This is a genomic window from Oceanospirillum maris DSM 6286, from assembly GCF_000422865.1.
Lineage (GTDB): Bacteria > Pseudomonadota > Gammaproteobacteria > Pseudomonadales > Halomonadaceae > Oceanospirillum > Oceanospirillum maris.
Genome location: NZ_KE383938.1, coordinates 57,672 through 104,114 on the forward strand (window position 1 = coordinate 57,672; position 46,443 = coordinate 104,114).

General features: G+C 45.4%; 43 protein-coding genes (1 of these 43 cut by a window edge). 29 read left to right on the forward strand and 14 right to left on the reverse strand.

Going from position 1 to position 46,443, the window contains the following annotated elements:
* On the forward strand, positions 1 to 17 hold the 3' portion of the coding sequence (locus G517_RS19635; RefSeq protein ID WP_051206512.1) for a diguanylate cyclase domain-containing protein. It extends 1,915 nt beyond the left edge of the window; the window shows 17 of its 1,932 coding nt (coding positions 1,916-1,932); the start codon falls outside the window, past its left edge; it ends in the stop codon at positions 15 to 17.
* Between the two features lie 31 nt (positions 18 to 48).
* Here G517_RS19635 and G517_RS19640 read toward each other — a convergent pair whose 3' ends face one another.
* On the reverse strand, positions 49 to 978 hold the full coding sequence (locus tag G517_RS19640; protein WP_051206513.1) for a LysR family transcriptional regulator: 930 nt from the start codon (positions 976 to 978) through the stop codon (positions 49 to 51).
* Between the two features lie 147 nt (positions 979 to 1,125).
* Here G517_RS19640 and G517_RS0116150 point away from each other — a divergent pair, with 147 nt between their 5' ends.
* Positions 1,126 to 2,355 (forward strand): CaiB/BaiF CoA transferase family protein, encoded by a 1,230-nt coding sequence (locus G517_RS0116150; RefSeq protein WP_036591911.1) that lies wholly within the window; start codon positions 1,126 to 1,128, stop codon positions 2,353 to 2,355.
* A gap of 97 nt (positions 2,356 to 2,452) precedes the next feature.
* On the opposite strand, the gene G517_RS0116155 is transcribed toward G517_RS0116150, so the two are convergent.
* From G517_RS0116155 to G517_RS0116170, 4 genes are all read right to left on the reverse strand, one after another.
* Complete coding sequence (locus G517_RS0116155; protein ID WP_028305262.1) at positions 2,453 to 2,797, reverse strand: DUF3325 family protein; 345 nt, start codon at positions 2,795 to 2,797, stop codon at positions 2,453 to 2,455.
* Positions 2,794 to 4,392, reverse strand: a complete 1,599-nt coding sequence (locus G517_RS19645) for a PepSY-associated TM helix domain-containing protein (protein ID WP_051206514.1) — start codon at positions 4,390 to 4,392, stop codon at positions 2,794 to 2,796. Before G517_RS19645 ends, G517_RS0116155 begins: the two co-directional genes overlap by 4 nt.
* A gap of 1 nt (position 4,393) precedes the next feature.
* A complete protein-coding gene (locus G517_RS19650; RefSeq protein WP_051206515.1) occupies positions 4,394 to 4,726 on the reverse strand; it encodes a hypothetical protein in 333 nt (110 codons plus the stop codon).
* A 147-nt stretch (positions 4,727 to 4,873) separates the two neighbouring features.
* Positions 4,874 to 6,946: a TonB-dependent receptor domain-containing protein gene (locus G517_RS0116170; protein WP_051206516.1), complete on the reverse strand. Its 2,073-nt coding sequence runs from the start codon at positions 6,944 to 6,946 to the stop codon at positions 4,874 to 4,876.
* Between the two features lie 768 nt (positions 6,947 to 7,714).
* Between G517_RS0116170 and G517_RS0116175 the strand changes: the two genes are divergently transcribed.
* The 5 genes from G517_RS0116175 (at position 7,715) to G517_RS0116195 (ending at position 13,037) form a co-directional block, all read left to right on the forward strand.
* Entirely contained in the window at positions 7,715 to 8,734 is a 1,020-nt protein-coding gene (locus G517_RS0116175; protein WP_028305264.1) for a TRAP transporter substrate-binding protein, read from the forward strand.
* Between the two features lie 92 nt (positions 8,735 to 8,826).
* Positions 8,827 to 9,381, forward strand: coding sequence for a TRAP transporter small permease subunit (locus G517_RS0116180; RefSeq protein ID WP_028305265.1), 555 nt, complete (start codon positions 8,827 to 8,829; stop codon positions 9,379 to 9,381).
* Positions 9,371 to 10,690, forward strand: coding sequence for a TRAP transporter large permease (locus G517_RS0116185; RefSeq protein WP_028305266.1), 1,320 nt, complete (start codon positions 9,371 to 9,373; stop codon positions 10,688 to 10,690). The genes G517_RS0116180 and G517_RS0116185 overlap by 11 nt, the downstream gene beginning before the upstream one ends.
* Before the next feature lie 18 nt (positions 10,691 to 10,708).
* A complete protein-coding gene (locus G517_RS0116190) occupies positions 10,709 to 11,146 on the forward strand; it encodes a universal stress protein (protein ID WP_028305267.1) in 438 nt (145 codons plus the stop codon).
* Positions 11,147 to 11,324: 178 nt separating this feature from the next.
* Positions 11,325 to 13,037: a potassium/proton antiporter gene (locus tag G517_RS0116195; protein ID WP_028305268.1), complete on the forward strand. Its 1,713-nt coding sequence runs from the start codon at positions 11,325 to 11,327 to the stop codon at positions 13,035 to 13,037.
* Positions 13,038 to 13,084: 47 nt separating this feature from the next.
* Here the strand turns inward: G517_RS0116195 and csiR are convergent, their stop codons facing one another.
* Positions 13,085 to 13,828, reverse strand: coding sequence for a DNA-binding transcriptional regulator CsiR (csiR, locus tag G517_RS0116200; RefSeq protein WP_084632351.1), 744 nt, complete (start codon positions 13,826 to 13,828; stop codon positions 13,085 to 13,087).
* Positions 13,829 to 14,026: 198 nt separating this feature from the next.
* On the opposite strand from csiR, the gene glaH reads away from it, so the two are divergent.
* The 9 genes from glaH to G517_RS0116245 all read left to right on the forward strand — a co-directional run bounded on the left by glaH (position 14,027) and on the right by G517_RS0116245 (position 22,662).
* Complete coding sequence (gene glaH, locus G517_RS0116205; protein WP_028305270.1) at positions 14,027 to 15,001, forward strand: glutarate dioxygenase GlaH; 975 nt, start codon at positions 14,027 to 14,029, stop codon at positions 14,999 to 15,001.
* Between the two features lie 158 nt (positions 15,002 to 15,159).
* Positions 15,160 to 16,353 (forward strand): L-2-hydroxyglutarate oxidase, encoded by a 1,194-nt coding sequence (gene lhgO / locus G517_RS0116210; RefSeq protein ID WP_028305271.1) that lies wholly within the window; start codon positions 15,160 to 15,162, stop codon positions 16,351 to 16,353.
* 174 nt (positions 16,354 to 16,527) lie between these two features.
* Complete coding sequence (locus G517_RS0116215) at positions 16,528 to 17,058, forward strand: helix-turn-helix domain-containing protein (RefSeq protein WP_028305272.1); 531 nt, start codon at positions 16,528 to 16,530, stop codon at positions 17,056 to 17,058.
* Positions 17,055 to 17,777 (forward strand): AzlC family ABC transporter permease, encoded by a 723-nt coding sequence (locus G517_RS0116220; protein ID WP_028305273.1) that lies wholly within the window; start codon positions 17,055 to 17,057, stop codon positions 17,775 to 17,777. The genes G517_RS0116215 and G517_RS0116220 overlap by 4 nt, the downstream gene beginning before the upstream one ends.
* A gap of 2 nt (positions 17,778 to 17,779) precedes the next feature.
* Positions 17,780 to 18,115 carry an AzlD domain-containing protein gene (locus G517_RS0116225; protein WP_028305274.1) on the forward strand — a complete coding sequence of 112 codons (336 nt, stop codon included), beginning with the start codon at positions 17,780 to 17,782 and terminating at the stop codon, positions 18,113 to 18,115.
* A 271-nt stretch (positions 18,116 to 18,386) separates the two neighbouring features.
* The gene (locus tag G517_RS19655) at positions 18,387 to 19,529 is read left to right on the forward strand and encodes a YHYH protein (RefSeq protein ID WP_051206517.1); all 1,143 of its coding nucleotides are present in this window, start codon (positions 18,387 to 18,389) and stop codon (positions 19,527 to 19,529) included.
* 26 nt (positions 19,530 to 19,555) lie between these two features.
* Positions 19,556 to 20,125, forward strand: a complete 570-nt coding sequence (locus G517_RS0116235; RefSeq protein ID WP_028305275.1) for a hypothetical protein — start codon at positions 19,556 to 19,558, stop codon at positions 20,123 to 20,125.
* A gap of 150 nt (positions 20,126 to 20,275) precedes the next feature.
* Positions 20,276 to 21,454, forward strand: a complete 1,179-nt coding sequence (locus G517_RS0116240) for an acyl-CoA dehydrogenase (RefSeq protein ID WP_028305276.1) — start codon at positions 20,276 to 20,278, stop codon at positions 21,452 to 21,454.
* 338 nt (positions 21,455 to 21,792) lie between these two features.
* Positions 21,793 to 22,662 carry a delta-class carbonic anhydrase gene (locus G517_RS0116245; RefSeq protein WP_028305277.1) on the forward strand — a complete coding sequence of 290 codons (870 nt, stop codon included), beginning with the start codon at positions 21,793 to 21,795 and terminating at the stop codon, positions 22,660 to 22,662.
* A gap of 108 nt (positions 22,663 to 22,770) precedes the next feature.
* Here G517_RS0116245 and G517_RS0116250 read toward each other — a convergent pair whose 3' ends face one another.
* Positions 22,771 to 23,424 (reverse strand): histidinol-phosphatase, encoded by a 654-nt coding sequence (locus G517_RS0116250; protein ID WP_028305278.1) that lies wholly within the window; start codon positions 23,422 to 23,424, stop codon positions 22,771 to 22,773.
* 178 nt (positions 23,425 to 23,602) lie between these two features.
* Here G517_RS0116250 and G517_RS19660 point away from each other — a divergent pair, with 178 nt between their 5' ends.
* Together G517_RS19660 and ptsP are read left to right on the forward strand one after the other, a co-directional pair.
* The gene (locus G517_RS19660) at positions 23,603 to 24,127 is read left to right on the forward strand and encodes an RNA pyrophosphohydrolase (RefSeq protein WP_051206518.1); all 525 of its coding nucleotides are present in this window, start codon (positions 23,603 to 23,605) and stop codon (positions 24,125 to 24,127) included.
* Positions 24,128 to 24,243: 116 nt separating this feature from the next.
* Positions 24,244 to 26,529, forward strand: a complete 2,286-nt coding sequence (gene ptsP / locus G517_RS0116260) for a phosphoenolpyruvate--protein phosphotransferase (protein ID WP_028305279.1) — start codon at positions 24,244 to 24,246, stop codon at positions 26,527 to 26,529.
* Between the two features lie 80 nt (positions 26,530 to 26,609).
* Here ptsP and G517_RS0116265 read toward each other — a convergent pair whose 3' ends face one another.
* From G517_RS0116265 to G517_RS19665, 3 genes are all read right to left on the reverse strand, one after another.
* A complete protein-coding gene (locus tag G517_RS0116265; protein WP_028305280.1) occupies positions 26,610 to 27,527 on the reverse strand; it encodes an Rpn family recombination-promoting nuclease/putative transposase in 918 nt (305 codons plus the stop codon).
* Between the two features lie 156 nt (positions 27,528 to 27,683).
* Entirely contained in the window at positions 27,684 to 29,537 is a 1,854-nt protein-coding gene (locus G517_RS0116270; RefSeq protein ID WP_028305281.1) for a L,D-transpeptidase family protein, read from the reverse strand.
* A gap of 15 nt (positions 29,538 to 29,552) precedes the next feature.
* Positions 29,553 to 30,449, reverse strand: coding sequence for an NRDE family protein (locus G517_RS19665; protein WP_051206519.1), 897 nt, complete (start codon positions 30,447 to 30,449; stop codon positions 29,553 to 29,555).
* A 215-nt stretch (positions 30,450 to 30,664) separates the two neighbouring features.
* On the opposite strand from G517_RS19665, the gene G517_RS0116280 reads away from it, so the two are divergent.
* The 6 genes from G517_RS0116280 to G517_RS20330 all read left to right on the forward strand — a co-directional run bounded on the left by G517_RS0116280 (position 30,665) and on the right by G517_RS20330 (position 37,473).
* A complete protein-coding gene (locus tag G517_RS0116280) occupies positions 30,665 to 33,091 on the forward strand; it encodes a response regulator (RefSeq protein WP_028305282.1) in 2,427 nt (808 codons plus the stop codon).
* Positions 33,092 to 33,200: 109 nt separating this feature from the next.
* A complete protein-coding gene (locus tag G517_RS0116285) occupies positions 33,201 to 33,989 on the forward strand; it encodes a sulfite exporter TauE/SafE family protein (protein WP_028305283.1) in 789 nt (262 codons plus the stop codon).
* An 8-nt stretch (positions 33,990 to 33,997) separates the two neighbouring features.
* The gene (gene lgt / locus G517_RS0116290; RefSeq protein ID WP_028305284.1) at positions 33,998 to 34,789 is read left to right on the forward strand and encodes a prolipoprotein diacylglyceryl transferase; all 792 of its coding nucleotides are present in this window, start codon (positions 33,998 to 34,000) and stop codon (positions 34,787 to 34,789) included.
* Between the two features lie 43 nt (positions 34,790 to 34,832).
* Positions 34,833 to 35,684, forward strand: a complete 852-nt coding sequence (locus tag G517_RS0116295; protein ID WP_028305285.1) for a thymidylate synthase — start codon at positions 34,833 to 34,835, stop codon at positions 35,682 to 35,684.
* A gap of 71 nt (positions 35,685 to 35,755) precedes the next feature.
* Positions 35,756 to 36,280, forward strand: a complete 525-nt coding sequence (locus G517_RS0116300) for a dihydrofolate reductase (RefSeq protein WP_028305286.1) — start codon at positions 35,756 to 35,758, stop codon at positions 36,278 to 36,280.
* Between the two features lie 164 nt (positions 36,281 to 36,444).
* Positions 36,445 to 37,473 carry a ProQ/FINO family protein gene (locus G517_RS20330; protein ID WP_051206520.1) on the forward strand — a complete coding sequence of 343 codons (1,029 nt, stop codon included), beginning with the start codon at positions 36,445 to 36,447 and terminating at the stop codon, positions 37,471 to 37,473.
* Between the two features lie 270 nt (positions 37,474 to 37,743).
* On the opposite strand, the gene G517_RS20335 is transcribed toward G517_RS20330, so the two are convergent.
* Positions 37,744 to 38,499, reverse strand: coding sequence for a CBS domain-containing protein (locus G517_RS20335; RefSeq protein WP_028305287.1), 756 nt, complete (start codon positions 38,497 to 38,499; stop codon positions 37,744 to 37,746).
* Between the two features lie 502 nt (positions 38,500 to 39,001).
* On the opposite strand from G517_RS20335, the gene G517_RS0116315 reads away from it, so the two are divergent.
* The 4 genes from G517_RS0116315 (at position 39,002) to G517_RS19680 (ending at position 42,105) form a co-directional block, all read left to right on the forward strand.
* Complete coding sequence (locus tag G517_RS0116315; RefSeq protein ID WP_028305288.1) at positions 39,002 to 39,775, forward strand: ABC transporter ATP-binding protein; 774 nt, start codon at positions 39,002 to 39,004, stop codon at positions 39,773 to 39,775.
* 74 nt (positions 39,776 to 39,849) lie between these two features.
* On the forward strand, positions 39,850 to 40,599 hold the full coding sequence (locus tag G517_RS0116320) for an ABC transporter substrate-binding protein (protein WP_051206521.1): 750 nt from the start codon (positions 39,850 to 39,852) through the stop codon (positions 40,597 to 40,599).
* A gap of 79 nt (positions 40,600 to 40,678) precedes the next feature.
* A complete protein-coding gene (locus G517_RS0116325; protein WP_028305290.1) occupies positions 40,679 to 41,371 on the forward strand; it encodes an ABC transporter permease in 693 nt (230 codons plus the stop codon).
* Positions 41,368 to 42,105 (forward strand): ABC transporter permease, encoded by a 738-nt coding sequence (locus tag G517_RS19680; protein ID WP_036591914.1) that lies wholly within the window; start codon positions 41,368 to 41,370, stop codon positions 42,103 to 42,105. The genes G517_RS0116325 and G517_RS19680 overlap by 4 nt, the downstream gene beginning before the upstream one ends.
* A gap of 148 nt (positions 42,106 to 42,253) precedes the next feature.
* On the opposite strand, the gene G517_RS0116335 is transcribed toward G517_RS19680, so the two are convergent.
* The 3 genes from G517_RS0116335 to G517_RS0116345 form a co-directional block, all read right to left on the reverse strand.
* Positions 42,254 to 43,882, reverse strand: coding sequence for a methyl-accepting chemotaxis protein (locus tag G517_RS0116335; RefSeq protein WP_028305291.1), 1,629 nt, complete (start codon positions 43,880 to 43,882; stop codon positions 42,254 to 42,256).
* Positions 43,883 to 44,378: 496 nt separating this feature from the next.
* Positions 44,379 to 45,107, reverse strand: a complete 729-nt coding sequence (locus G517_RS20340; protein WP_028305292.1) for an anti-sigma factor — start codon at positions 45,105 to 45,107, stop codon at positions 44,379 to 44,381.
* Positions 45,086 to 45,652 carry an RNA polymerase sigma factor gene (locus G517_RS0116345; RefSeq protein ID WP_028305293.1) on the reverse strand — a complete coding sequence of 189 codons (567 nt, stop codon included), beginning with the start codon at positions 45,650 to 45,652 and terminating at the stop codon, positions 45,086 to 45,088. The genes G517_RS20340 and G517_RS0116345 overlap by 22 nt, the downstream gene beginning before the upstream one ends.
* 213 nt (positions 45,653 to 45,865) lie before the next feature.
* Here G517_RS0116345 and G517_RS0116350 point away from each other — a divergent pair, with 213 nt between their 5' ends.
* On the forward strand, positions 45,866 to 46,168 hold the full coding sequence (locus tag G517_RS0116350) for a hypothetical protein (RefSeq protein ID WP_028305294.1): 303 nt from the start codon (positions 45,866 to 45,868) through the stop codon (positions 46,166 to 46,168).
* Positions 46,169 to 46,443 lie beyond the last annotated feature (275 nt).

The window sequence follows — 46,443 nt, forward strand, 5'->3', positions numbered from 1 at the left end:
GCTACGTGAACGAGTAGTTTCTTTTTAAGCCGTTTCTTTTTTTAAAGATTAAAGAGGCGCAGGAAAATCAGCAGGGAGCACCGCCACATCCGCACCCTCTAATTTATGGCCTAAGTTTTCTTGCATAAAATCAACAAAAGCTCGGCTGGCTTTGGATAGATAGTGATTACGCTTCCAGCCCAATCCAATATGCAGTGGAATTTTGGGGTCAAAAGGGATCGCCTTTAAATTATCTTCTGGTCGAATAATGCCAGACAAAACCGTACTGATACCCACACCACTGCTTACCATTGATTTTAAAAGTTCAATCAAATTCGTTTCAAAGCGAATATCTAACTTAATATGATGCTGCTTAGAGAATTTGCTTACTGCCTCCCGCAAAAAATATCCTTCACGAAACATGGTCAACGGCTCACGACAAAAAGTATCCAGAGTAATCGAGTGATGGTTCGCCAGCGGATGACTATCCGGCAAGCAGGCGACCAGCTCTTCACGAAAAAGCTCTACACTACGGATCTGTTCATGGGATGGATTAAGACGAACCAGAGCAACATCCAGCTGACCTTCTAATAGCATCTGTTGCAAGGATGCCGTGCCCGCTTCAATCAGATTGATACGAACTTTGGGATAACGGCGCTTAAATTGAGCCAGTAGTTTCGGCAAATAATAGGAGCTCAACATACTTGAGGCACCAAATTGAATCGTGCCGGTATCAAAACCTTTAAGCTCCTGCAGCTCCAGCTCTGCATCACCAACCGTTTGCAGGATACGTTGGGCATGGCGCAGCAATACTTTGCCGTCAGAGGTTAACGTCATCTTACGTTCTGCGCGGTTGACTAACTTAAGCTCTACTTCTTCTTCAAGTTTCTTAATTGCCATACTCAAAGCAGGCTGAGCAATGCCTAAATGGGTTGCCGTATGCGTGAAGTTGCCGATTTTTGCCAACGCGCAAAAATACCGAAGCCGCTTAATATCCATCATTCACCATTGATTTTACTTATAGAAACTATATCTACTATATATTGTAATTATCCCTTCCGTCTCGTTAATTTGCTAGATACAAAGCAAATAATAAGGCGTATAGCCCTTCATTGTGAAGCGGCGTACGGAATGAGGGAGATTTTTATGGGTGCGCTATCCCATGTTCGCGTACTGGATATGAGCCGTATTCTGGCAGGCCCTTGGGCAGGTCAAATGTTAGCGGATCTTGGTGCCGATGTTATCAAAGTGGAACGTCCCAAACGAGGAGATGATACCCGTAGCTGGGGGCCTCCGTGGGTGCCTACGCACAGTGATCGTCGAGGAGAAGCCGCGTATTATCTTTGCGCCAATCGCAATAAACGCTCTCTCGCCCTCGACATCACCAGCCCTCAAGGGCAAGAGATTATTCGTAACCTTGCGGCAAGTAGTGATATTTTTTTAGAAAACTACAAAGTTGGCGGTCTTAAAAAATACGGACTAGATTACGACAGCCTAAAAAAGATTAATCCGCGCCTTATCTACTGCTCAATTACGGGCTTTGGCCAAGATGGCCCTTACGCTAAACGCGCCGGTTACGATTTTCTCATTCAAGCTATGAGCGGCTTAATGAGTATTACCGGTGAAAAAGATGGCAACCCTGGAGCTGGCCCGCAAAAAGTAGGCGTAGCCCTTACCGATGTGCTAACGGGAATGTATGCCACCACCGGCGTACTTGCAGCTTTGGCTTCTCGGGATCAAACAGGAGAAGGTCAGTATATTGATATTGCCCTAATGGACGTACAAGTTGCTTGCCTTGCAAACCAAGCGATGAACTATCTGGTTTCGGGTAACTCACCTCAGCGTCTGGGTAATGCTCACCCTAATATCGTGCCCTATCAAAGTTTTGAAACCGCCGATGGCTATATGGTTCTTGCGGTGGGTAACGACGATCAGTTTGCTAAATTCTGCCATGAAGCAGGCTTACCGGAATTAGCTCAAGACAAACGATTCACCGCCAATGATCAGCGAGTGGCCTATCGTGAGCCTCTGCTAGAGATTCTTCAGCCGGTCATCCGCCAACGGAGCACTGCGGATTGGATTGCTTCTCTTGAAGCCTTATCCGTACCCTGCGGCCCTATTAACAGCATCGGTGAAGCCTTTAATGACCCACAGATCAAAGCCCGGGGGATGCGGTTGGATATCCCAAACCCAGAATCAGTCAGCGGAACCATGCCTTCAGTGGCAAACCCATTGAAAATGTCTGGCACACCGATCACCTACGACACCCCAGCCCCCCTTTTAGGCCAGCATACCAAGGCTATATTAGATGAAGCAGGGTTAAGTAAAGAGCAAGTAGCGCTCTTACTACGTGAAGGGATTATTTCAGATCGGTAATAGCAAGGCGTAATGTCTACGAAAAAAGCTGGCCTAGCGTAATAATAGATAGGCCAGTGTTTTTTCAGATACTAGATACTGTTCCGGCAAGATCACTTCAAACCAAATTAAAGAATCTAAATCCACAGTAAAGCACCACCCCTATAACTGTTACGATAATCAATAGTGGAAGAAGTATCTTTGGATACCATGTTAAAAACAGCATAGGCATGAATGCAACGATACCTAAGTAAACTAAACCAGTGGATAATCCGATTGATAGCCCATTAATTTCTGACCAAAGCACGCCGCTCCAGAGCATAACACCCCATGCTAAAAAGCTTAAAGCAGTCCTAGCAAGATAAGGTAATGTTCGACCCAATATCGACTTTTGGTGACGGGCCATGTTGATAGCCAACAAAATACAAGCCGATATAGAAAAGAAAAAGCTTGCAGTAATCATACTGGGTTTCCTAAGGGCTTAGAGATATTACGTTTAACAGCGGAAGTGCCAGATAGCCGAGTAAGTACACGGGCAATCAAGAAGAATAAGATGGCAAATAGTATCAATAAGCTGTCAACGCTAACGAGTATCCAGTCACCGTTCATCAAAGACACTGGCAGTCCACTGTTTCCAAGAGTTAAATTATAAAGCGGGAGCATGGCATAAAGAGCCGCTGTTAGTAGGCATTGCTCTTGCCAGGCCTGATATCGAGAGCGTAGAAACGAATGAATGAAACACAGTCCCCACACGATAAAAAACACTCTAATTTCCCACAGTTGTCGATCAAAGAAATCCATAGGTAATAACCGATTTGCCCAGAAGCCGGCGGCAATAGCCAAAGGCAAGCCGATTAAAGCTCCAAGATTTAAATGGCGAACCGTATTTATACCTCGATGTAAATCGCTACCTGGTTTTCGTTGACGCTTAACAACCCAAAGCACAGCTCCAGAGGCAATCATTAACGTACCGATAAGGCCTGCTATAAAATAAACCCAGCGCTGAAACGGAGCGGCAAAATTCAGCTTATGCAATCCAGCCATAACATTATAAGTCGCACGGGCGACGCTTGGCTTCTGCGATCGAATCAACGTAGTTTGCCCTGTTGATGCTTCATACTTTAATTGTTCACCCCTACCTTGATTGAATAACGTACCCCCACTTCGCTCTCTCAGCTCAATATTAGCTGCCCCTGTAGGGTTCTCTATTTGCACTCTAGAAATGCCCGAAGGCCAGCGGTGAGTCATATCCGTATGTAAAGCGGCTATTGTTTCAAGTAATGGTGTCTCTCGTTTATTTTGATCAAGTGATTGATGTTCCATTAGTCCACTTCGACCACCAGCACTAGCCATATAGGCGCGACGATCACCATCAAAGGCACTTTCAATTCCCCACGGGATGAATAAATACATCAACAAGAATAGGCCGCTTAGCGTAATCATAAGATGAAAAGGAATCATCAATACCGAACTCGCATTGTGCAAGTCCATCCATGAGCGCTGGCCTTTGTTGGGCCTAAAAGTAAAAAACTCAGCAAAGATTTTTTTGTGCACAATAATGCCGGTTATTAAGGCAATCAGCATAGCAAGAGTTGCAATACCAACAATCCAGCGGGCGAGCTCTCGGGGGATTCCATACAGGTCAAAGTGTACTCGGTACAAAAAATCTGCAAAGCGTGTTTCTCTGGCCGCAATATTGCTGCCATTAGAGCTCAGCTGACGATATTGCCCTCCAAACTTACTCACCCGCTCGCCTTGATCAAACCAACGTAATTCAATTACAGGATAACGAGCATCAGGCAAATCAATACGCCACTGAGATGCATTGGAAGCGTTATATTCTAGATAATTGAGGGCATGTCGAAGTGCCTGCTCTTCTGTTATGTCACTTGTGACATGTAATTCAGGCTGTAGCCAGTAATCTAACTCTGCGCGAAAAAAGCTAAGAGTTCCTGTCAGGAAAACGAAATACAACAACCAAATAAATGGTAAACCACTCCACGTATGTATCCATGAGTTACTACGCCTAAAACCTATTTTCTTACTGGACTGAGCCATATTAACCACCTATTTTTTTCAGCAGTAATGGCAAAATGAGACAGATAGCAGCAAGAGTTATCCCCGTAAGTAAGCGCTGAATATTTCTAATATAGAACGTACTTATCGTGATAATGACAGGTACAAAAAAAGCTAACATAGTGGCTGTCAAAACAGCATCAGCAGGAGGAAGGGGCAGTACAAGGCTTAAACTTGCAGCGGTTAAGGCTGAAAGAATATAGCTGGCTAGCAATACAATAAAGAGCCGAACAGCGACACCCCAAGGGCGATACCCAAGTAAATCAGGCGGTGCCGGTTTTTTATTTTTAGAGGAAGATAAAGATACTTGAACCATGCGAATAGATACCTACAAAATAAGCGCAACCGACCTTTTCGCCCTTGCTTTCCATAGGGCTTAGTTGCAAAAGGTCGGCTATCTCAAAAGAGAAGTTGCATTAAAATCAATCTACAGCAGGAGGCTGGAGTTCAATTAATAGGCTTATTAGAAATCAACGCTTAAGCCAAGGTTTAAACGGCGACCATCAAGCACAACACCGTAAGTCTCATTGGTTACTTCTTTATTGAGCAGGTTGTAAACACCTGCTTTTACATAGGCTGCAGTTGTCAGCTGATAAGCTAATCCAGTATCAATAAAACCATAACCCGGTGTGCCATCAGAAATAGAGCTTCGCCCCATATAGTCTGAAGTCTTGCCGCGATAGTTACCTTGTAGCCATAAATTCAATTGCTCCGTTTTTTGCCAATCTAAATTGGCATTCAACATGTGCTTAGGAATTTTATTAAGTGGCTCACCCTTGAATTCACCACTTTTTTGTTCTGATTCTGTATAGGTATAACTGGCACTAAGAAGCATTTCTGGCGTTAGATTGTAGTCAACACTAGCCTCAACTCCTCGTATTTGAGCACTATCAATATTTTTACGTGAACTGACGAAGGTATGAGGGTTCCCTCCGTAGGAGCATTCATCCCAAGTCGAGACATCATTTCTGTCGTAATCACTATCTTCACACAAACGATCTTCGGCAATCTTATCTTTGAAGTCAGTCTGGAAGAGCATCACGCTGGTATTCAACCCAGTGCTTACATCATCAAAAACAAAGCCCATTTCATAACTGGTACTTTTTTCTGGTGAAAGATCCGGGTTACCAATGATAACCGCTCTAGGGTGAGGAGCTGGAGAACCTCCGCCACCAGTGCCACGACCAAAACCCTCTGTCGCTTCTGCCAACCCAGGTTGTTGATAACCGGTGGAAACACCACCTTTGACAGCAAACTCTGACGTCACACGGTAGTTTGCATAAATTCGAGGGGAGAGGTGTCCATCAAACAATTCATCCTTGTTATAACGAAGCCCTGTAGTTAGATTCAGCTTTTCATTAATAGCCCAATCAAACTCGGTGAAAACAGCAGCAATCCAACGGTCAGCACTTCTGACAGCACTAGGAATATTTGAGTCTAGTAGCCCATTAGTTTCATCCGTGAAATTTTCATACTTATACTGGCCACCAAACGTAAGTGTATGCTCTCCAAGAAAATAGGAACCCTGAGTATTAAGTGTCGTGATTTCTTCTTTCTTGGTTTCAGCCTGAACCCGCTCTGAAGTGTCGTACTGTAAAAAAGTATTGAGGAATAGATTATCGTAACGTCCTTCATGGGATACGAGATAAATATCTTTATCGTAGCGCATCGACGATCCATCACTATCCTCATCAATACTTTTACCAGTGGTCGTGGTCGTCCTTAATGTCGACGCATCGTAGGAAAGAGCGAACTCATTCTGCTCGTTCGGCGTAACAAAAAACTTTACCCCACCTTGCTTACGAGTCGTTTGAGGCTTACTTGCCGCAGAATCTCCACCTCCAGAAAAATCACTCTCATCAAGCCCTAGCCAGCTGCCGCTGATTTGTGCAGAAAGCAACTCAGGTATAATTGTGCCACCGGTGAAAATATCTACCTGCTGTTCATCATTATTTAAATTGTTTAATGATTTTGTATATTCCGTACTAATGGAACCTGACCAAACACCACTATTACGGCGGGTAATAATATTAATAACACCGCCCATTGCCTCAGAGCCGTAAAGAGATGACATAGGGCCTCGGATTACTTCGATGCGCTCAACCATAGTAATAGGTGGCAATCCAATCTGTTTACCGCCATCAGAGCCATTCGTGTTAACTGAACGACCTGCAGAAATAGGCCGCCCATCAACTAGGTAAAGCGTGTATTTATCATCCATTCCCCGAATAGTAATGTCTTGCATATTGCCACCACCGGAGACATAAACCCCAGGAATATTTTTAACGGCATCAACAATACTTGTGAAGGATTTTTTGGCGAGATCATCGTGTGAAATAACAGAAATACTAGCAGGCGCATCAATAATATTTTGCTCAAATCCCGCTGCCGTCACCACCATGCTATCTTGAATCATACTGTTTTTTTGAATAGCATCCTGCGCTAACGCCGGAAAGCTTAAAGCGATTGTTATCGCTACGCTAAGCGGAGTGAATGTAAATCTAGCGAGTGAAGGAGCAGTTGTAAATTGCGTCATGTAAAACCCTTATGGCATTCAAGCATTCATTGATAATGATAATATCTATCAAATGATAACAACTTAGATTTGAAGGGCGATGGCATTTACAATATTTACAACCTTAAGCTTGCAGGCTGTAGGAGGTAGGTCTCAAAATAAGAAATTGGAAAGCTTAAAAAAATAATCAAAAAAATTGAGCTTAATATTTATCAACGTCGTAAGTATATTTCTGCATGCACGGCTCTATTCCCTCACTTTATTAAACCCAAGTCACGAAGCGCTAAAAACCTTGCTACATTACGACACAGAATTAGCGCCAAAATGTGTCACCTAACGTCACAACCCGTAACAGATAAAGCTTGAAAGCCGTATGGATATTGGTTTTAAGCATGAGCCAAGTCATTTTTTTTCACTCGACTAAAGGCTATCTTATTGAAATAGTTATGTTATTTTCCTCTACTGCATCACCTTAGTGCATTATTGTTTTTCTATGGGCATAAACAAAGCACACCCCCTTCTATCAATAAAATTTATGATAAATATAAATGTCATATCCTTTACTTATTCATCGTGTCTATATAACTTCGTGGTTAGGTTGTGAGGCTTCGTAGGTTAAATGTTAAGAAATAGTGGGTTTAGCCTCTATTTTTTGATCCAAGACCCCTTACAACGTACCGATGACGCCCCCTGTCGTCGACCCTTACTGGTAAGGCCACTAAGATGGTTCAGCCGGTGCAGATGATGCCCCTAACATTTGAACTTATAACAATTAAAGTGAGCAAAAAGATGCTGAAGAAAATCGGTCAACTGAAGAAACAGATTTTGACAGGCTCCCTTGCGGTTGCAATGGGTCTAGGCGCTATGACTTCTACGGCACAAGCTGCAGAACATAACTGGCGTTTTGCTAACTTGTACTCTCGTGGTACAGCTTTTGGTGAAGTTTATGGCAACATGGCTAAGAACATCGAGAAGATGTCTGGTGGTCGTATTTCCGTAAAAATGATGTACGCCGGTGAAGGTGTTTCTACTACAGGTATTTTGGGCGCTGTTAAATCTGGCCTGATCACCATGGGTGCTCACTTTCAACCAATGAATGCGGGTGAGTTACCTGCAGGTATTGTTGAAGTAGGTCTGCCAGGCGGCACCACTGATGTTGCGAAATTAAGCGTTCTGTTCCATGAAGATGGCTGGAATGAAGTGCTAACTCGCGCCTACGGCGAACAAGGTCTTGTTTACTTAGATCCTTACATCCAGCCTCCTGTTTACCTGCTAACCAAAAAGCCAATCAACTCAGTTGCTGATTTTGAAGGTCTGAAGCTACGCGCACCAGGCGCTTATGGTAAGTTTGTTCGTAACCTAGGTGCATCTCCTGTTTCTATGAGCTGGAGTGAAATTTACACCGGTCTAGCAACAGGCGTAATCGACGGTTCTATCGGTTCTAACTTGATCGATCACCGCGATGGTAACCACGTTGAAGTGGCTAAGTACATGTACCGTCTACCTCTAGCGGGTGCTCAAGTATTACCTGTTGTTGTAAACCAAAAAGCTTGGAACAAACTGCCTGAAGATCTACAGGCGATTGTGAAAGGCGCAACAGCGATTCATGCACGTGAGCAAATGACTAAATCTCGTCTATGGGAATCTGAAGCTATTGCTGATATGGAAGCAAAAGGCATGAAATGGAGCCCAATGCCTAGCGATGCTGACAAAGCCGCATGGTCTAAAGCTGGTGAGTCTCTGTGGGATGAGTATGCAAAAGCAGATAAGTTCAGCGCTGAACTGATCGAAATCCTGAAAAAGAACTAAGTTATAACTAACTAAAATTCTGACTCAAGATTATGTTGTTGAATAAAGGGCGCACTCCGCCCTTTATTTTTTTCACTGCAGGCGTAAGTGTTATGGTTAAAAAAATATTTACTTTTTACTGCTCATGGATTGATCAGCTTGTTCGTATAGTAGGGCAAAGCGTTTCTATTTTAATGCCCCTTCTGGCCTTAGTGATCGCTTTCGAAGTGGGTTCACGATACCTTTTTAACCATCCTACTATTTGGGCTTATGATACCTCTTTGTTTTTGTCGGCTTACTTGGTTGGTCTGGGTGGTGCTTATGCCTATCAGAAAAAGACCCATATTAACGTCGATATCCTTTACCTATCCGTTTCGCCAAAAACAAAGCGTGTTTTTGATGTCCTAACGGGCCTACTCGCCATGTTTTTTATGTTTATTCTGATGATGATCGCCTATGAAAAGTTCGGCGAAGCACTACAGTTTAACTATCGAAAAATGAGTAACTGGGCACCGCCTACCCACCATTTCTGGATGATGCTTGTGGTCTCTGGGGCTCTCGTCTCTCTGCAGATTACCAGCAATATGGTTAAAGATATTTATTATGTTATTAACGGACACCCGTTGATTGCCGTGCCAGAAGAAGAGGATTCAGAAGATGGGAATTGAGGTGCTAAGCGGCATTTTGCTGCTGTGTATTTTAGTCAGCTTTGCGTTGGGCGCGCCGGTTGGCTTTGCCCTTGGCGGCATTGCAATGGCTGTAGGCTATGCCACATGGGGGGAGGGTATTTTCAATATTCTGCCTAATACGTTTGAATCAACCATGTTTAGCTTCATTCTGTTGGCTATTCCCCTGTATATCTATATGGGACAGTTGTTGACGCGCTCGGGTATTGGCGATGCGATGTTTAACGCCAGTCAGCTGGTGATCGGTAAGATCCGTGGCTCTTTGGCAATTAGTGTGATTGGGGTTTGCTCCATGATCGGTGCCATGGTGGGTATTATCGGTGCCGGTATTATGACCTCTGGTAGTATTGCTCTGAAGCCAATGCTTGACCGTGGTTACGATAAAAAACTGGCGCTTGGTGTGATTATGGCCGGTGGCGGTCTGGGTATCCTCATTCCACCGAGTGTTCCTATGATCATGTTTGCCGCATCCACCCAAAACTCTGTGGGTAAGATGTTTGTCGCAGCGCTATTTCCTGCGCTCTTAGCCATTATCGTATTAGTTACCTACATTCTGATCAGCTGTAAATTAAACCCTGAACGTGCGCCTATCGATACAGGCGTAGAATCAAAAATGACACCCAAAGAAAAAGTCCGCACCTTGCGTGATGGCTTTATGTCGGTGCTTCTGATTTTTGCGGTACTGGGCAGTATTATTAGTGGTATTGCCACGCCAACAGAGTCGGGTGCTATTGGTGTTGTGGGTGCGGTTATTCTAGCGTTCTTCTTCAAGCGCTTCCGCTTTGGCATGTTCAGAATGGCCGGTATGGAAACCGCTATGCTGGTGAGCGTGGCGATGTGGATTATTCTGGGTGCTTCCTTGTTCAGCAATTTCCACTTGCTGATGGGCGTTCAGGATATGATTGCTAACTTTACTCAGGACTTGGGTCTGCCGCCGATGGGCGTGATCATTCTGATGCAGTTAGTCATGCTAGCCCTAGGCTTTATCGTTGACGAATTTATTATCGTCTTGATGTGCGCACCGCTATTTACACCCATTGTGGTTGATCTAGGCTTTGATCCTATTTGGTTCGGTATTCTAATGATTCTGAATATTGAAATTGCCGTGCAAACACCACCTTATGGCTTTGCTCTTTTCTACCTAAAAGGGATCGCACCTCCCGATGTCACCATGCTCGATATTTATAAATCGGTGACACCTTTTATTTTGTTGAAACTCATGGTACTTATCATCTGCATGTTGAACCCTGACTTGGTAATGTGGTTACCGAACAAAGTAATGGGTGACTAAGGGAAATAAGAGGTCGTTATGTACAACACAGTGTTGATCCCTATGGATCTGGAACATGAAAACATGTTCCCAAAGGCCGTTGCATTAGCTCAACAGCTGATTGGTGATGAGAATGGCGAGATTCATGCCATCTATGTGGATCAAAATATGATCCACAATGGTAATTTCTCACTATCGTCAGATACCGTAAAGCAAGTTCAAAACGATATGAAGCAGCAGGTCAAAAGCCTGTTTAAAAAACACGTACCCGAGCATCTACGAGGTAAGTGTCGCGTTAAAGAAGGTGTGGTTTACGATACCGTACTTGAAACTGCCGAAAAGCTAAAACCGGAAGTTATTATTGTCGCCGCAGGTCGCCCAGGCTTATCCAGCTACTTGCTAGGCTCTAATGCTGAGAAGATTCTTCGTCATGCACAGTGCTCTGTGTTTGTCGTTCGGGATGAGCATAAGTGGTAATATTCAAAGGTTGAATAAAAAAAGACCTCAACAGGGAAACTGTTGAGGTTTTTTTTTGCCTAAGCAAGTCGGCTATGACTTCCCATGAGGCAATCTGTTACTCAGACAGGCTTTTTTGTCACATTAAAGGTATGGCATAGTATTTGTATCTTTATTTTTTAGCAAAGAGAGTGTCTTGGTGGAGAACCTTAACCTTATTTTCTTAATTGCATCGATACTATTGTGTCTTAGTATTCTTGCAAGCGTCATATCAGCCCGAATGGGTATGCCGCTATTACTTGTCTTTTTAGCAATTGGTATGCTCGCCGGTGAAGATGGACTGGGGGGGATCAATTTCTCAGACTTCGAGTCCGCCTATATTATTGGTAACTTAGCCCTCGCTGTTATTCTACTTGATGGCGGTATGCGCACTCGAATGGCAACCTTCAGGGTTGGACTAAGACCCGCACTCTCTCTTGCCACCTTAGGCGTCGTTGTCACCGGCGGACTGACTGGCCTTTTGGCGGTGTGGCTGTTCAATATCACCTTACTGGAAGGGTTATTGGTTGGTGCTATTGTAGGGTCGACCGATGCCGCGGCCGTATTCTCCATGCTTGGCGGTAAAGGCGTTCGGCTTAATGAGCGGGTCAGTGCCACCCTAGAGATCGAATCAGGCACCAATGACCCGATGGCTATTTTCCTAACCGTCACGCTTATCAGCCTACTAACACAGCCAGAATCAAGTGGCTGGGACGCTCTCATCATGTTTGCTCAGCAATTTGGCATAGGGCTACCCTTTGGCTTATTGGGCGGCTGGTTGTTCGCCAAAGTATTGAAGCGCCTTGATTTAGCCGTCGGCTTATATCCTTTGCTAGTGACAGGAGCAGGCCTAGGGCTTTTTGCTACCACAAACCTACTAGGTGGCAGCGGTTTTCTTGCCATTTATTTAGCGGGTTTGATGATAGGTAATAGCCGATGTGCTCACTTATCTCATATTTTGCCGGTCAATGATGGCTTAGCTTGGCTTAGCCAAATAGGCCTGTTCTTGATTTTGGGGCTATTGGTAACACCTCATCAAATGCTAGCGATAGCATTACCCGCCACGTTATTGGCTTTGGGAATGATTTTTGTGGCTAGGCCTTTAGCGGTGCTAATCTGTTTGAAGCCTTTTTTCCGCTTTAACCTGCGGGAGTTAATGTTTATATCCTGGGTTGGTTTGCGGGGAGCCGTACCGATTGTACTGGCTATTTTTCCTATTATTGCCCAGGTTGAACAGGCCAGCCTCTACTTTAATATCGCCTTTCACGTTGTACTTATTTCCCTGTTGATTCAAGGCAGCAGCCTACCCTTTATGGCTAAATGGCTGAAAATGGAGCTACCTCCAAAATTTGAACCCAAGCGCCGCTCTAGGTTAGGAGCCTACCCTGAAGATGACTACGAAGTTTTTATCTACCGACTAACCTCAGGTGCCCTTGACCATGTGGAGTTAAGACGTCTTCGTTTTCCTTCCGGTGCAAGAATTGGCGCGCTATTTCGCGATCATCGGCTTATTCATCCATCTGGCAGCACCAAGCTGCTGAAAGATGATGTGGTCTGTATTATTGGCCGAGAAGCCGATCTTCCTGTGCTCAACAAAATGTTTGATGAAACACCGCAGGACCATAAAGACAAAGTGCGAGACTTTTTTGGTGACTTTACCTTAAGCGGCGATGCTCCATTAAAAGATCTAGCAGCGCTTTATAGTTTGACCATTAGTCCAGACCAAAAAAATCAAACACTAGGTGATTTAGTGGGCTACCGCTTTGGCGGCCACCCTGTTGTGGGTGACCAATTTGAATGGCATGGGATACGCTGGGTTGTCGTCGAAATGGACGGTGATAGCGTCTTAAAGGTAGGTCTAAAACCGTTATAGACCCTAAAGCGCGGCACAGCAGAAGAGCCGCATAAACATTAACAGCCTTAGCGGCTCTGCGTGGGAAGAAGCCCTTTAATAATCGCGATGGGACTAAGAATATGGGCATACATCAGCGCCTTTGCTTTTTCTTTATCGCGGTTAAGTAAGGCATCGACCAATTCAGTATGTTCTTGGCGCTTCTCTTCTAACGCCAACTGGGAAAAAACCGTTTGCTTAAGCCATAGCTGGCGATAACGCTCTGCCTGATCCAGTAACGACGCTCGCATCTCTAGCAGCTTCGGAGAACCGCAACCGCTGACAATCGCCCGATGGAACGATTTATGTCGGCTATCCCAAACCTGCAGCATCTCTTCGGGGGAGTTAACCTCGTTTACCCGAGATAGCTTATGGGCTTCGCCTAAAATATCAGCCTCCCAGTCCTCATCACCTCGCTCAACTGCTAGGCCAGTAATTAAGGCTTCCAGATGGGCGCGGGCATCATAAATATCGGTCAGCTCTTCTTCAGACATCTCAGCCACGCGAAACCCGCGCTGGCTAATGGCGGTCACCAGTCGATCAGCCACCAATTGAGATAACGCCTCACGCATAGGGCCAGCACCAATTTCATAATGGCTTTTTAAATGGCTCATAAGAAGCTTGTCACCAGGCTGATAAGCACCGTTGATAATGTCTTGCTTCAGCAAGCGATAAGCGATGGTTGCCTGATTCGCCTTGCTGTGTTCTGCATCTTTATCTGAACCGCTGCTCGTAGCCTGTCCAATAGTTTGACTGCTTTTTATTGCTGACATCTTAATCTTTCCCATAGTCCGTCTGCTGCGCATGCCGTTGATTATAAACAGAGTGTGAAACCTTACAAATCAGGTATTTTATCTTTAACCTCTAAAAATGTAGATATTTTTGAATAATGAATATATTATTTGCTCATCGAGATAATTATTTAGCTACTAAACCCTATTCGCAGCACAAAATACTGCAGGAGCCCACCGATGAGCACTGTTATCGAACGTCACGGCTTAACCGCTGGCACTGAATATAAAGGTTTCACTGTTTCTGTTTCTGAACAGAGCAATGGCCGTCTTCTAGAACTTAAATTCAACAAAGAAACGGTTAATGCATTTTTAGCCGCTATCGAAGAATGGCCGATTCAAGCACTGGAATATAAATCTTTCCTACGCTTTCGTATTGCCCAAGTTTTAGACGATTTGTGCGGTAATAAACTACAGGGCTTTTTAGCAGATACCTTGACGGATCGTAACACTGGCGCACTTTTGATCACGCCAGAAGGTTTGGACGATGTATCTCAAGCCGATGATATGGTGCGTTTCTGTACAGCAGTTGCTCACCTAATGGGCCGTTCTAACTTTGATGCGATGAGCGGTCAGTACTACGCCCGTTTCGCAGTTGTAAACGTAGACAAGTCAGACAGCTACTTGCGCCAGCCCCATCGTGTAATGGAACTGCACAACGATGGTACTTATGTTGAAGAAGACACAGACTTCAACCTAATGCTAAAAGTTGATGAGCAAAATATGGAAGGTGGTAACTCCCTTCTATTGCACCTAGACGATTGGGAAGATCTAGAAAAATTCTCAACACACCCATTGGCTTATCGCCCTATCCGCTGGGCTGTGCCGCCAAGCAAAAATATCAGCAAAGATATTTATCACTCCGTTTTTGATCTGGATGTTGATGGCAACCCGATTACGTCTTATATCGACCAGTTTGCACAGCCTGCGAACCTAGAAGAAGGCGTTTGGATGTCAGAGCTAGGCGAATCATTTGAATCCAGCAAGGGCATTCAATCGATCCGTGTTCCTGTTGGCAGTTTCCTATTGATCAACAACCACATGTGGCTACATGGTCGTGACAAGTTCACGCCACACCCTGAGCTACGTCGTGAACTGATGCGCCAGCGTGGTTACTTCACGCATAAGAAAACCCTGCGCAAGCCACGCCAGTAATACGGCTGCCTGTCCAGAAGATCAATAGCATCTAGTTGACCGGAAGGGTATCCTTTCGGTTCTTACCCCGCCTGCAAGTGACTCACTTCAGTCGGGGTAAACTGCCTTATGAACACTGCATTTCTTAGGAAATCATTTCGCGCTTAGCGAGGGATAGAATGTACGATTACATCATTATTGGCGGAGGCATCGTAGGCATGTCCACTGCGATGCAATTACTGCAACAAAAACCAGACGCCAAACTGCTGGTTCTGGAAAAAGAAGCCCAAGTCGCCCATCACCAGACAGGCCACAACTCAGGTGTTATCCATGCAGGTGTTTATTACACACCTGGCAGCCTGAAAGCAAAATTCTGCCTTGAAGGTAATATCGCCACTAAAGCCTTCTGTGATGACAACAATATCCCTTATGACGAATGCGGCAAGCTGCTAGTAGCCACAAACGAAACCGAAATGGAGCGCATGAAAGCGCTTTGGGAGCGTACCGAGGCCAACGGCATCGAGCGCTACTGGTTAAGTGCTGACGAACTGAAAGAGCGTGAGCCAAATATCACCGGTATTGGCGGTATCTTTGTACCTTCAAGTGGCATTGTTAGCTACCGTCGCGTGACCGAAGTGATGGCGGATAAAGTGCGCGAGGCAGGCGGTCATATCGAATTTAACTGCGAAGTTAAAGCGCTGAAAGAATCGGACTCTGAAGTCGTTGTCACCACCAGTCTTGGCTCCTTTACCAGCCAGTATATGATCTCTTGTTCTGGCCTAATGGCAGATCGTGTCGTTAAGATGCTAGGCATCAAGCCTAAGTTTAAAATCTGCCCGTTCCGTGGTGAGTACTACCTACTAAAACCGGAACACAACCAAGTTGTCAACCATCTGATCTACCCGATTCCCGATCCAAGTATGCCGTTCCTAGGCGTCCACCTAACACGTATGATCGATGGCACCGTCACCGTTGGCCCTAATGCGGTAATGGCGTGGAAACGTGAAGGCTACAAGAAAACCGATATCTCGTTGAAAGACAGTATTGAAGCCTTAACCTACCCCGGTATTTTGAAGGTGCTCAAAGCTAACCTGAAACCCGGCCTGATCGAGATGAAAAACTCCATCTTTAAAGGCGGCTATCTGAAAGAAGTGAACAAGTACTGCCCGATCATCAAGAAATCCGACCTGGGTGCTTATCCCGCGGGTGTTCGTGCCCAGGCAGTATCGGAAGATGGCAAATTGGTTGACGACTTCCTGTTCGTTAAAACTAAACGCACCATCAACGTCTGCAACGCACCGTCCCCAGCTGCAACCTCCGCCATTCCCATCGGCAAGCATATCTTGGAAGAAGCGGAAGCAAACTTCGCTTAAGCGCATTCAGACTATTAATCTGTACACGGATTATCTGTGTTCAAAGAGCCCCGTAACCGGCAACCGGTTACGGGGTTTTTCTGTTGGGGCAAAGTGCTGTTTCTAGACTAATGGTTTGACAACGGCTTGTTCTTTATATAGAACGTTCTATATAAAGAACAAATTGAGGTGTTTATGAACAGACCGGTTCTCGGCTCGCTGGGGAGAAATATTCAGAAGCTGCGTTTGGCAAAGGAGCTATCGCTGTCTCAGCTTGCGCAAAATGCTGGGCTTGCGAAGTCCAACTTGTCCCGAATTGAGCAAGGTAATGGAAATCCAACATTCGAAACTATTTGGCGCTTGGCGATCCAACTCGACGTGCCCTTTGGTGACTTGGTAGCCAGTGAGGAGCCGCTGTTTGGAGAGAAGGGCGTACAAGTACGCTTGATAGGTCAGGGCGATGGCAATCCGCGTGTTGATGTCTATTGGATGTCTTGTGCGCCCAATACGGTTAAGCAGTCAGAGCCACATCTTGCCGGTACAACAGAAACGCTGACGTTAATCAGTGGCAAACTGCTAGCAGGTGAAAGCAATGATCTGCGTGATCTGGATATTGGCAAAGCTTATACGTTCCCTGCAGACGCCCCGCACCACTATCAAACTGGCGATACATGGGCAACCTTAATGATGGTGATTACCTATTCCAAACAGGACGTTCCCGTATGAGTAGTCTGACTCGTCAATTAGCGGGCACACCTTGGCTGCAAGGCGTAAAAGACGCAATTCCGTTACTGGGTGGTTATATTCCTGTGGCGATCTCGTTTGGTCTTATTTCGATTCAGTCTGGTTTTAGCGTGCTGGAGACGATTCTGATCTCCACTTTTATCTATGCAGGTGCATCCCAGTTCCTCTTTGTTGCCATGGCCGCTTCCGGAGCCCCCTTGTGGCTGGTCGTTATCATGACATTACTGATCAACGCTCGCCATATTGTCTATGGCCCGAATCTCGCGCCTTACTTAAATGATGACAAAAGGTGGATTCCGTTAATGCATGGTTTGACGGATCAGATTTTTGCCCTAGCTCATGCCCGTTTACCACTGCTACCGGAAAAGGAACGGTTAGGCTGGTATACCGGAGCAGCAGCTCTGGCCTGGTTCAGCTGGATTGGCGGTACTGCGCTCGGTGCCATTGCCGGTGGAGAGTTGACTCAGCGCTGGCCATTAATTAGCGAGGTATTACCCTTTGCACTTCCTGCTTTGTTTCTGGTTTTAATTGTTCCTCGCTGCACGAGCTTGTTGTGGTCAGCCACTATTGCCTTGTCTGCGGTTACCGCTTTAATTCTGAAAATTACAGGGTATCCGAATATGGCTATTCCATTAGCGGCTATCAGTGGTGCAGTTTTATTTTACGCGCTGAAAAATCAACACTTTTTGGGAGAGCATTAAGCATGGAAACCTCTATGTGGTTGGCACTTATCAGTATTGCACTGGGTACCTATCTGCTTCGTCTTTTTCCATATCTCTGGATGAAGGGTGCTTTGATGAAGAAGCAGGTGGAGGGAGGCATTAACGCTATGCCATCCTGGATCACAATACTGGGCCCAATGATGATCGCCGCAATGTTTGGTACATCTTTAGCTCCTGCCCATCTTGATACCGTATCCTGGTTGGCAACGGCGGCTGGAACTCTCGCTACTTTTGCTGTTTGGGCGCGCACCCGATCCATGGGGCTACCTGTTTTATGTGGTGTTGCTACATTTGGAATGATCATGCTGTGGCATTAATAATAAGTCATTGGCTATTTTATTTACGATGGAGAGCGGTATCAGGTCAATCTGGTTAGTTGTAAAGATAGTTTAAGTCGCTTTTGGTCTTGCCATATTGATGCTATAAAACTTTTATATGCGACCGACGGTCAAGCTATTACAGTAATTTTGGGTCGCTATCACGACTAAATCAAACCTCAGCGTTCGATAACGAATAAAGCATTGCATCGGATGAGCTGGTGGTTGCAGCGGTTAAAGTTAAACTAAATCACAGCAAGCAGGCCAAACGATGATCGAGCTATTTATAGAAAAGAAGCTACTCCAAAGAACCGCTATCTGCATTCTATTAGCATCCCTCGCCGCATGTAGTGGTAGTCGCTCTGATGACAGCTCTGATACATCGGGTAATGTCGATAGCAGTACTGATGACGGCGGTCTTACCTCTGGTGAGGTTGACAACGGTACTGACGGTGACAGCACGTCCCCAGATGAAGTTGACACCGCAACTGACGGGGATGATGTCGATAGTCCCGCCCCCGATGACGTCGTTATCAGCCCTCCTGATGATTCTACATCTGGAGTTCTATGTGATTACAATGACACCACTTACAACAACCAGCCCTCACTAACTTACACGAGCACCTCCACTTGGACCTGCACCGACAGTACCCGAGAACTCAGCGCTAACGGTATACCAGACCACGAAGTGGGGACTTTCCCAAACCCGAATAATCCCAATGTTATTTCCGAGCAGACCGTTTCTGCCAGCTTTACCCTAGAGCCAACGGAAACCTCCACGCCAACAGAGCTTGGCGGCCCACGGGGCTCAGCAGGTTATGTGCTCAACGGTGTAAAAATCGACGCCAGCACGGCGGGCAGTTGTGATGATTCGGGGTCATCTTGCAGTTTGATCGACAATTCCGGCAACTGGAATATTGAAGCCCTAGGTCAAACCAGCTTCGACTTTGGAACCGACCAAAACAACGCCCATGTACAACCGGATGGCGCTTACCACTATCACGGTATGCCTGAAGGCTTTATCACCAAACGCGGCGGTAATAGCGCCACCATGACACTTATTGGTTGGGCTGCTGATGGTTTCCCTATCTACGCTCGATACGGTTACAGCGTAGCCGATGACACCAGCTCCGAGTTAAAGGCCATAACCGGCAGTTATCAGTTGGTTAGCTCGGTTAGTGCATCGCGACCATCAACGACCACCTACCCTATGGGGACGTTCCAGCAAGATTGGGAATATATTGCAGGCTCGGGAGATCTAGACGAATGCAATGGCCGTGTGGGTGTCACCCCTGAATTTCCAAACGGTATCTACCACTACTACGCCACCGATACCTATCCTTACTTTCAACGTTGCGTGAAAGGTGAAGTAACAACATCCGAGGAATTGTCACCGCCACCTCCATCTTTCTAAGCAAGCATTTTACAGGAACCCAAAGTATGAAAATTTCGATGGCGTATCTATCCGCCACGGTGTCAGCACTCGTGTTGGCACTCTCTACCCCTGTTATGGCCCACCTGATGGTAGCAGGCCACGGCACGCTAAATATTGTTAATAACAACGTATTTATGGTGCTGTCACTGCCCCTGTCCGCGTTTGAAGGTATTGATGATAATGCCGATGGCGAAATCGATTTGACAGAGTTCAATCGTCATCAAGCCGCTATTATCAAGTCTCTGAAGCAGCACGTTGTGCTTCGTGAACATAACCGTAAACGGCCCCTTGAAGACATTATACTTTCACCGGAAAAACCCCATGACCACCACGGCCACCATGACAGCAACGGCCATGACCATGACCAAGTGTCCGAAGTCATTGTAATGGGCCGGTTTGCCTTGGACAAAATCCGCTCGCCTCTGAGCTTTCATATTGGTCTATTTGATAAGACAAAGCCTTCCCAGTCTCTAAGTATCACCGCCTCACGGAAAGCCGAAAACCTGCGTCATGAGTTCCAGCTAACACCAGAGCAACCAACAGGCCTACTGTTTCCGCCAAAGAACAGCCATTGAGTTAAAGGCTGGGTCGATGACTCATGCGTCACAACTATAAGACCTGATTATAGAAAATATACGGTTCATATATTGTACTTATCATTCCAACCTCGTTAAGTTCAGAAACAACCAATAATTCTAATAGCCAAAAGTCAGTCAGAGGTGAACATGAGTCAACGTGCCGCATTCAATTGGGAAGATCCCTTCAATTTAGACCAGCAACTTACTGAAGAAGAGCGCATGGTGCGCGATATGGCTCGTGAATACTGCCAGACGAAACTTCAGCCACGGGTTCTCCAGGCTAACCGTGAAGAGATTTTCCACCGCGAAATCATGACCGAAATGGGTGAAATGGGTCTTCTAGGTAGCACACTTCCAGAAAAATATGGTTGTTCAGAAGTGAATCACGTTTGCTATGGGCTAGTGGCCCGTGAAGTAGAGCGCGTGGACAGCGGTTACCGTTCAGCCATGAGCGTACAATCGTCTCTTGTGATGCACCCGATCTACGCTTACGGCTCTGAAGAGCAGCGTATGAAGTTTCTGCCAAAGCTGGCGACAGGTGAATGGGTCGGTTGCTTTGGCTTGACTGAGCCGGATGTCGGTTCCGATCCTGGTGGCATGAAAACTCGCGCCGAACGTGTTGACGGCGGCTACCGTGTTACTGGCGCTAAAATGTGGATCACCAATTCCCCTATCGCTGATGTCATGATTGTATGGGCAAAGTTGGATGGTGAGATTCACGGCTTTATTCTTGAGCGCGGTATGGAAGGTTTAACCACGCCTAAAATTGAAGGTAAATTCTCTCTGCGGGCATCTGTTACCGGTGAGATCGTAATGGATAATGTATTTGTTCCAGAAGAGAACTTGCTACCGAATGTAAAAGGTTTGAAAGGCCCATTTGGCTGCTTGAACAAAGCCCGCTTTGGTATTGCTTGGGGTGCTTTGGGTGCCGCTGAATTCTGCTGGCACGCATCTCGCCAGTACTCGCTTGACCGTATTCAGTTTAACCGCCCGCTAGCGGCAACTCAGCTGGTACAGAAAAAACTGGCTGATATGCAAACAGAGATCACTCTTGCACTACAGGGTTGTTTACAAGCGGGTCGCTTGATGGACGAAGGTAACTGTCCTGTTGAGCTGATTTCGCTGATTAAACGTAACTCTTGCGGTAAATCACTGGATATTGCGCGGGTTTCTCGCGATATGCATGGCGGCAACGGTATCTCTGATGAGTTCCATGTGATTCGTCATACGATGAATCTTGAAGCGGTAAACACTTACGAAGGTACTCATGATATTCATGCGTTAATTCTAGGCCGCGCCCAGACAGGCATCCAAGCCTTTGGGTAAAGTGGCAACACTCCCTGTGCTATACGGTTAATAATAACGGATGGTGTTCGGTCGTCGTCATCATCCGCATCAAGAGGTCGTTACCATCCAACGCTGATTGATTGGATTAACTGTACTTTTAGCCTGCCCTGTGCAGGCTTTTTTGTGCCCTTTTATTCACCATAAATACTCTAAATTATATTCCTAAATAGCTTATATGAAACAATATATCGATGTTTATCTGCAAAAATCTGACATATTGCTACAATAGCTCATTAATACGACAATAAAAATACTAAAAAACAATAGATAAATACAATATAAAAAATAATAATTATAAAACAAGGAAATAAAAAAATATGAGCAATATCAAACTAGCAGTAGCGATTATTTCTATTATGTCAGTAACGGCCTGCGCCTCCCATCACTCTGATGAGAAGCATCAGTTAAAAGACGTTTCAGATAATATCTTATTAGATCAACGAGCGGCTCTTGCTCTTAATACTAAAAACAAAGGCTTTGGCCCACAATCCCCACGGGATATAGATTCAAAAGAAGGCAAGAACACCCGCACCTTTAATGCGACGGTAGACTATACGGAAATGAATCTTTGTAATATTCATTTCCATAAAAATGCTGAGCATAAAGGTGGTGAATTCACGACATTCGCAGGCAATGGTGATGGACACGGTTACGGCAGTGGATATAAATATTCAGGTCAATTGAATACAAAAGAATTGACACCTGTAGATGGTAATATATGCCCGAGCAAACATGGTGGCCTTTCTTCAGGAGATACCATTGAAGTTCACTATGTTCACTCAACAGCAAAAGTTAGCCCAGGTCCTACGTTGGGAGCCTGTTTAAGCCCTTCAATTCAAAATCCTGCATTGCGTGTTGAAACACAAGTCTTTGTATTAGTAAACGACAAAAGCGCCTTGGATTTTAACGACTTATTAAAACATGGAATGAAAGATGGTTTATCCCAAGCACTCAATATTCCAAGCGATACAGGAAAGCCAATTCAATACTCAGGCTCTACTACTGGGCCAAGCTATAACGAAAAAGGTTCGCCATTTCAGGTTTCTTGGAGCGTAAGACCCAAAGTGGCAAAAGTGAATGCCAGTTCAGTTGGAGAATGGTGTAAAGGAAACACTTTCGATGAAGACCATGCTCATGGTGTTAGGAACTTAGTTATAAACCCAGAACTGTTATCTAACATGCGATAAAAAACTGTAGCTTGTACTACCTACGATAGCGTATTGAGAAAACACCAACGGTTAAATGTTGGTGTTTTTATTGTGCGGGTCTCTACGACCAAACCGGTATCAAATAGACTAGCGAAAGCTAATAACCGGCCAGCCTTTCTCGGCCGCTTCCTTTTGTAAAGCTTCGTCGGGGTCTACCGCAACAGGCTTGCCCACTAATCGTAGCAATGGCAAATCATTATGAGAGTCGCTGTAGAACCACGTATCAACTAAATCAAAGTCTTTATCTTCTAGCCAGTTATTCAGACGAATTACTTTACCTTCTTTGAAGCTAGGAATACCCGCAACTTTTCCCGTGTAACGGCCATCAAGAATCTCAGGTTCTATTGCGATCAATTCATGGACACCTAGGCGCTCCGCAATCGGTTCTGTAATAAAGCGATTGGTGGCGGTAATAATCAGAATAAAATCGCCTTGTTCTTTATGCCAAGCCAGTTTTTCAAAAGCTTTATCCAATAAAACCGGTTCAATTTTTTCTTGCATAAACTGCTGATGCCACTGATTCAGCTGTTCCGGTTCATGTTGAGAAAGAGGGGCTAAGGAGAAATTTAAATATTCCAGAATATCCATAGTGCCATTCTGGTACTGCTCAAAAAAACGATCATTCGCGTCTTTATAAACCTGAGCATCAACGATGCCTTGCTCCGTCAGAAACTCGCCCCAGGCATGATCACTGTCTCCGGCGATAAGGGTATTGTCTAAATCAAAAATAGCCAGATTCACGATCTGTTCTCCATATATTTTAACGAGCTTTCGATTATCCCAGAGCGCCATCTCTTGTAAAGGATTGATATCCCTTGTAAGAATTCTTGTAGAACAACATAAAGCTTCTCTTTGTCTGATTGATGAACTCGCATGCTTTGTGAAACAATAGACCCAATATAAATACAAGGTGATCTGCGTGATTGATGCTGATGGTTACCGGCCCAATGTCGGTATAATCTTGACAAACCAGTACGGGCAGCTGCTTTGGGCACGCCGCGTGGGTCAAGACGCCTGGCAGTTTCCGCAAGGCGGCATTAAAGAATACGAAACCCCAGAGCAGGCCCTGTACCGTGAGTTAAAAGAAGAAATTGGCTTAAATGCCGATGATGTTGATGTACTCGGCTGCACCCGAGGTTGGCTACGCTACCGCCTACCGAGGAAAATGATTCGCCGCCACAGTAAGCCGTTGTGTGTTGGCCAAAAACAAAAGTGGTTTTTGTTGCAGCTTCGCTGTGGTGAGAACAGCATCTGTGTGGATCACACCCCCTCGCCTGAGTTTGATCAGTGGCGCTGGGTGAGTTATTGGTATCCACTAGGGCAAGTTGTATCGTTTAAACGCGAGGTTTATCGCCGTGCCCTAAAAGAGCTTTCCCATCGTTATAGCCGGAATTTATTTCAGCCATTTTTATTACCAAACCGACCTGATAACGATTCACTCTGATGATTCATCCGTACGGTGGCAATGAACTTTTTGATAGTGCACGCTGTATAGACCGCTGTTCTCAGCGCTAACAGTTATTAGATACTTAACAACCCCAAACGACCTAGAGGGTTACTATGCTCAAGACCTTGCAGCGTATTGTTCAGGAAGTGAACTCAGCCAGAACATTGGATGAGACACTTTCTATTATTGTGCGCCGGGTTCGTCGAGCGATGAAGACCGATGTGTGTTCAGTGTATCTACTGGATGACAATCGTCAGCGCTATATTTTGATGGACAGCATGGGCTTGAAGAAAGAGTCCATTAAGCAAGTTTCCCTCGAAGCTGATCAAGGTTTGGTTGGCTATGTCGGCATGCGCGAAGAGCCCGTCAATTTAGACGATGCGACCCAGCATCCCAACTATGTTTATTTAGCTGAAACCGGTGAAGAGCGCTTTCATAGCTTCCTTGGCGTACCTATTATTTATCAGCGCCGTATCCTTGGCGTTATTGTTGTTCAACAACAGGAAAAGCGCCGCTTTGATGAAGGTGAAGAAGCCTTCTTAGTGACCGTATCGGCTCAACTTGCCGGTCTATTAGCCCACTCTTTGGCGACCGGCTCCTCTAGTCTTTCAGGCCCCACACAGAACAGCATCCACGGTAGCTGCTTTAAAGGCGTTGCAGGCACCTCCGGCATAGCCATAGGCGCGGCGGTCGTTATTTTACCTGTTGCGAACTTGGATACCGTGCCAGATCGCTTACCAGAAAATATTGATGCTGAGATAGAACAGTTTCGGGAAGCTCTTAGCTCCGTTCGTAATGATATCCATGAAGTTAACCGTCGCTTAGCCCAACGCCTAAGCGAGGAAGAGCGCGCGCTCTTTGAAGCCTATCAACGGATGCTAGACGACAGCGCCCTAGGCCAAGAAGTAATCAATAAAATTCGAGAAGGAAACTGGGCTCAAGGAGCCCTGTGCCAAGTTGTAACTCGTCACGCACGCTTCTTTGAACTCTCCCAAGATGATTACCTAAAAGAACGGGCGACCGATATTCGTGACCTAGGCCGCCGTGTTTTGGCCTATCTGCAAAAAGTAGATCAAGACGAGATTGAATATCCTGAGAGGGCTATCCTTGTTAGCGAAGAAGTCACGCCGTCTATGCTTGGCGAAATTCCTAAAGAGCATCTTGCGGGCTTAGTATCAGTGCAGGGGTCTAATAACTCTCATGTGGCGATTCTCGCCCGAGCAATGGGCGTACCTGCTGTAATGGGCACCGTTGATCTACCTCTGGGCCTACTCAATGGCCAATTACTGATCGTGGATGGATATCAGGGCGTGGTCTTCAATAATCCTAGTGACGAGCTTCAGATTCAATACAACAATCTGATGCGAGCTGAACACAAGCTGCAGAAAGGCCTAGAAAATATCACAGGCCTGCCCTGTATCACTCTGGATGGACATAAGCTTCCTTTGCTTGTTAATACTGGACTAGCACAGGATATTACCCACTCGTTAAACTACGGCGCAGAAGGGGTGGGCCTCTTTCGTACAGAAGTGCCTTTTATGGTAAGCGAGCGCTTTCCTTCGGAAAGTGAACAACAGGCGGTCTATCGAGAGCAGCTTGAAGCGTTTCATCCCCAGCCGGTGACTATGCGTACCTTGGATATTGGTGGTGATAAATCACTGCCCTACTTCCCAATCAATGAAGCCAATCCATTTCTTGGCTGGCGCGGCATTCGTGTCACTCTGGATCACCCAGAAGTCTTTCTGGTTCAAGTTCGCGCCATGTTAAGGGCAAGTGAAGGCTTGGACAACCTTCAAATTATGTTGCCGATGATCTCTAACGTTACGGAGATTACAGAGTCTATTACCTTTATTGATCGTGCCTATAAAGAACTGTGCGAAGAAGGTTTAGATCTTAAACGTCCCAGTATTGGCGTTATGATCGAAGTACCAAGTACCATTTATCAGGTGGCACAAATTGCACGTTACGTGGATTTTCTTTCGGTAGGCAGTAATGATCTTACCCAATATCTTCTAGCGGTTGATCGTAATAATCCACGAGTGGCGGGACTTTATAGCAGCTTTCACCCAGCCGTATTAAGCGCCCTTAATACCATTGCAGTCATCTGCCAAGAACATCATTGCAATCTTAGCCTTTGCGGTGAGCTTGCGGGAGACCCTAGAGGCGCTATCCTACTGATGGCGATGGGCTATGACGCGCTCTCGATGAATGCCGTCAACCTACCGAGAGTTAAATCCGCTATTCGCCAAGTCCGCAAAGAAGATGCTGTACGACTGCTGGGTACGGTGCTAACGCTTGAAACCTCAGAACAGGTTACAGCTCAATTATCTGAAATGATGGAGCGGTTGGGATTAGGCCCGCTACTTCAGCCTTCATTACTGGGCGGTCGAAAACCCTAAAACGCTGAGAGATCAAAAATGGCGTCAATATGCGGAATAACGCCTTAAAGGATGACCTACGTTAACTCTATTTTCCAAAATCAGTCCCTGAAGAGTTCCTCCAAACAGGTCGCTGTAAAGATCTGATCCGCCCAAGCTTCCAGTTGAATACTGTCTGCCGCATTCAACTTATTCTGTACCCACGCAGGGAATTGATTAAAACGTTTTGCAATCAAACGTTTCAGAAGCTTTGCCTCTCCTTTAACTTCACCTCTTGCTTCACCTCTTGCTTCACCCCGTACTTCAGCTTCTTTCAGTAACGTGGCTTCATCCCGCTGGGCCCGTTCACGTACAAAGGCTAATCGACGGGCTTCTTCATCACCACTCAATTGGCGGATGTAGCCTTGCACTTCTTTTACCGCTTCATGGTGAATAGTGGCCATACGTGTGTCCTCTTGCCAATGTTCAAAAAGGGTGATCCAATCCCTTAGATTTCGATCACCGAGACCTAAACGATCCGCTTTTTTCATCTCGATCAGATTAAGCTGTAAGGTGTCTCCCAGCTTAACATCCGGTTGTTGCCCATCTCGCATTTCAAAACGCCATAGGGCCTGTTGCTTTTGCTCTAGGGTGGTGCTGTACAAATCAAAGTCTAACAGGTGAATACCGATCACGGCGTTCAGTTCGGCGTAGTCTTCCCCTGCGGACAGTTGATCGGTCAACATTTTTGCCAGATAAAACGCGCTGCGTTTCCCCCAATCGTTATACCGGCGTACCTGCATCTCAATATTATAGCGGCTGCCGTGGGCATCCTGCGCTAACACGTCCAGTATAATACTTTTGCCGGACATCTCCTCCGGTGTGATGGTGGGGTTAAGGATTTCGACCTTCGTAATCGCAGGAAGATCCGAACGCACATCATTAATCAGGTGTACTAGTGCGTCGGGGTGTTCGGTAAACAGGCGCTTAAAAACATAATCGTTCTTAGGATCCAGTAGCGGTAACGCGTGGTCAGTCATGGGGCACTCCATTCAAGATCAATAGGCAATAGCAACGTCCTAAAAGCTTTAACGAGCAGAGTCGTGCAGTTATTAGCCCTAGAGTATGTGGAATAACGCCTTAAAGGGCGATCTACATCACTTTAGCCTGATATTGCACCGTGGGAGTCAAGAGCTCTAGTGAGACTCTTTTTTAGAGGCCACAAGCAACTTTGTTGTCCGTTCGGGTTCTGGTAAATGGTCTTTATCATAGATATCATCTCGCCACTGTAAGTCGCCGTTGTCATCTTGCCAAACCGTCCAATACATTAAATAGACAGGTAGGTGCGGCTCCATTTTTAGGTAGCGTTCTTCTTTTGACCGTAGTACGTCTTGCACGCGTTTATTCGTCCAACCCCAAGGCTCACTACCTAATAACCGGTCGACTAACAGCAAAGCATTCTCAAGGCGCACACAACCATTACTCATTGCTCGCTCACGGCGGTTAAAGAGACTTTTAGCCGGCGTATCATGCATATAAATGGCTTTATTATTCGACAGACGAAATTTCACATAGCCTAACTGGTTATGATCACCTGGCAGTTGAACAAAGCGATAAGGGAATTGGCTGGGATCGTCAAAATCAGCAAAATTGATCTGATCTGCAGAAACCTCTTCTGCGGGAGAACTCCAACCATTAACCACCTGAATTTCTCGGCTTTTCAGATAATTAGGATTATTTTTTGCTTTAGGGAAAATACTTTTTGCACCAATACTTTTAGGGATATTCCAACGAGGACTTAAAATAACCGACGTTAGCGATTGTTTCATAATGGGCGTTCGACTATCCCGAGAACCAATAATAACGCGCATCTGCAAAGTTGGTTTATTTTTCTCCACCAACTCTAGATTGTAATCCGCCATATTGATCATCAAATAGCGATCACCTAGTTTCTCTGGCAGATGATAAAGCCGTCTAAAGTTATGGGCCAGCTGCCGCACTCGCTGGGCAGGCGACATATTCAACACACGACGAGTTTGTATGCCGATCATGCCATCTACAATCTGCCCATGCATCGCTTGCACGCGCTTAACGGCTGCCACTAGCTGGCTGTCATAACGTCCCGGAATATCCGCTTGATACCCATCACCCAAAACCTTGAGCCGCTGCAGCTGCTCTACCAAAACAGGCATCCAATTTTCACGTATCATGCCAGGGGATAATAAAGGTTCTGTTTTAGATAGCTCAGGCCACACATCATCGGTTTGCTGCTGCCAATAACGAAGCGCATCTAGCAAAGGCTCTTTTTGAGAGCTTGCAGGATAAAGTGCATTAACTTGACGTGCTAGAAAGACAGCCCGCTCATCGCTTGGCAGCACACTGGCCGTTTTAAGCTCTAAAGTAATGTCTTGCGCCCAGGGGCTTTGGGTCGATTTAAAGTCATTTAAAGCATTGCCGCCATAAAGATACTCCTCATGGTCATTATCCATGTCCCACTCAATAAAGCGCTCTGTTGCAATATCGTGGCGCAAACGTGCATACATTTCGCTATACAGTAGATCAGTGGCAAGCAGGTAACGGGGCAAAGCCAAGGTCATCGGCTTTTTTTGCCATTGTAAAAACTGCTGATAAGGTCTTAACCAATCCTGGGGGGCTGCACTGCCGTTCTTTCCTGTAGATGATAACGCGGCCAGCACTTCTACAAGCCGCACTAAGCTTTTGGCCGCATCATTAACATTACCTGAAGCATCCAGCCAAATATGCTTAAAATCATTATCAAGATAAACGGGAGCAATTTGTGCCGCAAAGCGTGTCTTAGCGTCACTAAACCGGCTACGTAAGGTCACATCTACCCACGCGGTTTCTATGGTTGCGGTTGATGCTGGCGAAGGCTGATGTGGAAATACCGATTTAGAAGCAGGTTCTGTTGCCGTTAGTGCCGCCATGGCCGGTGTTGTTATAAACAAACACAGGATTACCGTGCGTAATAACCACTGTATGTCGCCCTGGCATTGTCGGTTAGGGCGCTTCACTAAAAACAGAGAAAACATGGCAAATATAAACCTTCAAATAAACGTATCGGGGCTTAGGGCATCCCCGTGTCGTTCATGTAGGGATTGTCTTGATGGTAACTGGATAACGGTTCGACAGCCTTTTTCTCCACCTGCAAGCCAGCTTTGTTCCATTAACGTTTGTCGCTCTAATCGGTCGCGAATCAATATTGTACTGGCACGGGTTCCATAGTCCAAACTGGTTTGGATAAAAGATGGCGATAAAAAGCGTTCTTTCTCTATACCTATGCCCGTATCTGGCAGCATGGCATCGACGGCGGCTTGGCTATTCAACAAAACATGCAGTAAATCAGCCTCATCGACGACACCGTGTTTTAACCTGAGATGATCCGTGAGCTTAAACTGATCAAGCACACGAGAAAACGCGGCCTTCGTTTGAGTTACCTTAGGCCAAGGTGTATTCAATCGATGATTACTGAGGCCGTATACGCCAGGGGCAAGATCAGCCTCATAATGGTAATAAGCCTGAGACTTTAAACCGCAGGCTTTCTGAGACAAAAAGAAGCGATTACTACCATAACCCAATGAGAGGCCATCGCTAACCAGTACATTAAAACCACCATAGTCCATGGCATCAGAATCCAGCGATGCTAGAAATTCTGCAACATTCATCTCGCCTTCTAAAAAATCACGGCAAAGCTTGCCTCTACTTTTGGCAAAAGTGGAGCCCATCTCCGCCCCTCGCCGATAGTTTGTGACAGCAGCAAACCGTCCCTTAGCGGTTATACCTAACCAAGTACCGCCTTCCTGTTGATCTCGACCGGCAATAACAGGGCTATTATCCCATAATGATAGCGGTGCTGTTGGGCGCTGGTAAAACTCATCTCGGTTTGCCGCCACAATAAAAGGATACTCAGGATCAGTCTTCCAGGAAAACAGTATCAAGCACATCGCGACATTCTCTTATTTCGTTATCGATAAATTCCGCTGTTAGACACCGAAATATTGCGTTATTAAGTATAAAATACAGATAGCTGAACATATCAATATGCGGTTAAAACCTCGGATATTCAGTAATAATGTTCAGTAAAATTTTTGCTAAAGACAGTGTATGATACTCATTCCACAGAAATGAATTCTGCGTCAAGGAACATTCAAGGAAGCCCATGGCTGAGATCGAGCAAACGCCAACACTCACACTAAAACAGTGGGTTAACAGAGTTTATGTGCGCTCCAGCATGGTACAGCTGGTTATGGTTAGTAGCGCCTTCCTCATTCTGTTACTAGGAGCTTTTTTTCTTCTAGGGCTTAACCAAAATGATATTGCACGTAAAGATCATGAGCAGCAACTCATCTCTGCACTTCAAGCTAAAACGGACTGGGTAAACGCCCGCCTTGCATCGGTGCAAAGCAACTTGCTGGTATTTCAACGCCAAACAGAGCGCATAATAGCCTCACCTAACGCGTTTGATGCGACAACACCCTTGGTATTTTCTCGGCAAAATGTACTCATGAAACCGAACGACGACGGTGGTGTCGCGGTGTATTACTCAACCCAAGGGAAAGACCTTTCAGCACGAGAAGAAAAAACACGAAAACTCTTACCGCTTAGCCCGTTAATTGTCGATATTCAACGGGCTAATCCCCTTGTGAAGCAGGCCTATGTTAATACACTGGATAGCTTGAACTTACTGTATCCCTTCCAAGATGTTGAGAAACTTTACCCCTCTGATTTAAATACGAAAGATTTTAGCTTCTTCTATCTTGCGAATGAGGAAAACAACCCTAAACGCCAACGGGTCTGGACGGATGCCTATATTGATCCGGCAGGGTTAGGGTGGATTATTTCTAATATTGCACCGGTATATAAAGCAGATCACTTGGAGGCGGTCGTTGGCCTAGACTTAACCATCGATACGCTTATTAACAATCTATTCAACTTACCCCTGCCATGGTCTGGCTATGGTGTTCTTATTGGTAAGGATGGCAATATCTTAGCTCTGCCACAGGAAGGTGAAATAGACTTCGGCCTGAATGAGCTAACCCAAGACCAGTATAGTTTCCGTCATGCCACTGATAATCAATTTAAGCCAGAACTGCTCAATCTATACAAACAACCTGAATTGGCGGTTTTATCGCGCTTAATCGCCCATCAGCAAGCCGGCCTTGCTCAAATACAGCTAAGCCAACCCAGTGTTGTTGCTTGGAATACCGTACCATCAACCGGCTGGAAATTACTTGCCATTACGCCTCAGGCAGAGCTTTATACCAACACCTTTTCTGAATACTTAAAAGACTTAACACTGCTGGTTTTACTCTTTGTTTTAATCATTGTTGTGATCCATATCGCTTTACAGCGGTTTCTCAGTCAAAGACTTTACACACAACTACAACGGCCATTGGATTACTTTTATAGATTAATCGATTCAGTCATACATGACGATAAAAAGCCGCCATCACCGTTATCAACCCCCGTCATTGAAATCCAAAAAACCGCTGATCTTATCCACAGCTTGTCCGGTGAGATTGAAGCACTTAAACGATCAAGCCAGCAGGAATCCTCCAATGCCCAGCAGCAGAGAGACTTCCTTCGTAATTTACTCAACAGCCTTCCTATGCCGGTATTCAATACGGATGGCGAGTATCGCATTCAAGGCTGTAACCATGCGTTTGCTCTTTTCTTTGGCCGAAATGAAAATGACCTAAAAGGCCATTTACTCACAGAGCTAATCCCTGTTACACCCTCTGACTCTGGGGTTTGTGCTAACGGGATGTACACCAAAGAACTGATACTCACTAATGCGAGCGAGCAAAACCGTCACATGAGCATTATGATTACCGGAACCTCGGAATCACTGCCACCACAGCCCAACCATAAAGGCCTATCATTGATTGGTATCATGGTCGATACATCTGACCATTATCATGAGAAAGATCAACTTAAATTTGATCGTGATCGCGCTCTTGAAGCCTCAAAACTACAAAATGAATATTTGCAGGCCATGCACCAAGAGCTTGAAAAACCGCTGCTCAATTTAGCCAATTTAACTGAACAACTCTCCGCCCAGCCTGAAGAACACAAACGCCTAGGCTTGCTGATTAAAGAGCAAACCGACGCCTTGCTTTTTATCGCCAAAGACAACAAATTATCAGAGCCTCAGTCATCGCTCCTTCAGCAAAACCACCGTGAAAGCCAACCCCATGTACTTGTAGTTGATGATGGTGCCGTTAATACCATGCTGGCGAAATCTGTTCTGCAAAAAGTCGGCTATGATGTTGATGTCGTCAGCAGCGGGCAAGATGCCCTTGAGCAGATGACAAAAAAACATTATCAAGTGGTCTTGATGGATATATTTATGCCAGAAATGGACGGCATTGAAACCACGCGTCACTGGCGTGAACGAGAAAAAAACATGAACCTAGCACCCGCAGCCATTATTGCCTTAACTGCAAATGTGTTAGAAAGTGAGCGCCAGCGCTTTTTTGATGCAGGCATGAATGAGTATCTCGCCAAGCCTTACCACCCTTCAACATTACGTTCCCGAGTTGATCATTGGCGACAGCAATATGAGATGGGGCAAGTGCCTACATAAGCAGACTAAAGGCTGATTCAACCCAATAAAAAAGCATCAACCTGTCCCGTAAAACGAACCAAAACCGACAACCTTACTGTCGGTTTTTCTACTAGGAGCCTAGCTATTCATGCTAACCCTTTTAATGTATGTCGTTCTTGGTGCCGCAGCCGGTACTTTAGCAGGGTTATTTGGTATTGGCGGCGGCCTAATTATCGTCCCAGTGCTTATTCTCAGCTTTGAAACGCAAAACGTTGCCCCCGAAGTGATGACCCACCTTGCCGTCGGCACCTCTTTAGCGACGATTGTCATTACATCCATTAGCTCAATAAAAGCACACCATGCCAAAGAGGCCGTACGCTGGGATTGGTTTACGTTTATCGCCATCGGCATTGTCGTTGGTAGCGCCCTTGGGGTAAAAACAGCCGGTATGATGAGCGGTGAGTTTTTACAGAAAGCGATTGGTATCTTCGCCATTCTTATTGCAATTCAAATGGGGTTAGGCCTAAAACCTAAAGCGAGCCGAACCATTCCAGGCCGACCCGGTCTTATTGCGGCAGGTGGCGTCATTGGCTGGGCATCCTCTATTTTTGGTATTGGCGGCGGCTCACTAACCGTTCCCTTCTTAAGCTGGTGTAATACCAAGATGCAAACAGCTGTGGCAACATCGGCAGCAATTGGTTTTCCTATCGCCATTGTCGGTGCTCTTGTGAATATTGAAGAAGGCTGGGGGAACCCATTATTGCCTGAATATGCAACGGGTTACGTTTATTGGCCTGCGTTTATTGGCATTGTGTCTACCAGTGTTATTTTTGCCAAGCTAGGTGCCAAACTTGCCCATAAACTGCCATCCACTACGCTAAAACGTATTTTTGCGGTGCTACTGCTGATTGTCGGTAGCCGCTTTTTATTAAGTTAAGGTTTTTCATGCTGCAATACCCTCAGATTGATCCGATTCTAGTGGCTATAGGCCCCTTAAAAATTCATTGGTACGGCCTTATGTACCTCATTGGTTTTGCTGGGGCATGGTTAATTGCCAGTAAAAGGGGCCATCGATTAGGCTGGAGCCGCGATGATGTTAGCGACCTCATTTTCTATGGAGCCGTTGGTGTTGTCTTAGGCGGACGCTTCGGCTATGTCTTTTTCTATAACTTTGATCGTTTCTTAGAGGATCCTCTGTGGCTTCTGCGTGTATGGGAAGGCGGCATGTCTTTCCACGGCGGCCTACTAGGGGTTATCACTGCTATGGTTATTTTTGCTCGCCGGATGCAAGTCTCCATGCTAACGGTCACAGACTTTATTGCGCCCTTAGTGCCGATTGGTTTAGGTGCTGGCCGTGTGGGTAACTTTATTGGCGGCGAACTTTGGGGGCGGCCAACGGATCTGCCTTGGGGCATGGTATTTCCCCATGTGGATAACTTAGCTCGCCACCCTTCACAGCTGTATCAGTTTGCACTAGAGGGTGTTGCTCTATTTGCTATTCTTAATCTACTTGACCGTAAACGCCCTGCGAGAGGTGTTATTTCAGGCTGCTTTTTACTCTGCTATGGCATCTTCCGCTTTATGATGGAGTTTGTTCGTCAGCCAGATGCGCATTTAGGTTTTGTGGCTTTAGACTGGCTAACGATGGGGCAGTTGCTATCTCTGCCAATGATTGTCGCAGGCATTGCTTTAATTATTTGGGGCAAAAAGCAGAAAATCTTAGACCAGAAGAGTTAGAAGTCGAGTAGAATGGCGGTTTTTTTAACTCTTGGAAAGCCCCATGCAGCAGTATCTCGACTTAAGCCGTCGCATTGTAGAAGAAGGTATCTGGGTTGATAACGAGCGTACCGGCAAACGCTGCCTGACCGTTATTAACGCAGACCTTGTGTACGATGTTGAAAACAATCAGTTTCCGCTAATCACGACCCGTAAGAGCTTTTGGAAGTCCGCTATTGCTGAGTTGTTAGGCTATCTGCGAGGCTACGACAGCGCCGCGCAATTCCGTGCTATTGGCTGCAATACGTGGAATGCCAATGCGAACGACAACAAAGCATGGCTGAATAATATTCACCGCAAGGGTGAAGATGATATGGGTCGGGTGTACGGTGTCCAAGGCCGGTCTTGGGCTAAACCTGATGGATCACACCTGGATCAACTCAAAAAAATTGTCGATGACCTAAGCAACGGCTTAGATGATCGCGGTGAGATTCTGAGCTTTTATAATCCGGGTGAGTTTGAATTAGGCTGCCTGCGCCCTTGCATGTACAGCCATCACTTCTCTTTGCTTGGTGGCAAGCTGTACTTGAATAGCACACAACGTAGCTGTGATGTCCCTTTAGGTCTAAACTTTAATCAGGTACAGGTTTTTACCTTGTTGGCGCTTATGGCACAGATAACAGGCCATGAGGCCGGTCAGGCGTACCATAAGATTGTTAACGCCCATATTTATGAAGACCAGCTTGAAAAGATGCGTGACGTACAATTAAAACGTGAGCCGTTTCCATCGCCACAGCTAAAGATAAACCCTAAAATTAAGTCGTTAGAAGATTTAGAAACCTGGGTAACCCTAGATGATTTTGAGGTTGTGGACTACCAGCACCACGAAGCAATTCCTTACCCATTTTCAGTATAAACACCCCGTACCTAAACAGGGGGAGCCCTGACAAGGGTTGTCGAGAACTCATTTTACAAAGAGAACAGATAATGTCTTTAGAACTGGATACCCCAGTAGCTCTAATCTGGGCAATGGCAGAAAACCGAGTGATTGGTATTGATAACAAAATGCCTTGGTATTTACCAAAAGATCTACAGTTTTTCAAACAGTGTACTTGGGCCAAACCCGTGATTATGGGGCGTAAAACCCATGAGTCTATCGGGCGTCCGCTTCCTGGTCGTACGAATATCATTATCACCCGTAATCAAGATTTTACTGCCAAAGGTTGTAAGGTTGTTCATTCTTTAGAAGCCGCCCTTGAATTAGCGGATCAATGCTGTCTTATTGATGGTGGCGAAGAAATTATTATCATGGGCGGCGCTGAAATCTATCAACAATCGATGGCCCATGCCGATAAACTCTATATCACCAAGGTTCACGCCAACGTTGAAGGCGATGCTTACTTCCCAGAGTATGATGAAAGTCAGTGGCAGGAAGTGTCTCACCAAGAATGCAAGAAAGAAGGCACCGGTGAATACGATTATGGCTTTTATGTTTATCAGCCCGCAGGTTAACATAGCGGAGTAGCCCATCGTCTCTGGGCTGCATAAACTCTACATTATGGCGAACAATACACCTTGCGTTATAACGAAAAGAGCTTTAGTCAAAATAAGAGTCACCGCTTCCGGTGATGGTTAGATCACACCATCACCGATGACATTAAGGATAGGTATCACCTATGCGAAGCAACCCATCATCCAGCACCTTAGAAGACCTGTTCAATGAGCTAAGTGAACGAGCAGAAAGTAGTTTTCAGGTGCTTGAAGATCATCAGAAAAAAATTGCAGAATTAACCCAGGCGAAAGCGATGATCAAGGAAGAAAATCAGCGGTTACAAGAAAAATGTAACTCTCTAAACCGCCTATTAGCCCAAACACAGGCAGAACTTAAAGCGATTGTGCAATATGCTCCAGATAGCACAGAGGCTGTAGGTACTCCTGGAATGACCGACAACATTGCGACAGGCTCAGTGGATAGCCTGCTTCAGGCTGAAAATGCGCAGCTGAAATCTGAATTAGCTGCGGCACAGGCAAGCAATCAAGGATTGGAACAACGGCTAAACGATGTTCAGCAGCGGCTAAAAAACCTTGCAGATGAGTCATCTCAGGCCAACTCTGAGGTTATATTGACGCTTCTTCGTGAAACGCTAGACCCTGCTGACTGGCCGAAAGATGGCAAAAAAGAAGACCGCCAAGAAGGGAAAAATGTTAGTGCAAGCATCATTGAAAACCGCGACGGAGAAAGCGAAGAAGCTCATGACAATACAGCGCTTGAGAGATTCGATGCTAAAGAAATTCTAGCGCAATGGAGCAAACATTATCCAAAAGCATTCTCAACGGTTTCTATTCAGCCACTTAAGATTGGTATTCATGAAGATTTAGCCAGTATTCATGAAAATTTAATCCATAAAAGCCTCACCCATGAAGGCTTAACCATAGCAGAGCCACTACCGGATCACTGGATTCGTCGTGCACTGGCCGGTTATGTCAAAAGCCCTCGTTATTTACGTGTGCTTAAAGCAGGGGCGGTACGTATGGATCTTGCGGGTAACAACGCAGGCTTTGTCACCGAAGAAGAAGCAAGGCACGCCAAAGAGCAGTTAGAAATAGTGCGCCATCAACGACTAGAAAAAGAAAAAGCGGTGCGGGAAAAAGAAGAGAAAAAACGGCTGAACAGCAAGCTCTCCCAGCTATTAAATAAAAAGTAATCGACCGAACAGAAAATAAGTCATTAAACAGAACATTAGGAATAAGCTAGGGCTATTAGCTGTTGAATAAAAAAATAGTCGAGATAGAGTCAAACGGTGAAGTGTCTAGCTTAATTGAGACACTTCACTGGGGGTATCCCGCCTAAAATACCCTTAATCTTAAATACTACTCTTAATCTTAAACACTCTTAATCTTGACGCGTTTAAGGGCTCTCACTCTTATTATTTGCCACATTAATAGCGGCTAAAATAGCAGCAAAGAGCCAACAACTAATACCATGTTTCCAGCTTACCGTTAATCATCGCCTGCAGTAGGTCTGTGCGGGTAATGATGCCCTTCAACTCATCCTGCGCGGTCACTACCGGCAACGCAGAAACATCTTGCTCCAACATCGCATGGGCAATATCAAGCACGCTCGCATCAGGGCTAACCGTTAGCAGCTTCCGGCTAATCAAGTCCCCTAGCATCACCTCATCCGGTGCGCGACCATCAAGCTCAATATCACTCACACCAGAAGTCAGTTTCAAAATATCTTTATCAGATACCATACCCATTAGGGCACCCTTGCGGTTCATCAGAATCAAGTGCTGCACGCAATGACTCTGCATAAGTCGCCAGCCCTGTTGCAGATTTTGATCAAAAGGTGCAGAAACAATCGGAGTCGACATAATCATGCCAGCATTAACCGAAGGTCGTTGACCTACCGTATGACTTTGCTCTGTTGACGAATAGGCCTTAATTGCTTTTTTTGCAACATCAGCGGCAACATCTTTCTTTTCTTGAGCCTGATCTTCTTGATCTTGCGAGTGATTATCCCGCGCATCTTCCCGCCGCCTAATGGCCGAACGCTGAATTTGCTCAAAAGTTTGTTCCGCAAGATGTTCTAAATGAGTGGAATCACTGTCGGTATCCGACAAGCGGCGTGTACTGCTAGGTTGTTGAAGGGCGTCAATCCCACGACGGCCCAGCAGTGTCTTTCTTGGGGTATGAATACGCATCCCCTGTTCATAAACTGCAAATACCATGACACTCTCCTAAAGGAACAACTCTGAGCAAGCCATCACCGGCAAAAACTCAAAGCCTAGCCATTCACTTAATTCACTATCTCTACGTCTCTATATCGGCAGACAGAGCAATAGGTTTACATTAGTTACACATTTTGACTGCAAAGAAACTAAAATGATCCCTGTCATGATGACCTTCTGAGCACCTAAAAGGCTGCTTATCCAGCGGAATGTTTACTATTTGTTAAAGACATTCCTCTGAAATCCAGTATTTTGTACTCTCATGTAAAATATGGTTTACATACCATTTATGCTAACGTATTCCCCAACTTTGCTTTTAAGTGGAAGGCTTAATCTGTCTTTTTTCTAAAAGTTGGGACTTTATGCTTTCACTCAGCGGACCTTATAGGAAAATAGACTGGAAAAATTCATACGATTGCTTTAAAAATGAAACCTTGGTCGTATAGCCGAAATTAAAATTAAAAAAACATTCACCATTCACTCGATACCAGGAAGCGCACCCATGTCCGACGCGCCTATTGCTCTGGAAATCAGAGATCTCCATAAAAGTTATGGCTCCCTAGAAGTTTTAAAGGGTATCTCCTTACAAGCCCGAGACGGCGATGTCATCTCTATTTTAGGCTCTAGTGGTTCAGGAAAAAGTACCTTTCTGCGCTGTATCAATCTATTAGAATCACCATCTGCAGGTACTATTACTGTTGCTGGCGAATCTCTTGATCTTAAAGCTAATAAATATGGTGAACTTGAAGCCAGTAACCAAAAACAATTGGAGCGTATGCGTTCCGAAATTGGCTTTGTATTTCAAAACTTCAATTTATGGCCTCACAGAACGATTCTTGAGAATATTATTGAAGCCCCTATTCACGTCCTAAAGCGTAGTAAAGATGAGGCTATTGCAAGGGCGGAAGAGCTACTAAGAAAGGTAGGCTTGTTTGATAAGCGCCACAATTATCCAAGCCAACTATCCGGTGGACAACAGCAGCGTATCGCTATAGCCCGCACTCTCGCGATGGATCCTCAGGTTTTACTCTTTGATGAGCCAACCTCAGCACTAGACCCTGAGCTGGTTAATGAAGTACTTGCCGTTATGAGAGATTTAGCATCTGAAGGCCGTACCATGCTGATTGTGACGCATGAAATGCGCTTTGCTCGCGATGTTTCAACCAAGGTAGTCTTTCTGCATAAAGGGCAAGTTGAAGAAATTGGGCCGCCAGATAAAGTGTTTGGCAACCCAGACTCAGACCGCTGCCGAGAATTTCTCAGTAGTCATCTGTAAGTTTTAATGTTTTAGCTGCACGGTTAGAACATTTAAAGCATGATAATTAAAATAAATCCCAAGAGGAATCCACAATGAATTTGAAACATACTTTAGCCAGCGTGGCGATTGTTGCAGCGACCCTAGCAGCACCTTTTACCTACGCAGCCGATAAGGTTCGTATCGCAACAGAAGGCGCCTATGCACCTTTTAACTTTATTGATGAATCCGGTGAGCTAAAAGGTTTTGATGTTGATATCGCCAAAGCCTTATGTGAAAAAATGGAAGCAGATTGTACGCTTGTCGCTCAAGATTGGGATGGCATTATTCCTGGTTTGATGGCGCGTAAGTACGATGCGATTATTGCAAGTATGTCGATTACACCAGAGCGCAGCCGTGTTGTTGATTTCTCTGACCCGTACTACTCCAATAGCTTGATCTTTGTTGCGCCAAAGAAAAGTAAATTCAACCCAGAAAAAGTATCAGGTAAGTCTATTGGCGCGCAACGTGCAACAATTGCGGGTCAATACTTAGAAGATAAACTGGGCAGCAAAGTTAGCGTTAAACTGTATGACACCCAAGATAATGCTTACCTTGATCTAGCATCTGGCCGTTTAGATGCAATTGTTTCTGACCAGCTACCCGCCTACGACTGGTTACGTTCTGATGCAGGTCAGGCGTTTGAGTTCAAAGGTGAAAAGATCGATATTGATGACAAAATCGGTATTGCTGTTCGTAAAGGTGACAAGCTTCGCCAAAAGATGAACAAGGCATTAAAAGAAATTCTAGCGGATGGTACTTATGATCGTATCAATGCTAAATACTTTCCGTTCTCTATCTATTAAGTCGAGCTGATTGTTCGATCCGTAATGGCCGCACTGCGGCCATTACTGTTTTAACTCCCCTACTTCATCGGTATCTCCTATGGATTTGCAAGGTTTTGGGCATCTGCTTATTAGTGGAGCTTGGGTTACGCTACAGCTAGCTTTGTGCAGCTTAGCCGTGGGCCTTATTTTCGGTTTGCTGGGTGCTACAGCAAAAGTGTCCTCATCAAAGCTTCTCAGAACAATGGGCAACAGTTACACCCTATTTGTACGCGGTATGCCAGAGTTACTACTGGTATTAACCATATTTTTTGGTTCATCGGCGGTCTTAATGGCCGTAGCAAGCCAGTTTGGATATGACGAATACATCGAGCTAAGCCCCTTTGTCGCAGGTGTCATCGCCTTAAGTATCGCTTTTGGAGCCTATGCAACAGAGGTATTCCGTAGCGCCTTACAAGAGATTCCTAAGGGCCAGAAAGAAGCCGCTGTTGCGCTAGGCATGAGCAAAACTAAAACCTTCAGACGTGTCACTCTACCTCAGGTTTGGCGGATTGCCCTACCAGGCTTAGGCAACCTCTTTTTGGTTCTCTTAAAAGACACCGCCTTGGTCTCTGTTATTGGCCTTAACGAGTTAATGCGCCAAACGGCTGTTGCGGTAGGCTACACCAAAGAACCGTTTACCTTTTATCTCGCAGCGGCCTGTGTGTATTTACTTCTTACATCCATTTCTATGGCAGGCTTGCATTATCTTGAACGCTTTGCGAACCGTGGATATCAAGGGGCACGCTCATGAATTGGGATTGGACGGTTATCGGGCAAAACTTGCCTAAACTGATGGATGGGGCACTACTCACGTTAGAGTTGGTATTTTTTTCCGGCTTGATCGGTGTATTGCTGGCTTTACCCTTGGCGCTGTTGCGTGTGTCTCAAACCCCTTGGGTGAGAGTCTTTCCTTATGCTTATATTTTCTTTTTCCGTGGTACGCCACTGCTCATTCAGATCTTTTTGGTTTACTACGGTGCATCCCAATTTGAATGGATAAAAGAATCAGCTCTATGGCCGATTCTACGTGAGCCTTACTGGTGCGCTGTTATCACCTTTGGTTTGCACACGGCTGCTTATATCGCTGAACTATTGCGTGGCGCTATTCAATCGATTCCTCGGGGTGAAATTGAAGCCGCTAAAGTCGTCGGTATGAACTACCCCTTAATGCTGCGTCGAATTATTTTACCTCGTGCCTTCGGTATCATGATGCCGTCCTACGGTAACGAAGTCATTTTAATGCTTAAAGGTAGCGCCCTAGCCAGTACCATTACGCTGTTAGACCTAACAGGGATGGCCCGTACGATTATCGCTCGCACCTATACACCGATGGAGATTTTCCTATCAGCCGGTGTTATTTACCTGATTATCAGCGCGTTGATCATCGGGCTCTTCCGTTTACTTGAACGTTATTTTAACCGTCATCAACATTGGCCAAGCGAGAAACCTAAGAATCTTGACCCCCAATTGATTGATAAAAGCTGACTGGTAAGAACTCTTAGCCATTAGCCTAGACATCAAAAAGCCCCAACCTCATTAATGCTCTGTTTTTGCGTAAGACATCAACAGACATAAAATGAGGCTGGGGCTTTTTGGTTACAGCCTGTTAAAAATTAAGGTACCAGTAAAGGTTCTAACACTTAAACCGTGCCACATTTTGCTGTAGCTGAACCGCTAATTGTGAAAGCTCTTCGCTGCTTGCGGCAACCATATCAGAACCGGTGGCGGCCTCTGCAGAGACATTAACAATATTAACCAAGTTACGGTTCATCTCTTCGGCCACAGCGCTTTGCTCCTCTGTAGCTGTCGCAACTTGCGCGGTCATATCACTAACCATCTGCATTTGCTGAACAATCATTTTTAGCTCTTCGCCTGCGTGAGTTGCCGCAGCAACAGACTCCTCAGCCCATTTTCGGCTGCGGTCCATAACCTCTACTGCGTTACGGGCACCGCTGCGCAGACGATCATTCATCTCACGAATTTCTTTAGTCGAATCCTGTGTGCGCTGGGCAAGCTGACGCACTTCATCAGCAACCACAGAGAAACCGCGTCCACTCTCACCTGCTCGGGCCGCTTCAATAGCCGCATTCAGCGCCAGCAAGTTAGTTTGTTCTGAAATACCTTGAATCACTTCCAAAACCGTACTGATCTCTTCCGTATCATTTTCAAGGGCTTGGATCACACGGGATGCTTCTTCCACTTCATGGCTAAGATGCGTAATTTTATTAACGGTATCTTCAACCTCGTGATTACCTTCATCCGCCTCTTCATCTGCGGCATTCGTCGCCTGGGCGCTGGCCGTTGCGTTTACCGCAACCTCTTGAACCGTTGCCGACATCTCATTCATCGCTGTAGACAGCAAGTCTGTCTCTTCAGACTGACGGCGAATACCCATACTGGTTTGCTCTGCAATGGATGCAAGTTCTTCTGCTGCACCTTGCAATTGGTTGGCAGAGCTGGTCAGTAAGAAGATTAAGTCTTGGAAGGTTTGTAATGTATGGTCAACAGAGCGCGCCATGAGGCTTAGCTCATTCTTGCCCTTCATATTCACCCGTATCCGAAGATCACCCGTTGCCACTATTTTCATCGTATCGCTAACGGCGTTGAGGGGAGCCACAATAGAGCGTGTAATCACAACTGCCACGATCAGCATCACGATTAAAACCATCGTCAACTGCAGCCCAGCTTGAATCAACTCACTGACAAACATCTCATTAATTTGAAAGATGTAATCGCCAGAACCGATAACCCACTGCCATTCAGAGAACACTTTCACGTAGGAGATTTTTAACTGAGGTTCGTTATAACCAACCTTAGGCCAACGATAGGTAAAGAAACCATCGGCTTTACCTTGGCGACCCAAATTGGCAATGTCTTTAAAAACGAACTGTCCATCTTCTGTTTTGATATTGGACATATCGCGCCCAACAACAGCAGAATCACCACCATGAGCAATTGTCACGGCATCATAATTCAGGACAAAGAAATACTCACCATCAGCATATCTCATATTTTCCAAAGATCGCTTAGCGGCTGCTTGAGCTTCTGATTCTGTCATCTTGCCGGTTTTCACTAAATCGGCATATCCAGAAACCATACTATGGGCAGACTCTACCAGCGTTTTAACCTTCTGATTAGAGCTTTCAAATAAGACATCACGCTGCTCTTGAAGAGACATAAGTTGCAGTATAGCCATTGCAATAACGGCTAGCCCAATAAGAACGTAAAGACGGGCCTTTACGGTAAATTCCTGAAGATTCATAACACTCCCTCGGCTTATGAATTCAAAATGACAGTTACGGGCGTCAAAAAAAGCCAAATGAGGCCTTAGAGAGTGACATCCGAGTGTAGTTAAAAATGGTTAAAAGTAATCAGCCAGTTTAGCAGTGAATACCCATACTGTCTGTTACGACCTACGTTTCAATCGGTTGTTCCAAGTTTAAAAATTGCCTTAAGACACTTTTTATTTACATCTATTTTTGCTAAACCGCCGATCTCTATCTACCTGCTCTTCGCCTGCTCCACTCTATCTTTTACATTCCATACGATCCTTGCATGATATAGCTGCATTAATATGAACATCATTAAGATAAAAAACATGTAACCGAGTAAACAATACAAAATGGCAGAGAAGGTAAAAATGCTAGAGAGAGTAAGAATGACAGGAAAGTAAAAATAAAAAGGGGGATTAAAACAGGGCAGGCAAGCATAGACTGTCTCCAGTCTATGCTAATGCTGATCAGGTGAGGCGAGGTAAATTAAAAACGACGAATAGAGCCTTCTAATGGCATAAAGTCACCCTTGTCAACGACAGGGCCCATATCATCAGGATTGTTATCGCTGTTGATCGAATCAATACTGATAATAATTTGAGCTTGCACTAAGTCACTCTGAATCCATTGGGGGACATCGAACTTTATCAACCCAGAATGTGGCAAAGTACCTATCATGGCGTATTTATCACCGACTTTTAGCCAAAGCTTACATATTTTCCCATCAGGAAGCTCCGCAGGCTTAACGGTCTGAATCATAAGATGACTACGATCCATACTCGTATTGACCAACCAAGCGGGCTTATGCTCTGGTGTGTTCACCACATAAAGATGGTCAGCCATATCGCTATTTAACATCGGTGGCTTCAATAGCAAAACCGAGGTTAAAGCCAAAGCAAAAGAGAATGACACCATGGAAGACAGTTGCCAAAACTTAAGGCCAAACCCTTTTCTGGCGGGTTGAATCTGCTGTTCAATCTGTTTCCACAGCTTTGCCGGTGGGGCGACGGGAGTCAGGCTACGATCAAGCACCTGTAAGTGCTCTCTCCATTGCTGCACATCTGCTTGAAGATCATGGCTAAAAGCAAGCAAAGCCTCAAAAGAAGCTTTCTCTCTTGACGTTAATGTATTAAGTACATATTCACCAGCAGCCTGATGTCGTGACTCAGGGTCCGTAAGGTCGTAAGGTTCAACTATATTGCGGGGCTCAGACATGATTTTAACCTCTCAAGTCCACGGCGAATCCAAGTTTTAACGGTACCTAACGGTTGCTCTAGACGCTCAGACAACTCGTGATGGCTGTAGCCTTCAAAATAAGCCAGTTCAATACATTGGCGCTGGGTATCTTTAAGCTCTTGTAAGCACTTATGCACCTGTGTCGATGTTTGCCACTGCTCGGCAATCGTATCCGTTTGGCTCTTTGAGTCCGGCTGGTATACCAAAACATCATCGCTGTCATTAAGCCGATCGTTTTTATAACGACGTAGCCAGTCAAGGGCCTGATTACGAGCAATGGTGTTCATCCAGGTCATCGGCCGTGCAATATCAGCGTTATACTGACCCGCACTATTCCAAACTTTGAGGTACACCTGTTGCAAACAATCTTCCGCATGACTTTCATTACGTAAGATACGCAGCAAAACGGCAAATAGATGCGAAGAGGTCGCCTTGTAAAGCGCTTTTAACGCTTTTGGCTCTTGCTGTTGGCATCGTTTGAGCAACTGTTGCAGTTGATTTGGATCTGGTGTCTCAAATTTCATAATGACTCTCTTCTTATAAGTAGAGCTATTGTGCCGCAAAAAGCTGTTGAGGGAAAAATGTCGATACAATTATTATGATGTTCTAGGGGCTCTAACCATGTAAGAGCGAGAAAATTTGTTCTAACCGTGACATACCACCACTAAACGGGTCTATAGATCTATGTTAGGGTTAGTCTTTATGTTTAAGATCATGACTTAGAACAGGACAGGACTATGGCGGTACAGCATCGAGCAGGAATTTGTTGGGTTAATGAAGATCAATGGCACCGGTTTCGTGATGTCGCAGAAGATGCTGATATGTTAGAAGACAGTTGGCAGGAATGGGCAGTAAAAACAGAAGAAATGATTGAAACCTTTGCAGTCAAAGGCATTGAAGTTGTTAAAGTGCCTGTCGATATTGAAGCGCTTATCTTATGGTGCAATGAAAAAGAACGTACCGTAAACAGCAGCAGCCGAGCGGAATATGTAACCAAGTTGATGATGGATCAACCTTCGGTGAATATCACCAAGCATTAGGTCGATGATCCTCGATTAAATATTCTTTTTACCATACAAAAATAACCCTCCAATGTTGGCTGTACCAGCCTAACCGTACAACGAACCATTGGAGGGCTTCCCATCTTATTTTTTTTAGCTATTAACCGGCACCTTAGCAGATTGTTTTGCCAGGGGCCGGTACACGGCGAAGCCTATACTCAGCAGTAATAACAAAGCAGCGGCGATCAGATAAGGCAAGATGGGGTTCATTTCATAAAACAAAGTGCAGATCAGGGGCATCACGACCATCGCTA

What these genes read in the sequence shown, in the direction of transcription:
- G517_RS19640 (WP_051206513.1), bottom strand. Translation starts at nt 978, where the DNA reads ATGGATATTAAGCGGCTTCGGTATTTTTGCGCGTTGGCAAAAATCGGC.
- G517_RS0116150 (WP_036591911.1), top strand. Translation starts at nt 1,126, where the DNA reads ATGGGTGCGCTATCCCATGTTCGCGTACTGGATATGAGCCGTATTCTG.
- G517_RS0116155 (WP_028305262.1), bottom strand. Translation starts at nt 2,797, where the DNA reads ATGATTACTGCAAGCTTTTTCTTTTCTATATCGGCTTGTATTTTGTTG.
- G517_RS19645 (WP_051206514.1), bottom strand. Translation starts at nt 4,392, where the DNA reads ATGGCTCAGTCCAGTAAGAAAATAGGTTTTAGGCGTAGTAACTCATGG.
- G517_RS19650 (WP_051206515.1), bottom strand. Translation starts at nt 4,726, where the DNA reads ATGGTTCAAGTATCTTTATCTTCCTCTAAAAATAAAAAACCGGCACCG.
- G517_RS0116170 (WP_051206516.1), bottom strand. Translation starts at nt 6,946, where the DNA reads ATGACGCAATTTACAACTGCTCCTTCACTCGCTAGATTTACATTCACT.
- G517_RS0116175 (WP_028305264.1), top strand. Translation starts at nt 7,715, where the DNA reads ATGCTGAAGAAAATCGGTCAACTGAAGAAACAGATTTTGACAGGCTCC.
- G517_RS0116180 (WP_028305265.1), top strand. Translation starts at nt 8,827, where the DNA reads ATGGTTAAAAAAATATTTACTTTTTACTGCTCATGGATTGATCAGCTT.
- G517_RS0116185 (WP_028305266.1), top strand. Translation starts at nt 9,371, where the DNA reads ATGGGAATTGAGGTGCTAAGCGGCATTTTGCTGCTGTGTATTTTAGTC.
- G517_RS0116190 (WP_028305267.1), top strand. Translation starts at nt 10,709, where the DNA reads ATGTACAACACAGTGTTGATCCCTATGGATCTGGAACATGAAAACATG.
- csiR (WP_084632351.1), bottom strand. Translation starts at nt 13,828, where the DNA reads ATGTCAGCAATAAAAAGCAGTCAAACTATTGGACAGGCTACGAGCAGC.
- glaH (WP_028305270.1), top strand. Translation starts at nt 14,027, where the DNA reads ATGAGCACTGTTATCGAACGTCACGGCTTAACCGCTGGCACTGAATAT.
- lhgO (WP_028305271.1), top strand. Translation starts at nt 15,160, where the DNA reads ATGTACGATTACATCATTATTGGCGGAGGCATCGTAGGCATGTCCACT.
- G517_RS0116215 (WP_028305272.1), top strand. Translation starts at nt 16,528, where the DNA reads ATGAACAGACCGGTTCTCGGCTCGCTGGGGAGAAATATTCAGAAGCTG.
- G517_RS0116220 (WP_028305273.1), top strand. Translation starts at nt 17,055, where the DNA reads ATGAGTAGTCTGACTCGTCAATTAGCGGGCACACCTTGGCTGCAAGGC.
- G517_RS0116225 (WP_028305274.1), top strand. Translation starts at nt 17,780, where the DNA reads ATGGAAACCTCTATGTGGTTGGCACTTATCAGTATTGCACTGGGTACC.
- G517_RS19655 (WP_051206517.1), top strand. Translation starts at nt 18,387, where the DNA reads ATGATCGAGCTATTTATAGAAAAGAAGCTACTCCAAAGAACCGCTATC.
- G517_RS0116235 (WP_028305275.1), top strand. Translation starts at nt 19,556, where the DNA reads ATGAAAATTTCGATGGCGTATCTATCCGCCACGGTGTCAGCACTCGTG.
- G517_RS0116240 (WP_028305276.1), top strand. Translation starts at nt 20,276, where the DNA reads ATGAGTCAACGTGCCGCATTCAATTGGGAAGATCCCTTCAATTTAGAC.
- G517_RS0116245 (WP_028305277.1), top strand. Translation starts at nt 21,793, where the DNA reads ATGAGCAATATCAAACTAGCAGTAGCGATTATTTCTATTATGTCAGTA.
- ptsP (WP_028305279.1), top strand. Translation starts at nt 24,244, where the DNA reads ATGCTCAAGACCTTGCAGCGTATTGTTCAGGAAGTGAACTCAGCCAGA.
- G517_RS0116265 (WP_028305280.1), bottom strand. Translation starts at nt 27,527, where the DNA reads ATGACTGACCACGCGTTACCGCTACTGGATCCTAAGAACGATTATGTT.
- G517_RS0116270 (WP_028305281.1), bottom strand. Translation starts at nt 29,537, where the DNA reads ATGTTTTCTCTGTTTTTAGTGAAGCGCCCTAACCGACAATGCCAGGGC.
- G517_RS19665 (WP_051206519.1), bottom strand. Translation starts at nt 30,449, where the DNA reads ATGTGCTTGATACTGTTTTCCTGGAAGACTGATCCTGAGTATCCTTTT.
- G517_RS0116280 (WP_028305282.1), top strand. Translation starts at nt 30,665, where the DNA reads ATGGCTGAGATCGAGCAAACGCCAACACTCACACTAAAACAGTGGGTT.
- G517_RS0116285 (WP_028305283.1), top strand. Translation starts at nt 33,201, where the DNA reads ATGCTAACCCTTTTAATGTATGTCGTTCTTGGTGCCGCAGCCGGTACT.
- lgt (WP_028305284.1), top strand. Translation starts at nt 33,998, where the DNA reads ATGCTGCAATACCCTCAGATTGATCCGATTCTAGTGGCTATAGGCCCC.
- G517_RS0116295 (WP_028305285.1), top strand. Translation starts at nt 34,833, where the DNA reads ATGCAGCAGTATCTCGACTTAAGCCGTCGCATTGTAGAAGAAGGTATC.
- G517_RS0116300 (WP_028305286.1), top strand. Translation starts at nt 35,756, where the DNA reads ATGTCTTTAGAACTGGATACCCCAGTAGCTCTAATCTGGGCAATGGCA.
- G517_RS20330 (WP_051206520.1), top strand. Translation starts at nt 36,445, where the DNA reads ATGCGAAGCAACCCATCATCCAGCACCTTAGAAGACCTGTTCAATGAG.
- G517_RS20335 (WP_028305287.1), bottom strand. Translation starts at nt 38,499, where the DNA reads ATGGTATTTGCAGTTTATGAACAGGGGATGCGTATTCATACCCCAAGA.
- G517_RS0116315 (WP_028305288.1), top strand. Translation starts at nt 39,002, where the DNA reads ATGTCCGACGCGCCTATTGCTCTGGAAATCAGAGATCTCCATAAAAGT.
- G517_RS0116320 (WP_051206521.1), top strand. Translation starts at nt 39,850, where the DNA reads ATGAATTTGAAACATACTTTAGCCAGCGTGGCGATTGTTGCAGCGACC.
- G517_RS0116325 (WP_028305290.1), top strand. Translation starts at nt 40,679, where the DNA reads ATGGATTTGCAAGGTTTTGGGCATCTGCTTATTAGTGGAGCTTGGGTT.
- G517_RS19680 (WP_036591914.1), top strand. Translation starts at nt 41,368, where the DNA reads ATGAATTGGGATTGGACGGTTATCGGGCAAAACTTGCCTAAACTGATG.
- G517_RS0116335 (WP_028305291.1), bottom strand. Translation starts at nt 43,882, where the DNA reads ATGAATCTTCAGGAATTTACCGTAAAGGCCCGTCTTTACGTTCTTATT.
- G517_RS20340 (WP_028305292.1), bottom strand. Translation starts at nt 45,107, where the DNA reads ATGTCTGAGCCCCGCAATATAGTTGAACCTTACGACCTTACGGACCCT.
- G517_RS0116345 (WP_028305293.1), bottom strand. Translation starts at nt 45,652, where the DNA reads ATGAAATTTGAGACACCAGATCCAAATCAACTGCAACAGTTGCTCAAA.
- G517_RS0116350 (WP_028305294.1), top strand. Translation starts at nt 45,866, where the DNA reads ATGGCGGTACAGCATCGAGCAGGAATTTGTTGGGTTAATGAAGATCAA.